52 protein-coding genes and 3 pseudogenes (1 of these 55 running past the window's edge) are annotated in these 57,671 nt (G+C 31.4%); 25 read left to right on the forward strand and 30 right to left on the reverse strand.

Annotated elements, in window-relative coordinates; genetic code table 11:
• Window positions 1–55: 55 nt before the first annotated feature.
• Entirely contained in the window at window positions 56–511 is a 456-nt protein-coding gene (locus HMPREF3046_RS07825) for a MarR family winged helix-turn-helix transcriptional regulator (protein ID WP_070718337.1), read from the reverse strand.
• A 147-nt stretch (window positions 512–658) separates the two neighbouring features.
• On the opposite strand from HMPREF3046_RS07825, the gene HMPREF3046_RS07830 reads away from it, so the two are divergent.
• Entirely contained in the window at window positions 659–2,299 is a 1,641-nt protein-coding gene (locus HMPREF3046_RS07830; protein WP_070718342.1) for an alpha-keto acid decarboxylase family protein, read from the forward strand.
• A 78-nt stretch (window positions 2,300–2,377) separates the two neighbouring features.
• Here HMPREF3046_RS07830 and HMPREF3046_RS07835 read toward each other — a convergent pair whose 3' ends face one another.
• Window positions 2,378–3,460: a CapA family protein gene (locus HMPREF3046_RS07835; RefSeq protein ID WP_083316378.1), complete on the reverse strand. Its 1,083-nt coding sequence runs from the start codon at window positions 3,458–3,460 to the stop codon at window positions 2,378–2,380.
• Window positions 3,461–3,723: 263 nt separating this feature from the next.
• Here HMPREF3046_RS07835 and HMPREF3046_RS07840 point away from each other — a divergent pair, with 263 nt between their 5' ends.
• Window positions 3,724–3,897: a magnetosome magnetite crystal formation protein family gene (locus HMPREF3046_RS07840; protein WP_221413184.1), complete on the forward strand. Its 174-nt coding sequence runs from the start codon at window positions 3,724–3,726 to the stop codon at window positions 3,895–3,897.
• A gap of 45 nt (window positions 3,898–3,942) precedes the next feature.
• Here the strand turns inward: HMPREF3046_RS07840 and HMPREF3046_RS07845 are convergent, their stop codons facing one another.
• The 3 genes from HMPREF3046_RS07845 to HMPREF3046_RS07855 form a co-directional block, all read right to left on the reverse strand.
• Window positions 3,943–4,704 carry an alpha/beta hydrolase gene (locus tag HMPREF3046_RS07845; RefSeq protein WP_070718351.1) on the reverse strand — a complete coding sequence of 254 codons (762 nt, stop codon included), beginning with the start codon at window positions 4,702–4,704 and terminating at the stop codon, window positions 3,943–3,945.
• Between the two features lie 136 nt (window positions 4,705–4,840).
• On the reverse strand, window positions 4,841–6,076 hold the full coding sequence (gene arcA, locus HMPREF3046_RS07850; RefSeq protein ID WP_070718355.1) for an arginine deiminase: 1,236 nt from the start codon (window positions 6,074–6,076) through the stop codon (window positions 4,841–4,843).
• A gap of 253 nt (window positions 6,077–6,329) precedes the next feature.
• Window positions 6,330–6,854: an immunodominant staphylococcal antigen IsaB family protein gene (locus HMPREF3046_RS07855; RefSeq protein WP_070718359.1), complete on the reverse strand. Its 525-nt coding sequence runs from the start codon at window positions 6,852–6,854 to the stop codon at window positions 6,330–6,332.
• Between the two features lie 330 nt (window positions 6,855–7,184).
• Here HMPREF3046_RS07855 and HMPREF3046_RS11240 point away from each other — a divergent pair.
• Window positions 7,185–7,292: pseudogene (locus HMPREF3046_RS11240) on the forward strand (hypothetical protein); the annotation flags it as partial.
• Between the two features lie 87 nt (window positions 7,293–7,379).
• Here the strand turns inward: HMPREF3046_RS11240 and blaI are convergent.
• Together blaI and blaR1 are read right to left on the reverse strand one after the other, a co-directional pair.
• Window positions 7,380–7,760: a penicillinase repressor BlaI gene (gene blaI, locus HMPREF3046_RS07860; protein ID WP_001284658.1), complete on the reverse strand. Its 381-nt coding sequence runs from the start codon at window positions 7,758–7,760 to the stop codon at window positions 7,380–7,382.
• The gene (gene blaR1, locus HMPREF3046_RS07865) at window positions 7,750–9,507 is read right to left on the reverse strand and encodes a beta-lactam sensor/signal transducer BlaR1 (RefSeq protein ID WP_001096367.1); all 1,758 of its coding nucleotides are present in this window, start codon (window positions 9,505–9,507) and stop codon (window positions 7,750–7,752) included. The genes blaI and blaR1 overlap by 11 nt, the downstream gene beginning before the upstream one ends.
• A 106-nt stretch (window positions 9,508–9,613) precedes the next feature.
• On the opposite strand from blaR1, the gene blaZ reads away from it, so the two are divergent.
• Together blaZ and HMPREF3046_RS07875 are read left to right on the forward strand one after the other, a co-directional pair.
• Window positions 9,614–10,459, forward strand: a complete 846-nt coding sequence (gene blaZ / locus HMPREF3046_RS07870; protein ID WP_000733621.1) for a penicillin-hydrolyzing class A beta-lactamase BlaZ — start codon at window positions 9,614–9,616, stop codon at window positions 10,457–10,459.
• Between the two features lie 312 nt (window positions 10,460–10,771).
• Complete coding sequence (locus HMPREF3046_RS07875) at window positions 10,772–11,182, forward strand: YolD-like family protein (RefSeq protein WP_000612779.1); 411 nt, start codon at window positions 10,772–10,774, stop codon at window positions 11,180–11,182.
• A 42-nt stretch (window positions 11,183–11,224) separates the two neighbouring features.
• On the opposite strand, the gene HMPREF3046_RS07880 is transcribed toward HMPREF3046_RS07875, so the two are convergent.
• Genes HMPREF3046_RS07880 through HMPREF3046_RS07895 form a run of 4 tightly spaced genes read right to left on the reverse strand, consistent with a single transcriptional unit; the run spans window position 11,225 to window position 16,152 of the window.
• Window positions 11,225–12,595, reverse strand: coding sequence for a hypothetical protein (locus HMPREF3046_RS07880; protein ID WP_000368920.1), 1,371 nt, complete (start codon window positions 12,593–12,595; stop codon window positions 11,225–11,227).
• 4 nt (window positions 12,596–12,599) lie between these two features.
• Window positions 12,600–12,965, reverse strand: a complete 366-nt coding sequence (locus HMPREF3046_RS07885) for a DUF6262 family protein (RefSeq protein WP_000410574.1) — start codon at window positions 12,963–12,965, stop codon at window positions 12,600–12,602.
• An 8-nt stretch (window positions 12,966–12,973) separates the two neighbouring features.
• The gene (locus HMPREF3046_RS07890) at window positions 12,974–15,037 is read right to left on the reverse strand and encodes a tyrosine-type recombinase/integrase (protein WP_000026851.1); all 2,064 of its coding nucleotides are present in this window, start codon (window positions 15,035–15,037) and stop codon (window positions 12,974–12,976) included.
• Window positions 15,038–15,039: 2 nt separating this feature from the next.
• Entirely contained in the window at window positions 15,040–16,152 is a 1,113-nt protein-coding gene (locus HMPREF3046_RS07895) for a tyrosine-type recombinase/integrase (RefSeq protein ID WP_000706213.1), read from the reverse strand.
• Window positions 16,153–16,347: 195 nt separating this feature from the next.
• Between HMPREF3046_RS07895 and HMPREF3046_RS07900 the strand changes: the two genes are divergently transcribed.
• Window positions 16,348–16,632 (forward strand): YolD-like family protein, encoded by a 285-nt coding sequence (locus HMPREF3046_RS07900; RefSeq protein WP_083316379.1) that lies wholly within the window; start codon window positions 16,348–16,350, stop codon window positions 16,630–16,632.
• Window positions 16,633–16,677: 45 nt separating this feature from the next.
• On the opposite strand, the gene HMPREF3046_RS07905 is transcribed toward HMPREF3046_RS07900, so the two are convergent.
• On the reverse strand, window positions 16,678–17,199 hold the full coding sequence (locus HMPREF3046_RS07905) for an immunodominant staphylococcal antigen IsaB family protein (protein ID WP_070718361.1): 522 nt from the start codon (window positions 17,197–17,199) through the stop codon (window positions 16,678–16,680).
• 202 nt (window positions 17,200–17,401) lie between these two features.
• On the opposite strand from HMPREF3046_RS07905, the gene HMPREF3046_RS07910 reads away from it, so the two are divergent.
• Window positions 17,402–17,902, forward strand: coding sequence for a hypothetical protein (locus HMPREF3046_RS07910; RefSeq protein WP_070718364.1), 501 nt, complete (start codon window positions 17,402–17,404; stop codon window positions 17,900–17,902).
• A 56-nt stretch (window positions 17,903–17,958) separates the two neighbouring features.
• Here the strand turns inward: HMPREF3046_RS07910 and HMPREF3046_RS07915 are convergent, their stop codons facing one another.
• Complete coding sequence (locus HMPREF3046_RS07915) at window positions 17,959–20,787, reverse strand: YhgE/Pip domain-containing protein (RefSeq protein ID WP_070718366.1); 2,829 nt, start codon at window positions 20,785–20,787, stop codon at window positions 17,959–17,961.
• A gap of 264 nt (window positions 20,788–21,051) precedes the next feature.
• Between HMPREF3046_RS07915 and HMPREF3046_RS07920 the strand changes: the two genes are divergently transcribed.
• Window positions 21,052–23,244: an amidase domain-containing protein gene (locus HMPREF3046_RS07920; RefSeq protein ID WP_070718368.1), complete on the forward strand. Its 2,193-nt coding sequence runs from the start codon at window positions 21,052–21,054 to the stop codon at window positions 23,242–23,244.
• Window positions 23,245–23,288: 44 nt separating this feature from the next.
• On the opposite strand, the gene HMPREF3046_RS07925 is transcribed toward HMPREF3046_RS07920, so the two are convergent.
• The 3 genes from HMPREF3046_RS07925 to HMPREF3046_RS07935 all read right to left on the reverse strand — a co-directional run bounded on the left by HMPREF3046_RS07925 (window position 23,289) and on the right by HMPREF3046_RS07935 (window position 28,087).
• The gene (locus HMPREF3046_RS07925) at window positions 23,289–24,866 is read right to left on the reverse strand and encodes a YfcC family protein (RefSeq protein WP_070718371.1); all 1,578 of its coding nucleotides are present in this window, start codon (window positions 24,864–24,866) and stop codon (window positions 23,289–23,291) included.
• Window positions 24,867–25,119: 253 nt separating this feature from the next.
• On the reverse strand, window positions 25,120–27,357 hold the full coding sequence (locus HMPREF3046_RS07930; protein WP_070718374.1) for an LPXTG cell wall anchor domain-containing protein: 2,238 nt from the start codon (window positions 27,355–27,357) through the stop codon (window positions 25,120–25,122).
• A 118-nt stretch (window positions 27,358–27,475) separates the two neighbouring features.
• Window positions 27,476–28,087, reverse strand: a complete 612-nt coding sequence (locus HMPREF3046_RS07935) for a metallophosphoesterase (RefSeq protein ID WP_070718377.1) — start codon at window positions 28,085–28,087, stop codon at window positions 27,476–27,478.
• A 256-nt stretch (window positions 28,088–28,343) separates the two neighbouring features.
• On the opposite strand from HMPREF3046_RS07935, the gene HMPREF3046_RS07940 reads away from it, so the two are divergent.
• Window positions 28,344–29,228, forward strand: coding sequence for a LysR family transcriptional regulator (locus tag HMPREF3046_RS07940; protein WP_070718383.1), 885 nt, complete (start codon window positions 28,344–28,346; stop codon window positions 29,226–29,228).
• A 253-nt stretch (window positions 29,229–29,481) separates the two neighbouring features.
• Window positions 29,482–29,649 (forward strand): hypothetical protein, encoded by a 168-nt coding sequence (locus HMPREF3046_RS11370; protein WP_002449294.1) that lies wholly within the window; start codon window positions 29,482–29,484, stop codon window positions 29,647–29,649.
• A gap of 97 nt (window positions 29,650–29,746) precedes the next feature.
• Here HMPREF3046_RS11370 and HMPREF3046_RS07945 read toward each other — a convergent pair whose 3' ends face one another.
• The gene (locus HMPREF3046_RS07945) at window positions 29,747–30,925 is read right to left on the reverse strand and encodes an MFS transporter (RefSeq protein WP_070718386.1); all 1,179 of its coding nucleotides are present in this window, start codon (window positions 30,923–30,925) and stop codon (window positions 29,747–29,749) included.
• Window positions 30,926–31,138: 213 nt separating this feature from the next.
• Between HMPREF3046_RS07945 and HMPREF3046_RS07950 the strand changes: the two genes are divergently transcribed.
• Both HMPREF3046_RS07950 and HMPREF3046_RS07955 read left to right on the forward strand, forming a co-directional pair.
• Window positions 31,139–31,492: a DoxX family protein gene (locus HMPREF3046_RS07950; protein WP_002449545.1), complete on the forward strand. Its 354-nt coding sequence runs from the start codon at window positions 31,139–31,141 to the stop codon at window positions 31,490–31,492.
• 137 nt (window positions 31,493–31,629) lie between these two features.
• Window positions 31,630–31,983, forward strand: coding sequence for a hypothetical protein (locus HMPREF3046_RS07955; RefSeq protein WP_070718389.1), 354 nt, complete (start codon window positions 31,630–31,632; stop codon window positions 31,981–31,983).
• A 50-nt stretch (window positions 31,984–32,033) separates the two neighbouring features.
• Here HMPREF3046_RS07955 and HMPREF3046_RS07960 read toward each other — a convergent pair whose 3' ends face one another.
• From HMPREF3046_RS07960 to HMPREF3046_RS07985, 6 genes are all read right to left on the reverse strand, one after another.
• The gene (locus HMPREF3046_RS07960; RefSeq protein WP_070718392.1) at window positions 32,034–32,510 is read right to left on the reverse strand and encodes a peptide-methionine (S)-S-oxide reductase; all 477 of its coding nucleotides are present in this window, start codon (window positions 32,508–32,510) and stop codon (window positions 32,034–32,036) included.
• 16 nt (window positions 32,511–32,526) lie between these two features.
• Window positions 32,527–33,009, reverse strand: coding sequence for a GNAT family N-acetyltransferase (locus tag HMPREF3046_RS07965; RefSeq protein WP_070718395.1), 483 nt, complete (start codon window positions 33,007–33,009; stop codon window positions 32,527–32,529).
• Window positions 33,010–34,081: 1,072 nt separating this feature from the next.
• Window positions 34,082–34,909: a phosphonate ABC transporter, permease protein PhnE gene (gene phnE, locus HMPREF3046_RS07970; protein WP_070718398.1), complete on the reverse strand. Its 828-nt coding sequence runs from the start codon at window positions 34,907–34,909 to the stop codon at window positions 34,082–34,084.
• Window positions 34,906–35,706 (reverse strand): phosphonate ABC transporter, permease protein PhnE, encoded by an 801-nt coding sequence (gene phnE / locus HMPREF3046_RS07975; RefSeq protein WP_070718403.1) that lies wholly within the window; start codon window positions 35,704–35,706, stop codon window positions 34,906–34,908. Before phnE (HMPREF3046_RS07975) ends, phnE (HMPREF3046_RS07970) begins: the two co-directional genes overlap by 4 nt.
• A gap of 1 nt (window position 35,707) precedes the next feature.
• Window positions 35,708–36,481, reverse strand: coding sequence for a phosphonate ABC transporter ATP-binding protein (gene phnC / locus HMPREF3046_RS07980; RefSeq protein ID WP_002449541.1), 774 nt, complete (start codon window positions 36,479–36,481; stop codon window positions 35,708–35,710).
• A 138-nt stretch (window positions 36,482–36,619) separates the two neighbouring features.
• Window positions 36,620–37,582, reverse strand: a complete 963-nt coding sequence (locus HMPREF3046_RS07985) for a phosphate/phosphite/phosphonate ABC transporter substrate-binding protein (protein ID WP_070718406.1) — start codon at window positions 37,580–37,582, stop codon at window positions 36,620–36,622.
• A 249-nt stretch (window positions 37,583–37,831) separates the two neighbouring features.
• Between HMPREF3046_RS07985 and HMPREF3046_RS07990 the strand changes: the two genes are divergently transcribed.
• Both HMPREF3046_RS07990 and HMPREF3046_RS07995 read left to right on the forward strand, forming a co-directional pair.
• Complete coding sequence (locus tag HMPREF3046_RS07990) at window positions 37,832–39,469, forward strand: motility-associated ABC transporter substrate-binding family protein (RefSeq protein WP_070718410.1); 1,638 nt, start codon at window positions 37,832–37,834, stop codon at window positions 39,467–39,469.
• Between the two features lie 100 nt (window positions 39,470–39,569).
• A complete protein-coding gene (locus HMPREF3046_RS07995) occupies window positions 39,570–41,111 on the forward strand; it encodes a bifunctional metallophosphatase/5'-nucleotidase (protein WP_070718412.1) in 1,542 nt (513 codons plus the stop codon).
• Between the two features lie 65 nt (window positions 41,112–41,176).
• Here the strand turns inward: HMPREF3046_RS07995 and HMPREF3046_RS08000 are convergent, their stop codons facing one another.
• Window positions 41,177–42,346 (reverse strand): MFS transporter, encoded by a 1,170-nt coding sequence (locus HMPREF3046_RS08000; protein ID WP_070718415.1) that lies wholly within the window; start codon window positions 42,344–42,346, stop codon window positions 41,177–41,179.
• A gap of 236 nt (window positions 42,347–42,582) precedes the next feature.
• Window positions 42,583–43,503, reverse strand: a complete 921-nt coding sequence (locus HMPREF3046_RS08005; protein ID WP_070718419.1) for a DMT family transporter — start codon at window positions 43,501–43,503, stop codon at window positions 42,583–42,585.
• Window positions 43,504–43,639: 136 nt separating this feature from the next.
• Between HMPREF3046_RS08005 and HMPREF3046_RS08010 the strand changes: the two genes are divergently transcribed.
• From HMPREF3046_RS08010 to HMPREF3046_RS08040, 7 genes and pseudogenes are all read left to right on the forward strand, one after another.
• Window positions 43,640–44,122, forward strand: a complete 483-nt coding sequence (locus HMPREF3046_RS08010) for an RrF2 family transcriptional regulator (protein ID WP_070718422.1) — start codon at window positions 43,640–43,642, stop codon at window positions 44,120–44,122.
• 126 nt (window positions 44,123–44,248) lie between these two features.
• Window positions 44,249–44,452, forward strand: a complete 204-nt coding sequence (locus HMPREF3046_RS08015) for a helix-turn-helix transcriptional regulator (protein ID WP_002449521.1) — start codon at window positions 44,249–44,251, stop codon at window positions 44,450–44,452.
• Window positions 44,449–45,171 (forward strand): DUF3169 family protein, encoded by a 723-nt coding sequence (locus tag HMPREF3046_RS08020; RefSeq protein WP_070718425.1) that lies wholly within the window; start codon window positions 44,449–44,451, stop codon window positions 45,169–45,171. The genes HMPREF3046_RS08015 and HMPREF3046_RS08020 overlap by 4 nt, the downstream gene beginning before the upstream one ends.
• Window positions 45,172–45,201: 30 nt before the next feature.
• Window positions 45,202–46,047, forward strand: coding sequence for an ABC transporter ATP-binding protein (locus tag HMPREF3046_RS08025; protein ID WP_070718429.1), 846 nt, complete (start codon window positions 45,202–45,204; stop codon window positions 46,045–46,047).
• Window positions 46,047–46,682 (forward strand): ABC-2 transporter permease, encoded by a 636-nt coding sequence (locus HMPREF3046_RS08030; protein ID WP_002449477.1) that lies wholly within the window; start codon window positions 46,047–46,049, stop codon window positions 46,680–46,682. Before HMPREF3046_RS08025 ends, HMPREF3046_RS08030 begins: the two co-directional genes overlap by 1 nt.
• A gap of 80 nt (window positions 46,683–46,762) precedes the next feature.
• Window positions 46,763–47,548 (forward strand): arylamine N-acetyltransferase, encoded by a 786-nt coding sequence (locus HMPREF3046_RS08035; RefSeq protein WP_070718431.1) that lies wholly within the window; start codon window positions 46,763–46,765, stop codon window positions 47,546–47,548.
• A 71-nt stretch (window positions 47,549–47,619) separates the two neighbouring features.
• Window positions 47,620–48,334, forward strand: a pseudogene (locus HMPREF3046_RS08040) (ATP-binding cassette domain-containing protein); the annotation flags it as partial.
• 47 nt (window positions 48,335–48,381) lie between these two features.
• Here HMPREF3046_RS08040 and HMPREF3046_RS08045 read toward each other — a convergent pair.
• A pseudogene (locus HMPREF3046_RS08045) lies at window positions 48,382–50,156 on the reverse strand (oleate hydratase).
• 196 nt (window positions 50,157–50,352) lie between these two features.
• Between HMPREF3046_RS08045 and HMPREF3046_RS08050 the strand changes: the two are divergent.
• Window positions 50,353–50,937: a TetR/AcrR family transcriptional regulator gene (locus HMPREF3046_RS08050; RefSeq protein ID WP_070718437.1), complete on the forward strand. Its 585-nt coding sequence runs from the start codon at window positions 50,353–50,355 to the stop codon at window positions 50,935–50,937.
• Between the two features lie 94 nt (window positions 50,938–51,031).
• Here the strand turns inward: HMPREF3046_RS08050 and pbp4 are convergent, their stop codons facing one another.
• From pbp4 to yut, 4 genes are all read right to left on the reverse strand, one after another.
• Window positions 51,032–52,183, reverse strand: a complete 1,152-nt coding sequence (gene pbp4, locus HMPREF3046_RS08055) for a penicillin-binding protein PBP4 (RefSeq protein WP_070718441.1) — start codon at window positions 52,181–52,183, stop codon at window positions 51,032–51,034.
• A 166-nt stretch (window positions 52,184–52,349) separates the two neighbouring features.
• Window positions 52,350–53,489 carry a polysaccharide deacetylase family protein gene (locus HMPREF3046_RS08060; protein ID WP_070718442.1) on the reverse strand — a complete coding sequence of 380 codons (1,140 nt, stop codon included), beginning with the start codon at window positions 53,487–53,489 and terminating at the stop codon, window positions 52,350–52,352.
• A gap of 139 nt (window positions 53,490–53,628) precedes the next feature.
• Window positions 53,629–54,507 (reverse strand): ribokinase, encoded by an 879-nt coding sequence (locus tag HMPREF3046_RS08065; RefSeq protein ID WP_070718445.1) that lies wholly within the window; start codon window positions 54,505–54,507, stop codon window positions 53,629–53,631.
• Between the two features lie 117 nt (window positions 54,508–54,624).
• Window positions 54,625–55,527 (reverse strand): urea transporter, encoded by a 903-nt coding sequence (yut, locus tag HMPREF3046_RS08070; protein WP_070718447.1) that lies wholly within the window; start codon window positions 55,525–55,527, stop codon window positions 54,625–54,627.
• Window positions 55,528–55,726: 199 nt separating this feature from the next.
• Here yut and HMPREF3046_RS08075 point away from each other — a divergent pair, with 199 nt between their 5' ends.
• The 3 genes in view from HMPREF3046_RS08075 to ureC are tightly spaced (at most 13 nt apart) and all read left to right on the forward strand, a layout consistent with a single transcriptional unit that may run on beyond the window.
• Entirely contained in the window at window positions 55,727–56,029 is a 303-nt protein-coding gene (locus tag HMPREF3046_RS08075) for an urease subunit gamma (protein ID WP_002449337.1), read from the forward strand.
• A 13-nt stretch (window positions 56,030–56,042) separates the two neighbouring features.
• Complete coding sequence (gene ureB / locus HMPREF3046_RS08080; RefSeq protein WP_070718449.1) at window positions 56,043–56,450, forward strand: urease subunit beta; 408 nt, start codon at window positions 56,043–56,045, stop codon at window positions 56,448–56,450.
• A protein-coding gene (gene ureC, locus HMPREF3046_RS08085) for an urease subunit alpha (RefSeq protein ID WP_070718452.1) crosses the window boundary here: on the forward strand, window positions 56,450–57,671 show its 5' portion. It continues 494 nt past the right edge of the window; the window shows 1,222 of its 1,716 coding nt (coding positions 1–1,222); it begins with the start codon at window positions 56,450–56,452; its stop codon lies off the right edge, out of view. Before ureB ends, ureC begins: the two co-directional genes overlap by 1 nt.

Raw genomic sequence — 57,671 nt, forward strand, 5'->3', positions numbered from 1 at the left:
TTAAGTTCCCATTTTAAGGGTTCAGTGCCATATGATGTCAGTTTAGCTATCTTATCTATGATTCTTTCTCATCTTTTAAATGTTTAATATTTTGAAACCCTTCTCGATAATTCGATAATTCTTCCATAATCGCATACCAATCTTTTCCAACTTTTTGGAACGTTTGTTGCATTAATTCATCTTGTGCTTTATTTAATTTTTCTACTAATTTACTTCCCTTTGGGGTAGGAAATAATTGTTTTACTCTGCGATCTTCTTCAGATTGTTGTTCAATGATTAAGCCTTCTTCTTTTAACTTCTTCAATGTCGCGTGAGACCCTTGCTTTGATATTTCTAACGTGTTTAGTAACTGCTTAATCGTAATACCAGGCAATTTATTGATAAAAAATAAAAAGCGATGATGTTGTCGACTCATACCATATTTTTCGATAATTTCATCTGCAGTCGTCACAAACGTTTTATAAGCGAAATAAAATAGCATGTGCTCATAATCATTTTTATTTCGATCCATATTCACTCGTTCCTTTTCAAAGACATTATTAATTATTATAGTAAATTTTCTAACGATTTTCATCAAAAGGTCAATAATGTTGACTTTATTTGTAACCAGGCTTATCCTATATATGTAAACAAAAGCAATACAAAGGTGGAATTGAATATGAAACAACGTGTAGGACAATATTTAATGGATGCAGTACATGAAGCAGGAGTCAATAAAATATTTGGTGTGCCAGGAGATTTTAACCTAGCATTTTTAGATGACATCGTAAGTCACGAAGGCGTTGAATGGGTTGGAACAACGAATGAACTAAATGGTGCTTATACAGCTGATGGTTACGCACGTATGAACGGACTAGGCGTACTCGTAACAACATTTGGTGTTGGAGAATTAAGTGCCGTCAATGGTATTGCAGGCTCATATGCAGAACGTGTTCCGGTCATTGCTATCACTGGTGCACCAACAAGAGCTGTTGAAAAGGCAGGCAAATATGTGCATCACTCTTTAGGTGAAGGACGCTTTGATAGTTATCGACACATGTTTGAACCTATTACTACTGCCCAAGCCTATATCACGCCTGAAAATGCAACAACTGAAATTCCTAGAGTAATCAATGCAGCGCTTCAAGAACGTCGTCCAGTACACATTCACTTACCTATTGATGTGGCTATGTCAGACATTGAAGTTGAACAACCATTCAAAGTTGAAAACGCACCTCAACAAGATGTAACTCAATATGTAGATATGGTGGCTGATCAATTACGTTCAGCTCAACAACCATTAATCATTGCAGGTCATGAAATCAATAGTTTTCATCTACATGATGAATTAGAACAATTTGTCAATAAAACGAATATTCCAGTTGTTCAATTATCGTTAGGTAAAGGGGCATTTAATGAAGAAAACCCACACTATATGGGTATGTATGATGGAGAAATTGCTAAAGATGACATTAAAGACTATGTCGATCATAGCGATGCTATTTTAAATATTGGTGCCAAATTAACTGACTCAGCCACTGCAGGCTTTTCATATCAATTTGATATTAACGAAGTGGTCATGATTAATCATCGCCTATTCAAATTAAACGATACGATTGATACAGAAATTGCATTGCCTGAATTCTTAGAAGCGTTAAATACAATAGATTATACAAATAAATCTTCATTTCCTTCTTACCAACAACCAGAATCAAATGACTATGAATTAACTGATGATACGTTAACTCAAGATATTTACTTTAAAATGATGCAAGACTTTATTGGTGGCGATGATGTATTAATCGCAGAACAGGGAACATCCTTCTTTGGGGCTTACAGTTTAACTTTACCTAAAAACATGTCATTTATTGGTCAACCTTTATGGGGTTCAATTGGTTACACATTACCAGCTACATTAGGTTCTCAAATAGCTAACCCACACCGTCGTCATATCTTATTAATTGGTGATGGTTCATTCCAATTAACTGTTCAAGAATTATCAACAATGATTCGCCAAGATATTAAACCTGTGATTTTCTTAATTAATAATGATGGTTATACTGTTGAACGTCTCATTCATGGTATGGAAGAGCCCTATAATGATATCAACATGTGGGATTACAAAGCATTACCAAACATATTTGGTGGAGATAGCGTGAAAGTCCATGATGTTAAGACTTCAAAAGATTTAAAGGCTGTCTTCGATGAAATAAACGAAGATCAAGAACACATGCACTTCACTGAGGTGACAATGAAGTGGGATGATGCACCACAAACATTACGAGATATTTCCAAAGCTTTTGCAAATCAAAATAAATAATGTGCCTTGAGAGAATATTTAAATAGATAAATCAAAAGCGACTGTACGTATCATTTGCACATGTACAGTCGCTCTTTTTTATAAACTTCTTTCATTTAAAAATGTTCGATCGATTACATCCTTTGTAATCTCCTGTAAATGTTTGATATTCCATTCACTGTCTGAATCAGATTGTAAACCATGTTTATGCGCTAATTGTGGCGTGTAATCATCTAGATTGTAAATGCTAAAATGTTGGCGTGTTTGTTTGTTGGTAGGACGTGCTTGTTCATAATGATTGACCATGCTTGTCCATTTAACATTTTTTAAATGTACACCTTTAGGTTCTTTTACTACATCGAAGTTTATCCTTCCTAACAATTGATTATTTTCATCTCCACTATACTGTCCATTTAAAAAATTACCTAAAGAATAGGCTACCAACGTTTTATGGTGATGATCTTTTGCTTTGACCCACTTTACTGGCTGAATCACATGTGGATGCGTACCGATAACGACGTCTACACCCTCATTTGCAAATAATTGAGCGTATTTCTTCTGTGTCTTATTTGGTGTATGGTGATTTTCATTTCCCCAGTGTGCCGACACCATGACGACGTCGCTTTGTTGTTTTGCTTTTCGTATATCCTGTTTAATAGTAGCTTCGTCAAACGTTTTTACTGTATATGGATAGTTTGAGACCATATCATTTGTTCCGTAGGTATAACTTAATACACTGATTTTCACACCATTTTTAGAAATGGTATGTATACGATTCGCCTCTTTTTTCGAATTGTATATTCCTGTAAACAATACGTTATGATCAAATTTTTCCCAAGTCTGTATATGATTTGTAACCCCTTGATCCCCTTGATCTAAGGAGTGATTATTTGCACCATTAATCACATCGAACCCTGTTGCAACAATGTCACCTGCTACTTGACTAGGTGTGTTGAATCGTTTAAATCCTGAAAATGGAATATCATCCCCACCAAGTGGAGACTCTTGGTTTACAAAAGCTAAATCAGGACTAGCTATGTCTTTCTTTATGTTAGAATACATTGGCTTAAAATTAAATGTGCCATCAGAATGTTGTGCATCATGATAAACGACAGGATGAATTAAATTATCTCCTACTGCCACAACGGAAACTTTTGTACTATTGTTCTCAACAAGCGCCATGCCACATATCAGTGAAAATACTAGAAAAATAACAATCGAGGTTATGTAATATTTGTACACTAAACTTACGCTCCTTATTGATTTAGAGTAGCTTCTTTTATATTCACGAAAAACCTAAAATAATTAATATTTGTCATTATTTTAAAATACTCAAAATAATAACTCAAATTAGTCTATGAATTAAAAAATAAGAAATAGAAAAAGTATCTATTTCTTATTTTTGGTTATCTATCTTTACCAAATGTATCAACATATTTGATGGCTTGATCGATGACATTCGAAAATTTGCGAGTTTAGTTTTAACTGTGGTGTTAATTGGTTACTTCACTTTATTCGTTGTAGGTATTGCTGGTTTTGTCTATACCATTTTAGCTATTCTTGCAATGAATAAAGGTGAAGATTTTGTTGTTCCATTTACGATTGAAATCATTAAATAAAACGAAATATCCCTTTGTGACGTATCATCACAAAGGGATATTTTTTTATTTCTCTACTAACCATTCAATGGTACGTTCAATGGCTTTGTCCCAAAAAGCATAATCATGTTCCCCAGGTCCTTCTTCATATTTATAATTGATACCTTTTTCATCTAAATATGTCATAAATCGTTGATTATCATCATATAAGAAGTCTTCTGTGCCACATTGAATAAAGAGTTCTGGAAGTGTTACGCCTTTATCAACCGCTTCATCCACTAAGTGATAGGTATCTAACTCTGTACCTTTAACTTTTAAAGCTTCACCGGCAATGGCTTTGGGATCAAAGTCATTCCACTCAATATCGAGTAATGATTGTACATCACATACCGCTGACAATGGCGCTGCTTTAGAAAATAAATGGCTTTGAGTTAAAGCGAATTTTATAGTTCCGTATCCCCCCATTGAATGACCTGCAATAAAATTATCTTCTCTTTTTTTAGATACTGGCAACACTTGATGTGCATAATTGTAAATTTCTAATATATAGTCATAGTAGCTATGACCAAAAGCCATATTCGCATAGCCACTGTGATCTGCATTCGGCATAATCACTGCCAACTGATGTGCTTCTGCATAACGTTCGATACTTGTGAAACGCATATACGAGGTCGCATCACTTGATAAACCATGTAATAGTAATAACATTTTTAATGGTTTTACTGGTTCATTTTGTTTAAAAAAGCTATCGTCTTCTGGAACGATGGCTGTAAACGATTGATTCATTCCAATCGTAGGTGATTTATAATTTATAGTCATAAACGCCATATTATTTCATCCTTCCAATTGATACGTATGTTATCTATTTTACACTTTTTGTAGACTAATGGAATATTTTTTAATATAAAAAGACGCTAGCCGAATGACTAACATTTTTGACTATAAACTGTTTCACGTGAAAACATTATATATCTTCTCTAAATAAAGGTTGACTCATACATCTTGGACCTCCGCGACCACGTACTAATTCACTGCCTTTAATTTCAATCACTTTAATCCCTTTATCACGTAATAATTGATTAGAGACATAATTTCTATCGTATGTTACCACAACGCCTGGGCGAATACATAATGTATTAGATCCATCGTTCCACTGTTCTCTAGCGCCGTCTATGACATCTCCATTACCAGTAGGTATAAATTCGACGTTATCTACACCTAATGCATTGGCTAACGTTTCTCGTAGCTGTCTAGAGTGTGTAATTTTAATATCATCTTTCATTTCATCTTGCTCAATTGTAAAGATATTCATATGATTCTCTTCTTTAAAAATAGCTGCATGCACTGTAAATTTATCATAATCAATCATTGTAAATACAGTATCTAGATGCATAAATGTACGACTATTGGGTATTTCAATCGCAAGTACTTTTTTAAATGTAGCATCGTCGTCTTTAAATATATTTCTTGCTAGTCGCTCAATGGCTTCAGCTGATGTACGTTCTGAAATACCGATAGCTAATACGTCTTTAGAAAGCACAAGCTCATCTCCGCCTTCGATGTTAAACGGTGATGTACGATCAAGCCACACCGGTATATCTGCATCTTTAAAACGTGGATGATATTTTAGAATATACCTCATAAAAATAGATTCACGACGTCTTGCGCGCCAGTACATGCGATTAATTGATATCCCTCTACCTATTGAGGCTTGTGGATCACGTGTAAAATATAGATTGGGCATTGGATCTAAATAAAAGGGATAACGATCATCTAAATATTCAACGAGATGTGTTGTTTCAAGTTGAATTTCTTCTTTTCTTATACCTGCCATTACTTTTTCAATCAGTACTTGATTGGATAGCTTTGAAAAATAATCTTTAATTTCTTTCTCATGACCTAAAATTGTTTTTTGAGATTCTGATAAAATATCATCAATAAATTGCTGTCTTATATCTTCATTTTTAATCGCTTCAGCAGCAAGTTGTTCTAGATAAACGACTTCTACCCCTTCACTTCTAAGTGTTTCTGCAAATTGATCATGCTCTTCTTGCGCCACTTTTAAATACGGAATATCATCGAATAATAGTCCACTTAAATGGTCAGGCACTAAATTTTCTAATTCTTTACCTGGACGTTTTAAGAGTACTGTTTTTAATGTACCGATTTCATTATTAACTTGAATTGGCCCCTTTGTCATTTGTATTCCTCCTTCAAGTAAATGGTATATTGATAGGTCATTATCATGGAGTAGCGGTTCAAAATATACATTTCATGTATATAATTCTATCGTATCACTAAATGTTAATTTTCAATAATACAACCATTTAATTATTGATCAGAAGACGATTTTAAAATTTTAACTTGAAATGCCTTTACATAACTACTTCATATTTATTCGCCTACGTGTATAAAAAATGATTGAAGCGAATACGTTCACTTCAATCACACATTTAATTCATTGCTTGTTGTACTGTACTATAGCCTAATACGACTCGATCTACTTTACCCTTATTAACGTCAAACCAAACTGTCATACCATTTTGTTTAGGTTGATAGTAATAAATACCTGTTGTGTTGTTTTTACCATTATCAACTTTTTTTAGCTCTTTACTATATACTTTTTTTAGCTGTGTCAATGAAAGCTGATCCTTTACTTCCATATCTAGTAACGAGGCAGTTTTACCCTCTTTAGATATATTTCTGAAGTATTGATCATATTTCAATACCGATTTATTAGATGTTGTCGATTTAATTTTAATGCCATTAAATTTAACATTTTCAGCTTTAATCGCATTTTTAAAATTTTTATCTAATACGAATGAAGCATTTTGACCTGCATAACCATTATAGTTGTAATATGATGACGTTGCTGCGTGGGCAGTCGGTTGTTGAACAAGTGCACCTGTGACGCTAGCACCTAATAGTGTACTAAACGCTATTGTTGTAGCTACACATACTTTTGTTATCTTTTTCATATGCGTCTTCCTCTTTCTCTTTAAACTACTCATATCATACTTCATTACTCTTATCTATACAATCTTTATAGTAATTAGCTATTTATTTAAATATTTTTTATAAAATTGTGGTATACTAAAATTAGGAGTAATAATCCTATTCACTCCTTCACAAAATGTTATATTACATAACAATACTAGGCCACAAGTTTACTTCCCCTTTGTTAAACTTGTGGTCTTATGATATATAAATCCATTATTTTAATTTTTAAATATAAAGTTTACTTATATTATGAGAAATCACTTCAATAATACGAACATAAGTTCTATAATATAATCGAGGTGGTTCTAATGATTCCTGATCAATACAAACATGAAACAGACTATCGTAACATTCCTAGAGAATATTTAGACGCTAATATCCCACAAGGACGTGGCATGATTAAGTGGGCACCGTTTATTATATGTACTAATCTCATAAAAAATCTAATTTAATAGGGTTCAAACATAATTTATATATGTATTATGTTTGAACCCTATATCTATTTATTTTTTACTAATATCATTTAAAATGTCTCGCAATTCTTCAATTTCTTTGTTATTTAATTCTTCATTTTTCGCAAAATTAAGCACTAAACTTTTCATATCCCCTCCATACAATTTATTAAGAAAGGTTTTAGCAGTTTTCATTTTAATATCATCTTCTTTAATAATTGATGAGTAAAAATAAATATTATTATATTTATATCGTTTTATAATCTCTTTTTTATATAGTCTTGTAATTAATGTTCTAATCGTCTTATCGCTAACTTCTTTATTTTTTTGAATCTCAACTACAATTTCATTAGCTGATACTGATTTTTTATTCCATATTATATTCATAACATCCCATTCAGCCATAGATATTTCAACTTGCTTATTGGCCATTTAAAACACCCATTTCTTTTAATATTTTTTCATTTATGAATTTAGCATTTTCACCAGAGGCTTTTTCATCTGATAAATGTGTAGAAAAATAATACTTATCATGATTTGTAATTACGTAACCTACAAACCACCCATTATTATATTTCCCGTTTACTATACCTGTACCTGTTTTCCCATACAATTCATAATTTTCATTTTTTCTAATCAATAACGAAGAAGATAATTGTTTCTTTTCATTTTTACTAAAATGGTTATTTTGTTCCATCATATTTTTTAAAACTATTACTTGTTCAAGATTAGATATTTTCAAACTATCTTCCAACCAATAGGCTTTATAACTTCCCAAATTTTTATTACCATAATTTAATTGCTTGAGTTGATCAGAAGTATAGTTCTTTGATAATTGATTACTAATACGTTCGAAGTACCAATTAACTGAGTTTTGTATTGCCGTATTTAAATCTTGATCCTTATTCCAAGAATCGAAAGGATAATGATTATGATTCCATGACATACGTGAATTTTTATCACTTATAATATGACGGTCAAGTCCAAACAGTGCTAAATAAATTTTGTAAGTTGAATCAGGAGAATATCTTTTTCTACTTTCTTTTTCATTATAAATATAGTATTTGTCTTTCTTCATGCTGTACATAACGAAAGATCCACTATTTGAACCAAAATTTTTACTTTCATCTAAAATTTGGTAATCGCTTTGTAAGGGCTTTTTATAATTATAATCAGTTAAGGATTGCCCCATTAAAAACTGGCTTTGAATTATCATGATAAAAAAAGTAAAAATACAAATAAAAATTAGAATTAATTTTGACTGCTTCTTCAGATTGCCTTCTTTTATATTAATTAATCTTCTTTTGAGTAATGATTTTTTACCATTAAATGAATGGCTTAATATATTTTTGTTGAAAAATGAGGTTTTTAATACGGAATCCATAATAGCTTCCGCATAAGACTTAAATTCATTTTTGTTAATATTATTAAGGACAAATCTATCGGCTTCTACTTCATTGTCATGAATCATCTTTCTTTTTACAATTTGTATTAGTGGATTATAACTCATAGCAATAGAAAAAATATGAAAGATAATTAAATGCAAAGTATCTCTGTTTTTAGCATGAGCATACTCGTGCAATATTATATATTTTAGTTTTTTGTCATTTATACTTTTAAAATATAAACTGGGAATCAAAATAATATATTTTCCATACCAAAAAGTTATTGGAGAATGAATAGATTCTGCTTTTCGAATCACAATATTTCTTTTATATTGATGATTGAAAAGTATCTTGTTTATTTTATCTTTTTCTTTTTCATTTAGATAAAGTGACTGTTTCTTTAAATACTTAAGATATAATAAAGAATTTAAAAATTTAAAACTTAAAATAATAACTAAAACTATCCAAATAACTGTGCAGATATTATCTATTGAATCCCAATTAAACTTATGGATGTCTGTTGTAAACTCATGAACAGGTTTAGTGGTATTTATGTTAGGATTCAAATTGTGTGAATTACTTTCAACTGTGGGCTCTTGATTATTCAAATTATTAAATTTAAAAAAAGAGAATTTAATAGGGATGAAAGGAATTAATCCTGCAAGAAGAGTTAGATACCAAACTTTATAATTTAACATATAATTAAAATAGCGTTTTAATATGTACCTAAAAAATAATAACAATAAAAATATAAAACAAAAGCTTACTATGCTCATTATTAATAACTTAGCCATTTCAACACCTTCTTTCAAATATTTATAATAAACTATTGACGCGAATATTACAATTGTAATATTATTGATTTATAGAAATTACAACCGTAATATTGGAGGGTATATTTTGAAAAAGTTAATACTTTTAATTGCAATTGCTTTAGTTTTAAGTGCATGTAATTCAACCAGTTCACATGCTAAAGAGTTAAATAATTTAGAAAAGAAATATAATGCTAATATTGGTGTCTATGCATTAGATACTAAAAGTGGTAAGGAAGTAAAATTTAATGCCGATAAGAGATTTGCCTATGCTTCAACTTCAAAAGCGATAAATAGTGCTATTTTGTTAGAACAAGTACCTTATAATAAGTTAAATAAAAAAGTACATATTAACAAAGATGATATAGTTGCTTATTCTCCTATTTTAGAAAAATATGTAGGAAAAGATATCACTTTAAAAGAACTTATTGAGGCTTCAATGAAGTATAGTGATAATACAGCAAACAATAAAATTATAAACGAAATCGGTGGAATCAAAAAAATTAAAAAACGTTTAAAAAAATTGGGAGATAAAGTAACAAATCCAGTTAGATATGAAATAGAATTAAATTACTATTCACCAAAGAGCAAAAAAGATACTTCAACGCCTGCTGCTTTCGGCAAGACTTTAAATAAACTTATCGCAAATGGAAAATTAAGCAAAAAAAATAAAAATTTCTTACTTGATTTAATGTTAAATAATAAAAACGGAGACACTTTAATTAAAGATGGTGTTCCAAAAGACTATAAGGTTGCTGATAAAAGTGGTCAAGCAATAACATATGCTTCTAGAAATGATGTAGCTTTTATTTATCCTAAGAACCAATCTGAACCTATTATTTTAGTCATTTTTACGAATAAAGACAATAAAAGTGATAAACCTAATGATAAATTGATAAGTGAAACCGCCAAGAATGTAATAAACAAATTTTAATAGTCTAAATGTACTACAAAAACTGATATAATTCTATCTTTCATAAAACTTCATAATATCGAAGAACATATATATTATTTATAATTATATATGTTCTATTTTTTTATGTTCACATTTTTTAAAAGAGAAAATACTATTAACATACCAAACATCATATTCCAGTTACTATAATTATAAATGCTCGATAATCTTACTCAACTTTTCCATATAGAAAATAACTTATTTTAAATTAATTAATTAATCACATTAAAAAATTATATAATCCTTGCCAAAAAAGAACATACGTTCTACAATGATGATGAGGTGGTAAACATGATTCCAAATCCTAATGCGCCAGATGAATATAAATATGAAACTGATTATAGAAAAATACCAAGAAAATATTTAAACCCTAAAATCCCTCAAGGGCGTGGAAAAATCAAATGGCAAGCTTTTGCGACTCTCCCGCAACAGTTTGAAATTTTAGAACAAATTATAAAGGATCAAAATAAAATAGAAAAACCATTGCTAACACATGATTCATTAGATAATTTAGATCAGATTTTTCAAATAAAAATTCAAAATGATGAGTTATGTACAATCTCATATTGGGAAGACGGTAACATTTCAAAATATACAGGAAAAATTTTAAAAAAGGATGAAATTAGTAATACATTTTCCTTTTCTGATACTAACAATAATATATATAATTTAAATAATGCTAACGTTTGTAGTATCACTTAACACTATTTAAACTTTTAAAAAGTTTAAATAGTGTTCTTATAATTACCTTTTTCGAAATACTTCTAGCAAAATCATTATAAGTATCATACTGATATTAAATATATTATTTTTATCACTGAAAAAAATTTCTACTACTTGGAAAATTGATAAAAGACTTATTATTAACAAAAGTTTATTTAATTTTTCGCTTCTTTCTTCTTCCTTATATGACTGCTCCAATTCAATTAGTAATAATTCTTCTTTGTTTAATTCTTCAATATATTGTGGAGATTTAAAATCATTATTATTCTTTAGATACAAATATAAATATAAACTAGGTAAAAGCTCTGTTCTATAAATAATTGCAATAGATCTCTTGAAATTTAGTATCCATTGTCTAAAATATAGGGCTTCTTTTTTTCCATTTAAATTATATTGTTGATACCCATACAATTGTAATTCATTTAACATAGTTTCTAAGAAAAAGAAATTAGCAGAACTATTGAAATAAAGTGCCATTTGAGAACATTTTTCTAAAACATCTCCTTCTTGCTCATCCATCCAAACTACAAAAACAGATGCTTTATTCAAGAAGTTTATATAATTATCGCTATAACCATCTTGCCTAAAATGTTTACTTTTTCCTTCAAATGAAAAAATAGGCGCATTTACTAACCACTCTTGAATCTTCACGTCCTCATAGAAAGGATCATCAGTAAATTCATTTTCATTAGCTAAATAATAAACTTCAAAACCCATATTTTTAGATACTTTATATTCAAAAATATCCTTACTATTAATTTTTATAATTCTATTAATTTGTCTAGAAACATCTCTAATATTTTTACAATGTCTATTACCATACAATTGATACTGTCTTTGTCTATTATTTTTTTCTTGATTAATTAGAGGATATATCTTATCTTTTACACATGAGAAAGTACTATACAAGTCGCTTCCAAAGTTTATACTCTCTAAGTCTTCAATGATTTCTATAACAAATGTACCATTGTTAAATATAGTTAAGGTTAAAAAAAATAAATTCAAAGTGTTCTCATGAGTAATTTCAATATGTGGAGTGAATATATATTTTTTATATTTGTATCCATGTATATTATTTTGATCAAACAATCCATCATTAATATTTGCATTAGTAGCAAATTTTTCTAAAAATTTTTCTAGTTTTTCGTGATATTCTTTTGTATGTCTTTTATATCTTCCAGGTAAAATCCAATAATCATAATTTACCGGGGGGTTGTCAGGAGATAAAATGCGTATAACTCCTTTTACATTCAATAGAATTTCCTCAATTTTTTCAAACCAAGGGTTCATGTTATTATCTTTTATATTTATAGCAGTAGCATATTGATATGTTACTTTATAGCCTTGTAATTTATTAATATCTTCTAGAATCTTTTCAATTTTATTGTCCATTATTTTAAATATCCTCATACAGCCTAGAATATAAAACGCTAATTTCTTCTTTCAACATTTTTTTCTCTTTTTCTAAAGAATTTACTTTTCTTTTTAAAGAGGAGATTAACGCATCTTTACCGTCATTTTTATTTTTATGAACAAATATTTCTCTGTTTTGTTCACGTAACTTCTCTATTTTCTTTCGAATTTTATTATTTTTATATAATGTAGCTTTCGAAACTTTTGAATGTTTAGAAACGATGTTAAAGTTAATTTCTTTATTTTTTTGAACTAAATCATTTATTGCTTTATCAACTTTTTTCTCGGTTTTAACTTTTCGTTCTGCATGCAACTGTTTTAATTGTTCTTGTCTATTAAATTTTTCCATCTTAACCTCTATACTTTTATTCTATTACTTCTCCCGAATATAATGTTTCCATCTTTTATATTACCTAGTATTTCTTCATATTTATTTAATATATTTATATGCTTTTCAACCATATCTTGTCTATTATTATTTTTAGCTAATTCTATAGATTTGACCGTTGATTTGATATGTAATTCATATTTTTCAACATCTAAATCAGAAAATCCAATAGCTAAATCCTTACATGGTTTCCCAGAATTACAAGTCAGGCATGGCGGAGCTTCCATGTATGGACAATCACCACTCAATCTAGCATGACAAGTGCCATAAGGATTGTCCATTGCGTTTAATTTATGTTCTTGCCATAAAGAATTCAATGCTTTTTCAGATAGTTCACTACTATGCTGTATATTTTTAATTTTACCGTCAACATCAAAACTAAAAGCTCCTTGATCAATAACTGATTCAAAAGCCTTTCTCTTTGTATCATCAAGTAACTTAGCATATCTTAGAGTCATTTCTGGTGAGGAGTGTGCTAATAATTCTTGTATCGTTAATATATCTGCTCCACCATTTAACAATTTTACTGCATAGGTATGTCTAAATTGATGAGTTTTGAAATGGAAGATTTCTCCTTGTTCATCAATAATATTTTTAGTCTTTGATAAATGATTTAAGTGTGCTCTGACCATATGTTGTGTAAAGGGCATTCCCTTTCTTTTTCCTTTATAAATAGCAAAAATATAATTATTAGGATTATTATCTTTTGTACTTTTACTTTTAGAATCGGCTATTAAAACTGCTATTATATCAGCTAATTTATTATCAATTGGTATTCTATGTCCTTTAACAAAAGTTTTAGCAATATCTGTGATTATTGAATACTTTCCATTAACTTTTGCAAGGCAATTATTTTGTAATGTCAATACATCAGAAATTCTTAATCCTGTTTTAAAAGCTATCCAAACTACAGGTATTAAATCTTTATGCAAATCATTTATATGCTCAAAAAGCTGTTCCAATACAAAATCTGGGATATAATCAATTTGGCTACTATTTTTCTTTTCGTGTTTAGGTAAGTCTTGAGGATAAATTAAAAATCGTATATCTTGGTACGGTGCTATAGCATAGTTTTGAGTTATAATATCGTTTAAGAACCTTCTAATTGTTTTTAATTCTTCTCTCACAAAATTCTTAGTACTTTGCAAATTTTTATTAGCTGCATATTCAAACAAAAATTCTATATATGCTTCGATATGACATCTATCTAGTTCATTTAAACTATTCCTTGTTTCTTTATTTTTAGATATATTTTGAAAAAACCTAGTTAAAACTCTTATATAAAACCTTGCTGTAGCAAATGCTATATCACCAGTTATCAAACGATTTTTTAAATATTTTTTTGCTAATTCTCGCATTTTAATTGACTCAATTTTTTCAAAGTTTAAATAATTGCCAGTTAGTGTTTTATTATAACTCAATCCATATTTTTCTAAATTTCTAATATCCCATTTATCTTTTTCCCATTCTTCTCGCTTATCAATGAACTTAATTAGATTAATGTACATATTCTTTAAAAAAGAAGCCAGTCCGCTTTTGTATTCATAATCACCAAAAACTATTGTTGATGATCTTCTTTTTATTGGTATATTATTTTCAGTCAGCCAATTAAACCAGTGCTTTTCTAATGTATTTATATCACAATCAAGTAAAGAATTTAAATTTGGATAAACTTCATTAAAGAACTTAGCAATCTTATTAAGCTTTACTGCTCCAGTATTAAATAAATTAGATAAGGACCAATCCTCTTTAACTATCAGTTTCAAAAAAAGGTATTTAAATTCTAAATTCAAATTTTTACTTTTAATCCTAAAGAAAACATTTTTTCTTTTGTCTCTATAGTTCTTGATACTATCTTGAAATTGCTTGAATTTGTTAAAAGCTGTAATGTGCCACTCATCATTTTTAAAAAAGTAATCATCATATATTTCAGTTATTAAAACCTCTCCTTTTATATTGATGGTTCTACTTTGTAATGTACATAATTCATTAATCATAGTACTGTTTGTAGGTAAATTAATTGGTATTGACATAGTCATTCCCCTTTATTAAAAACTTGAAATTGATGCTTTACTTTATTCCAATCTTCACGTATATCTTCTTCAGTGGGATGAACATATAAATTAATAGTCGTTTGTATATTACTATGACCAAGTCTTTCTTGAACTTGTTTTATATCCTTAGTTTCATTATAAAAAACAGTTGCATGTGTATGGCGAAATAAATGAGGATGAACATTTATAGATGTTTTATGTTTTAGCCTTTTAAATAATGAATATATATCACTATAATTCATAGCTTCTCCTACATTTCTCCCCTTTATTTTTACAAAAAGATAATCAGAACATATTGAAAGTTCGTCAATTATTTCGTAGACATAATCATCGTATAAATCAATTAACGATTGGGAAATAAATATTTTTCTTTCCCCAGTTTTCAAATAAGTACCATTATCATTAAATCTATTTTTCAAAACTATTTGATGGCCTTTTCTAAAGTCAAATTTAATATCATCAATACGTAATGATAATACCTCACCTATACGTAATCCGGTTTCATATAGTAATTGTATTAAGAATTTATCTCTAATATTATTAGCTTCCTCTAATAATTTCTTAACCTCCGCATTAGTTAACACTTCTATTTTTTTCTTTGGTTCTTTAACTTTCAAAATATTTTTCAACGTTCTATAGTCCTTATTTATGTGATGCATGAAACTTTTATATTTTTTAGAGTATTTACTTTCCATATGCATAAAATCATAGAAATTAACATCTAATTTTTTACTCCTATAGAGATAATCATAAAAATTAGATACTACAGTCATAGTCAGATTAATTGTCTTAGGACTAATGCTTTTTTCTTTTCGGTGATAAGAGAGGACATTCTCATATTCAAAAGGTGTTTTCATCCATCTTATAAAATCAACAAAGTTATCAAAACTAACTTCTTTATAGCATATCTTTTTACTTTCTAAGTAAACAAAAAAATTTTTTAGTGCATAGGCATAGGTTTTCTTGGTATTTAAACTTTTCTTAACACTATCCAGATACTTCAAATATCTTACTGCATCTACTATAGGTTCATTATTACCATCTAAAATCATAAAATTGGTACCATTCTTAGATTTTACTTCTACTATTTTCATAATAATCTCATTTCTAATTTTAATAGTATAAGTATACACTATTCAAATTCTTTTTACATCATACATATTAAACTTATTACACGTAATAAAAAAAGACTATTTAATATTTTTACTTTGTTCATTTTTTCTTAAAATATGATTCATTTTAAACAAAATAGTCTATATTCTTCAACATATATATAACCTTTTGCAGTGATGCCTGAACAGTATGAACGCATAAACGCTTTTATCGAAAATCAAAATAAAATAACGATGCCCTATTTGTCGGATGATCAATTCAATATTCTGAATCGACGATTAATTGAAAAATATACAACGCATCAACTCGCTATGATTAGTTATTTTAGAAATGGTACGATTCATTCTATCGCTGCTTATATTAAACGTATTGATACTTTAAACCAGTATATTACAATTAGTAATGAGAATGGCTCACAAATAATGAAACTCGAGTTTGCAGTATTATGTCACATTGAATAATAAAAAAGAGCGGGAATTGAACTCAATTCCGCTCGTATTTATCATTTATTTACTTGTTGTGACACCTTCATAGCCAATATCTACTTCTACTGTTCTTCCATGTGTGATAACAAAAGAAACAATTAACCCATCTTTCTTAGGTTGATATTCGAAAATACCACTTTTTTTATCACTTGGAGTACCCTTTACTTTTTTAAAATCTGAGCCATACGCTTTTTTCAATTGATTATATGTCAAATCCCCTTTAACACTAAATTGAACTTTATTCGCCTTTTTGCCATCTTTACTTACACCAGTAAATGTTTGGTTATATTTTTCAAGTTCTTTATTACTATGCACTTTTTCAAATTTTATTCCATTCATTGTTACATTTCCATATTTAACTGCTTTAATAAAATGTTTATTTGTTACAAATTTTGCGTCTTTATCTACATACCCGTTATATACATAATATGGTTTTGTAGCTGCATGCGCTGTATCCTCGATTGGTAAAATAGCTGTACTTACGCCTAATACTGTCCCAAATGCTAAAGTAACTGATGCTATAGATTTAACTATTTTATTCATGATTGTCCTTCTTTCTTTAATGGATTTTTGTTTCGCTACTATTATCTCATACTCTTTATCTTAATTCACTGTACTTTAGATGTATCTATCACAGAATTATGTGAATAAAATGTAATATGATTGGGTTATATAAATACTTCCTATTTGTTGAACTTTGATTATAATAAACTAAAGAAATGAATTAAAAATGGAGGACTATCATTTGAAAAAAATATTAGCAACTATAGTCATTATATTACTTATTGTGGCATTAGGATGTTCCATCTTTTTTGCAGCCACTCATTCCAATCAATCTGACTCAAATCAAACACAATCTACTAAAAAGAAAGATAAAAAAGAAACTACTGCTGAAAGTCATACAGTTCAATCTAATGAAACCAGTCAATCTGACAATGGTACCAATGCGCAATCTGAGCCAACAAGTCAGTCAATACAAGAGGATCAACAAGCGATACAACGTCAATCTAATATTCAGACTACACAGCCAAAAACAAGTGCATCATCAAACACATCACAACATCGTTCAGAAAGTAACACGTCAAAACAATCCACATCTCAAAGCACAGAAGAAAAACCATCTTCAGAGCAATCATCAGCTGAACAACCCTCAACAGAACAAAAACCTTCATCACAAAAAAGTACGCAGTCTTCAACTGAAAGTCACACTCATCGTAGTAGTGAATCTAATAACAAATCTAATTAAAAATAATAGCCTGACTGATAATGATTTTTTCACTATCAATCAGGCTCTTTTATTTTCTATTCTGTGACTTTACTTTCTTCTACGCGTTTTGCAATCTTAGTCATAATTGGATCTAAGAATGGTTTAGCAATAAATCCGATTAAGAAGAAACTAAGACCGAACAGACCGAAGATAATTAATTTTGTAATTAAGATTTCTGGTACGATTCCACCTACAACTTCACGTAAGCAATCAATTAAGTACGTAAATGGTAAGTAAGGTGAAATGTTTTGGAAGAACTTAGGTAGTGTAGCTACTGGGAAGGTACCGCCACCACCTGCAATTTGTAATACTAAAAGAATGATGGCTACCGCTTTACCTGGATTACCCAATATAGATACACACGTATAAACAATGGTATTAAACACAATTGCACCAAATAATGCAACGAGTACAAAGAGCAATGGTGATTCTACTTGCGCATGAAGTAAGAATAAGTCACCTGTTGTAACAATGAGGGTTTGTAATACACCCATCAAGATAAAGAACATTCCTTTACCAAGATATTCTTGTCGTTTCGTTAACTGATCTGCTAATTCTTCATGTTTGTTATGCACTGTCAATAAACTCACTAATAATAAAGCGCCCACCCAAATAGATAATGCTGTATAGAATGGTGTCATCCCTGAACCATAATCTCTGACTGGGAAAACATCGACAGTTTTCTTATTAATTGGGTTTGCGATAACATCTGCTTGTTTTTTCAAATCATTTTTTAGACTATTAACGAGTTTATCTACTGCATCGTCATCGTCCAATTGATTGAATATATCATTAGCCTTATTTAAATCTCTTTCGATACCAGGTAATTTTGTTTGTGCAAAGTTCGCTAAATTCGCTAAAGCTTCTTTTGCTTTTGGCTGATTCTCATCTAATAAATCTACTGCATTATCATACTTATCAAATAATGTTGGTAAGTTAGCATTAACAGTAGCTGTTGCATTTGCAAGACGTTGTTCTAAATCAGGTAAATCATTACGTACAAAGTCTGCAGCTTTTGCTACATTTTTTCTTACTATTGGGAAGTAATTTTTAGCAGTTTGAGTTGCTTCAATATATCCCGCTTCAAGTGATGGTAATTCACTTTGAAGTGTTGCAATACGATTTTGACCATTACCTACAATATCTTGACCTGCTTGAATCACTTGATTAATCGTATTTAATTTAGATTGCACATCTGATAATACAACTTGGCCTTCACTTAATTGTTTTGTAATATCATTAGAAACTACAAGTAAACGATGATTTAAATTATTTTTAATGTAATCTCTATAACTACCTAAACCAGAATTTAAAGTTGGCAAGCTTCTTAATACATTAATAGATTCCGCACTACCTTTACCACCACTTGATAATGCATCAATCAATTGGTTAGTAGAACGTAACGTATCATTTATACGGTTATTGGTACTTTCGATTCGTTTAATTTGTGGTGCTACATTCACATGTTCACGTTGTTGTAACTCTTTTAATACATCAATTAATTGTTGATTGTATTTTGATGTGTTCTCTAAACGTCCTTTAATATTTCGAAGCATATCATTGTATTCTGTTGGACGATTAGAGGCAATGACACCATACGTTATATCTCTTAATGCTTTTACATCAGATTGTGATGCCTTAGCTTGCTTATCAGCATTTGAAGATAATGCAAGTAATGCTTCAGCAAGTCCACTATTCATTGATTTAACATCTTCATTCGAAAGAATCTGATCATTAGGTAATTGATCATTATTCGAACTATTACTTAGTTTTTGAATCGTATATTGAGGCATACTGTTGTCATTAGTTGTAGCACTTTGTTGTCGTAAATTATTATTTACATTACCATTAACGGCTTGTGCTCGCCCAGCTGCCTCTTGATAATCTCCAACACGTTGCTTAGCCATACCTAAATAACCTTGTGCATCGTTAAGTTGTTGATTCGCTAAGTCTAATCCTTGACTTGCAATATCTACCCCTCTATTAATTTTAGGGAATGTCTGAGGAATATCATCTGCTGCTACATTCACTAATTTCTGAATGTTAGGCATATATTCATTCAATGCGAGAATTAATTTCGCTTTTTGATTCAATGAAGGGATTGCTGCATTGACGTCATTTAATTTTTGTTGAGCATTTAAAATATCACTTTTATAGTTACCTAAATCACGGAATTGGTTCGCATATTGATCAAGTTGACCTTGATGATCATTAAGATAAACAATTCTATCTGCAATTTTATTCAATTTAGGTAAAGATTGATGTGCTGCATATACTGCATTTTTAATTTTATTGATTGTCGGTACTTCATCTTCAATTTGAAGACCTACTTTATTTGCTTCTTTCAATAATGCTTTCGTTACAGTCGTATTAAATTGCTTATTGGCTTCATCAACAATAATGGTCGAACCGGTATCAGTCATTTTAGGGGCGACAGCATTAATTTTTTGGTTCACTTTATATGTAATATCTGCTTTTTCTGGATGTTTACGAAGTGTTCCAGTGATTTGATGTGTAAATGTCTTAGGTATGTAAATTCCTGCATAATATTTACCCATTCGTATATCATGATCTGCTTTCTCCCGACTGACAAATTGCCAATCAAATTTATCGTTCTTCTTCAATGTGTCTTCGAGCGTATTACCTACATTTATTTTCTTACCTCGAATTTTATCGCCTTGGTCTTCGTTTACAACTGCCACTTTAATATGACCTGTATTACTATATGGATCCCACATTGCCCATAAATTAAACCATGCATAAAATGAAGGCAAAATTGCCAAACCGCCTAGAATCACCCAAGCAGCAGGTGTTTTAGCGACACGCTTTAAGTCTGTCAAAAATAGTTTAAACGCGTTCTTCATTTTCACTCTCCTAAAAATGAAATATTAAGAATTTATATCAATATGATTTAAAACATTGTTTTTTATATCGTAGAATTAGTATAATACTTTTATCACGAATGCCATAATTAGTTGATATACGTCAACAATTAAAATGTTACTCATGCATTATAGCAGAAAATAATTTTAGCGACAAAGCTAACGCTACGTTAAAATGCGATAGAATTCGTCTGACTTAAGACGGATTTATAAAATATATTATACAAAATTAAGGAGCGTTTATTGATGTCGAAGCAAAAATTTATGATATATTTGCTAACTACAACTTTGGTTTTACCAACATTTACGTCTAGTGTTGCTCAAGCTGAAGAGAATACAAAACAAACTAAAACATCTGAATCGAATCATGAGGATTCAACTTCTACATCAGAAACAACACGTATTGAAAGTAATGAAACGTCATCTTCAGAAGAATCAACTTCTGATAGCTCTGATAATAATAAAAAACAAGAGTCTCAGTCAAAAGAAAGTCAATCAGACACAACTTCAAATGAAGATGCATCCTCTCATTCTAAATCATCATTAACACATTCGAAAAATAATAGCTCATCTCATACTAAAGATGAAGATACGTACCATACACCATTATCTGTATTTAACATTAATGATTCAAATCATTCATTCTCATCAAACTTTTTAGATCCTAGTCACTTTGAAAATGGCTTCAGTTTAACAAGTTTAATTTCATCTTTATTCCATTTTGATGATGATATTTCTAAATATGAACATGTTAAAAGTGATTCATCTTCATCTAATACTAATGATGACAAAAATGCAACGAATACAACGTCTTCAGATGAAGATAGTACTGAATCATCACATCAACGCACAACAATCGATGCATCATCTCAAGACGTATCTGATAAGTCAAATAGTCATGTCACATCATCAAATCAATCTGATGTATTAACAGAAAATAGTCAGTCAGATCAACCTTCTGAATCATCATTTAAATATAGTAACAGCAATGACAATCATTCAACTGATGATTCCAGCGTAAGCAAAGCTTTAGATTCATTGAATCAATTAGCTTCAGATTTAAATGATTCTAGTAATAATGAGTCATCAACATCTGACAATAACGATCAATCAACATCACAGCAAACAACAAAGAACACAACATCTCAGGAAGAGCAAGCAACATCTAACAAAGACAGTCAACAATCAGAGGATGTACTAGATGCGCTTCTTGATAAATATAGTGATAAAGCACAACAAACCCATAAAGACTATACATCATCTAAAAAAGACAGCACATCTCAAACATCACAAAATGAAGGTTCAAAAAATAGTAAAGCAACAACTCAAAATCAAACATCTACAAATAAAGACAACCCACAATTGCCGACGGAGAAGCAACTAAAACATAAACAAGAAGCACCACAATCATTTGAAAATGATTTTAAACAAAGTAATACACGTGCTATAAGTTTATTCCAAGATGTACCAAGATTAGATGGGAATAATGTTACTAATGGAAACATGGCAGTGGTAGAAAATAAAGCAACACGTGAATTTATTACATCTATTGCTAAAGATGCGCATAAAATTGGTCAAGATAATGATATTTATGCTTCTGTAATGATTGCGCAGGCCATTTTAGAATCAAGTTCAGGTAATAGTTCACTTGCACAAGCACCAAACTACAATTTATTCGGCATGAAAGGTAGTTATAAAGGAGCTTCAGTTAACTTTAATACACTTGAAGCTAGTAGCGATAATACGATATTTAGTATTAATGCTAGTTTCCGTAAATATCCAAATCTTAAAGCGTCACTAAAAGATTATGCTCATTTAATTAAACATGGTATTGACGGTAATCCTACAATTTATAAATCATCTTGGAAAAATGTTGCTCCAACTTATCGTTCAGCAACACGTCATTTAAGCCAAACATATGCAACTGATCCAAACTATGCAACGAAATTAAATAGCTTAATTGAACATTATAATTTAACTGATTTTGATAAGAAACATATGCCTGATTTAGATAAATATTCAAAATCAACAGGAAGTAATGGCACAGATGTTTCAGGAAATGCATTTAAGCCATTTTCAATTTCAGATGTTTCTTCACCATATCCATATGGTCAATGTACTTGGTATGTGTACGAACGTGTTCAACAATTTGATAAACATGTAGGCGGTCAATGGGGCGATGCACATAACTGGGATAATAGCGCTGAAGACGCAGGTTATAGTATAAGCACAACACCTAAAAATCATACAGCAGTTGTATTTGAAGCAGGTCAATCTGGAGCAAGTGCATTATATGGTCACGTTGCTTTTGTTGAAAAAGTCAATGATGATGGCTCAATCATTATTTCAGAATCAAATGTAAAAGGATTAGGTATTGTATCTTATCGTCAAATTGATGCCGATACTACCTCATCTCTACACTATATTCAACCTAAATAAGTGCATAACAAAAGCCATTGATTTTCAAATCAATGGCTTTTTTATTATGAATATACTAATACTTGGGCAATTAACAAACCACCACCAAAGATAAATACAAAAGCGACAATTGGCCATACAAATTTAAACCAATGTGAATATTTCATATCCAACATTTGTAATGTAGCCATAATCAATCCTGTTGGTGCTAAAAATAGCATCGCATATTGTCCAAATTGATACGCTGTCACAATTACAAATCGAGGAATACCTACTGTATCAGCAAGCGGAGCAAAAATTGGCATCGCAAGTACAGCTAATCCTGATGATGAAGGAATAATAAAACCTAAAAAGAAAAAGATAATAAGCAATGTGATAATAAATAGTGGCCCATTGACATCTTTAACAAGTGATGATGAAAAATGTAATACTGTATCTGAAATCAGCCCATCATTCATAATCATGTTAATACCCCGTGCAAGACCAATGATTAATGATACACCCACTAAACTTGATGCCCCATTAACGAATGCATCAACTACTCTTTTCTCACCTAATCCATCCTTACCTAATCCGGCAATCAGCATAATCACAATGGTAAAGGCTAAAAACATAGACGCCATTATCGGGAACCACCATCCCTGAGTCATGACGCCCCATACCATAATTGGAAAAGGTAAGATAAATAATATTAAAATAATTTTTTTACGTAAGGTGAAAATACTTTCTTCACTATTATTCTTAATCACTGACCATTGTCTTTCAAACTTCACTTTATCTTCATAAGTATATGATAATTTTGGATCTTTCTTGATACGCTTTGCATACCAGTATAAGTATCCAATCGTAAAGATGGCTGCTACAACGAGTCCAGCGATACGCCAATATAATCCATCTACAAATGTTGTTCCTGCAGCATTAGAAGCGATTACCACTGAAAAAGGATTAACTGTTGAAAATGTACTACCAATAGAACTTGCAAGGAAAATAGATCCTACGCATATAATGGAATCATAACCCATCGCTATAAATATAGGTACAAGCACTGGATAGAAAGCGACTGCTTCTTCCTCTATACCACACAATGTTCCACCTAAAATCATTAAGATAGATACCATAAAGACCAGTAAAAATTCATGACCCTTAGTTTTTTTAGTTAGTGCTAATAATCCGGATTCAAAAGACCCACTCGTTTGTACGACTCCTATTAAACCACCAAGCACAAGAATAAATACCATGACATCGACAGCTTCAATGGTCCCATTTACCATGCTTGAAGTAATTTGCTCGAGGCCAGCTGGATTTTGTTCCAAGCGCTCGTAAGTTCCAGGAATTGATATGGGTTTATTGATAGCACCTGATTTAAATTGATTCACATCAATTTTGACACCTAATTTATCCAGTTGAGCTTGTGTTCCAGGAACTGTTGTGGTTTTATGATGTGCATCAACAATCTTAAATTCGTGAGCGCCTGCATGATAAGAAAGCTTAGCATAGGCACCTGCTGGCACAATCCAAGTTGCTAACACCGCAATCATGGTTAAAATAAATAATATTGTAAATGCACCAGGCATTTTTAATCGAAACCGTTTTTTCTCTTTTTTATCAGATGCGGTATACGATACGCGTTCATTGTATTCCATGCTCTCCACCCCTTTAATCTTAATCACTTCAACATGTACTACGTCATAATTACAATGTAGTTATTTTAAAATTATTTTTTTACACTTTAAGTTTATGTCTAATGCATAGATGATTTAAAGTAAATTGATTATTATTCATCTTTTACATATGTTGAGTTATCAATTTAAATATAACAACTCAACATATAAAAATAGAGTAAATAATTAATGTTCAATGGCATTAATTATTTACTCATACTCATACTTATTTGGTTTAGTTATTAGATTGATGGTGTTTACGTTTACGACGACTGAACCACACAAGCGCACCGCCTGCAATAGCAATCACTGCTGCAATTGGAACCCAGTTTTTCTTAATAGCTTCACCTGTGGCTGGTAACGATAAATCGCCATCACTATTAAATAAACCGCTAAGTAAACCATCATCGCCTAAATGACCTAATGATAAGCCTTGTGTTGGATTAGGAATATCACTTATACCGTCAAGTAAGCTGTTTCCATTTGTTAATCCATCAAGCAAACTACTACCTGAAGGAAGATTGCCTAATAAATGACTTCCTGTTAAACCACCTAGTAAATCTAATCCATTACCTAATAGATTTGAATCACTTGTGTTACCCGTAATACGATCTAATAATGATGGTCGATTCACAATAGGATCAAGAATATAGTTTAATCTATTTTTGGCTTGACCTAAGCTGTTTTGAAGTTGTAATAAGTCATTGGCTTTACCGTTAATTGTACTTTTCACTAAATCTAAAGCATTTGCTTTATCAGATTGTACTCTTGAAATAATATCAGCTAAAGCATTCGCTTTTGCTTGGTTTAATTTTGTTGCTAACATTGTTTCAATGGCTTGTTTACGATTAGACGTTTTATCTAAAATATCATTTAAAATATCATCACTAGACACAAGACCATGTTGATTAAATGCTTGTTTTAAGCGATCAACAATTTGTGAATTTGTTAAATGGTCATTTACTAATCGTTTCGCAATAGTAGCCGCTTCATTTTGCCCTAAACGTGTAGATAAGATTGTTTTTAATAAATCTTCTTTATTAGGTGCTTGTTCTAACATAGATTTTAAGATGTCATCACTCGTTGTTGAAGTCAATCTATCAATCTGTTTCATAATCTGATCTGCAATTTGTTTATCAGATTGTCCCTTTGTTTTAATATTTTTCAATATGTGTTGCGCTTCATTTTTGCTAAACACACTGTTTAATACATCTTCAGCTGCACGTTGTTTGTCAGAGACTTGTTGCAAACGATTAAGAATAATATCACGGTTATTCTCTATATTTTTACGTACAGTTTCGATGTCATTATCAATAGCTTGTTTATCTTTTTTCGCTAAATCAGCTTGATTTTGAATTTTATCACGTAAATCAGATAATTGATCTAATTTGCGATTGATATATAAATGACTGGCATCATCTTGACTATTTTCAATTTTAGCAATAGCTTGATTAATTTTTTCAGTTTCAGATAATTGGTGATTCACTTTATCAAATTGGTGATATCGTGCATCTGTATCTGAGTCTTGTTCTTTATTAGTATTGTTTAATTTAGCTAATTCATCTAATACATGATGGTTTGAATTAGAATGTGTTGTGTCTTCTGTTGTTGGCGCTTCTTGAGTGCTAGATGATTCAGTTGTCGTCTCTTCGGTACTCTTTTCATCACTTGGTAATTGTTTTGAATTGTTTTCTTTTGAACTTTTGATGTCTTTTTTAGCGCTATCAATATCATTTTGAATACTATCTAATTTATCAACAATAGAAGTTTCTGATTTAGAAGATGTTGTTTGATTTGAAGGATTCTCTGTTGTTGGAGCTTCTTTTGGTGATTCTTCTGTAGTGGGTTCTTCTTTCGTTACTTCATTAGTTGTGTTTTCAGAAGGTTTTGATTCAGAAGACGAAGATTCATTTGATGTTGGTGTATCTTTTTGTTGACCGCTATCAACTTTATGAGATAAAGCATCTAAATCTGATACGATGTTATCTAATTCATTTGATATATCAGATGTATTATCAGCTGAAGTGTCGTTACTTGTTGTAGCTTTTTCTTCTGTTGAAGCATCTTGAGTGCTAGATGATTCAGTGCTATTATCCTTGTTTGAAACATCAGTTGTGTTTTCTTGTGCCGTTGCTTTATTTTCTTTTTTCGCTTCTTTGATTATATTTTTAATTTCAGTCTGATTTTTAGCACTTTCAATATCTTCTTTATAACTTTTTAACTCAACTGCACTTAAATTTTTTAATTGCTTAATGTCTTTTTTCGCTTTATTCATTGCATCTTGTAAATCTTTCTGAACATGTGTTGTAGTTTCAGAAGTTGTTGTTTCCGTATCTTGTGTTGCTGCAAATGCGTCTCTAGTAAACCCATAACCTACAAGTGAACTACTTAATATTAAAGCTGAACATGACACTTTTAAATACGAACTTAACTTCGACATTTTACGATTTTCGTTTTGCGTATTTTTATTCATTAATGCCACCCTTTTCTAGTGATATTCCATTTCATTATATAATATTTTACATAAAACTTGAATGTCTTATTATATTTTTATTTATTCGTTTTCATCAAAGACTAAACATCATTAATTATTATATTTTTAAGCGTTTGATATTCATTTTTCGAATATTTGTTACCTCTACTGAATACTGATATTGACCCGTTAAATCAATCAGCGATAAAAACTTATGATGTCCTGCGCCTGTATCTATAGATAATTCATTTTTCTTTTTATAAATGTCATCTTTTTTTAATCCATAGCGATAATTCGGTACATGGCCATGAACTAGATATTTATTTTTAGGAATCTGATGATTAAGCAAATGTGAATAATGTCCAGTAGTATATTCTTTAATCTGCTTATTCAAAGGTTTACTGGTATCTATTCCTGCATGTGCAAAGATATAATTACCAATCACTTCAACAGCAGATAATTCACGTAAGAATGCATGCCAACGCTTAATCTTTTTATCTTTACTATTTAACCAACGCATTTCATGGTTACCTGCTAAAGCAAGCGCACCACGTCGTTTTAACTTTTTAACTAATTTTAATGTTCCAAATGAATCCGGTCCATTATTGACATAATCCCCCATAAGTACGAGCTGATCTTTTTTTGGATTATATTTTGCTCGTTTTAAAAGTATGGAAAGGGCTTTTCGATGTCCATGAATATCAGAAATCACAAGTAGCCTTTCTGACATGTAAATCTCTCCTTAAATGTAAATGCTTTATGTTGTAAGACTTATTATTCAAAATTGTTATTACCCTTAATTTTCAATTTAATACATAAGAAAGTAACAAAATGTTTATTCAATCCTCTACTGATAATACTGTATATTCCATTATAATGTATCAACATTAACTAACTTTAAACAATTTATTAACGTAACCTCAAAATTCTTTCTTTAATATAAACAATAGAATAGAAAAAATTTATATATTTTGGGGAATTAATTTATGAATACAAAACAAATGATGATTTTTAAAAATTTTGTTGAATTGCAGAATGAAAATGCTGTTGCTGAAAAACTGGGGATAACGCAACCAACTGTAACATTTCATCTAAAAAATTTAAATAACGAACTTGGAATACCCTTATATTTTAAAAAAGGGAAATGTTTCAATTTAACAGATGCTGGAGACTTACTTTATCGTAATTCTAATAAAATGCTAAATTTAATTGATGAAACAACACATATGATTGAAGAATTCAAACAATCCAAACGTGGAATTTTACGAGTTGGAGCAAGTCATGCACCTATTTATAGTATTCTTCCTACCACTTTAAAAAAATATATGCACGATTATCCAAATATTGATATTAATTTAATTGTAGATACTGCTCCTATGATATTAAAGAAAATAAAAGATAGAGAGATTGATATCGGTGTTATTTCAGAAAAAGGATTCAATGAAAAAGAATTGAAAGTGAAACGTCTTCAAGAAAATCCACTTGTTATCGCAATGGATAAAAGACATCCTTTGGCTTCAAAAACAGACATTTCATTAGAAGATTTAAATGCGTATCGCTTCGTTATTCACAGTAGTGGTTCAACACGAGAAAGTATTGATGATTGGCGAAAAAACAATTTTATTGATTTAAATGTTCATATGGAATCAAATAGTATTAGTAGTATATTAACAATTATTAAAGATTCTAATTATCTGAGTCTTGTAAGTCAAAGCACCTTATTCCATCATCCTAATATTATTGGCAAGTCATTAAAAGAAGGCCCACCTTCAAGCTATATCTCTATCGTTTACCGGGCAGATCATCATCTCACTTCTCTTATTCAAAACTTTATGACATTAATCTATTCTTTAAAAAATGAAAGTATTTAAACGTCAATGATATACAAAGATCATTTATATAACCAAAGGAGTAGAAAACAATTCTTGTAGATTTCATTTTCTACTTTTTTTAATTATTTTATTAAATGTAAATTTCTTATAAATTTTATTAATAAATAACTATAAAAATAATAACATTTTTACATTATATTAATAAATCGCTATAAAAATTTGTCTATTCCTAATATAATAAAATTAAGAGAACACCGTTTTCATCAATTTTGATATGAAGGAGGCTGAGTTGATGCTTATACTTTCTATTATTTTACTAGTAGTTGGTATCATACTCATCTCTATTAGTAGCTTCGTCGCATATAGACAAGATATTGATCTTAGAGAAAAAATATATTTACCTGGCGTTTTATTTGTACTCATCGGTGCAATTTGTCTTATCGGATATTTCGTAGCTTAAATTTATACATAAGTTATAAGGAGTATGGCAACAGATACTAAATGAAATGTTGTCACACTCCCTATATTTTTCAATAGTCATTTATATATCATATATATTATCGTATTACATTTTTTCTACGTGGTAAAAGTAAAGCGACTATAAGGGCGATGATTCCAATGGTCGCAATCATTATAAATTGTAATGTAAAATTAGATAATGGTTGAATAAGAATCATCAATAATGGCGCAATGGCTGTTCCTAAAAACAAAATAAATGTATTAACGGATAAGAAGAAACCTTGATTACGATTAACAACCATGCCTACTTTTGAAATCGTCGATGGAATTGCAAACGCAATACCTCCTACAAATATTACACTCCATATCACCAATAAAATAACATTTGTAGTGAAGCCCATTAAAATAAGAGAAACGATACTAACAATTAATGCTCCTACAATCACTTGTTTAACTCCTATTCGCTCACTCATACGACCTGCTAATAATGAAAGTAACATCCCAATAATACCAAAGAGTTTAGCATTAATTGCTGTTGCTTCCGAGCCACCCACAATATCAGAAGTAATATAATGATTAAAGATTGTATACATACTAATGAACATGGTAAGTAAGGATAAAGAAATAAGATAACATAATATGACTATTTTATTATCTTTAAAATCTTTAAAGTTTTTGAAGAAACCTACTAGTTTAATTTGAGGATTTTTCACTGGACTTTCTGGAACGAATTTATAAATGAGTATTGCTATAAGAATGTAGAGTAATGTCAATATGAAATAAACCATATGCCAATTAGAATAACGTACCACAATTTCACTTAAATTTTGCCCTATCACACCAGATAACATAAAACTTGTACTAATGAAACTAATCGCAGTCACACGTTTTACTGGTGAATACGTTTCAGTAACATAAGTAATAGATACGGGTGAAAAAGCTGCCGCACATATACCTTGAATTGCACGAAGAATAATAAGTAGTGTGAACGAGTGAATGAAACCTATCAGTAAACATATAATGACGAGTCCAATAAGTCCAAATAAAATCGTACGAATACGTCCAAATTTTTCAGAAATTGTACCATAAAATAGACAACTTATTGAATACGTAATTGAAAAGATAACACCATTTAGAGAGGCAACAGCATTTGAAATGCCAAAATCTTTTGCGAATACCGAGGTAAGGGGTAAAGCAGTATATAAACTTGCCATAACAATAATACCCGAAATAAAGAAAATTGTAGTCATTCGATTATAATGCATCGATGTTTCCATAATATAACTCCTTTCATAGATTTTTTCACAACAGTACTATTATGACACGTTCAATATAGTTTCTAAAGTGTACTGATTAACACTTTCTTATAAAAAGATATTTATCTAACGCTTTTTATTGACTTTACTTATTAATAAGCATATAATTTCCAGTATAAAAATTATACTTATTTTATTATAAAATAATTTAACTAAAAAAAGGAGTACTTATTAATGATCTTACGTTATGCTGCAAATTTAAAACTTGCAAAAGAATTATATGATTCATCAAAACCAAAATTACAAGGTAGCCAAGAAATGATTGATACATTTAAAAATGTATTTGGTTTACCAGAAAAATCAGTTAAATTAGCAGGTACAGTAGAAGCTACTGCTGCTGCATTATTTGCTGCAAGTTTCTTAAACAAAAATATTTCTCGTTTAGGTTCTATTGCAACATTTGGTGTATTAGGCGTTGCAGCTTACAAACACTTTGAAGCTGGTCACGGTAAAGAAGGCGCACAACACGCTTTAGATTTACTTGGCTTAGCTGCTTTAAGTTTTGCTGATACATTCGGTAAAAACTAATTCAATACTTATATAAATAAAAACGTTCAGCGTGAATGCATTACACATTTGTGCTGAACGTTTTTATTTAACTTTTTTTAACGTGACTTTTATACTTAGTTTAACTAAAAAATATGATATAAAGGAGCGTTTTGATAATGATATTACGTTATGCTACCAATTTAAAACTCGCTAAAGATTTGTATGCCGCTTCAAAACGTAAACTTACCGGTAACCCTTATACTAAACAACTATTTACACAGGATTTTGAGCTATCGGAACATGCAATGAAATTAGCAGGTGTGATTGAGTTCATTGCATCGGGTTTGTTTGCCACAAGTTTCTTGCATAAAAATATCTCTCGCTTAGGATCACTTGTCACGTTTAGTGTATTAAGTGTCGCAGTATACAAACGCCTTGAAGCAGGTCATGGTAAGGTTGGCGCACAGCATGCTTTAGACTTATTAGGTTTAGCTGCACTTAGTCTTATCGATACATTTTCTAAGAAATAATAAAGAGCGCATGGGACAACAAATACAATATGAATGCTGTCCCATTCCTTTTAGTTGTATTTATGTAATATACTTTTAGAGATGTGACATAACGAGATATCTTCAGGATGTTTATCTAATCTATCTTGATGTTCGTCTGCACTTTTAATATAACTTTCTAAAGGACGTACTTCCACAACGATTTTATCTCTATCTGAACGTTGTTGAATGAATTGTTGTGCTTCTTTAAGATGGCTCTCAATTTCACTATAAACACCTGTACGATATTTAAGTCCTTTATCTACGCCTTGTTTATTCAGACTGTATGGGTCTATGATTTCAAATAAATAATGCATTAAATCATGAATTGAAGTGATATCAGGATTAAATACGGTTTTGACACATTCAACATAACCATCATATTCACCATCAAGTCGCTGCGTTTTACCATTTGCACGCCCTGCTTCAGTAGACATAACGCCCGGCAATGTTTTAACAAATGCTTGTACACCCCACAAACACCCTCCAGCTAGATATACTGTTTCCAATGTATCACCCCTATTTTTATAATTCTTTTACTAAATTATACCAAGCTACATTTGCATGATTAGAATCTGATAATCCTTTATTAATATATCCATGCGATTCATAAAAACTTACTAAAGTATCACGACAAGTGAGAGTGACTCCGAAACGTGCATGTTGCCTTGCTATATTCTCAAAATCATTTAACAGTTGCCCTGCAATGCCTTGATTTTGAAAATCTTTCGCTACAACTAAATCGAGTACACTTAAATAACCACCCATATCGGGGTTGGGTCTAATCGATGCAAATAAATCATCTGTAATAAACTTATTCGAAATAGTTGGACCATTAATATAACCAACGATTTGATTGTTTTCTTCTGCAACAATAAACGTATCCGGAATGATTTCAATACGCTGTTTTAAAGCTTGAGTTGTTGTTGCTTCTTCTTTAGTAAACCCTTCATTTTCTAATTGAATTAAACTTTCTAAATCATCTGTCACTACATTTCGAAAATTCATGTTCTACACCCTTTCAATGTCATCATATAGTTTTATTTAATAGCGATTTATCCTTTCAACTTTTAAGTGTATGACAAAACTGTCATATAGATGATAGGGAATATTAAGGTTGTTTTTTTATGAATATGTTAGTTTATAAATGTACATAGGTATGATTATTTTGAAAAATAAAATCATTATCTTTATGTATATAGAATGATCATTACTAAGAACTAACTACCTTTGACTATACATCATTTTAAATAGGTATTTGGTACAACACTTATAGCATCTTCATTCATTTTTCTCACATCCTAGCAGAATATTGATTAACAATATCATTATCATATACCTCATCAACTTATTGATTCAGAGAACGATACTAATTAATCATGACCAAAACAAATGACTCATTACACCTAGAAATGATTACAACATAAATCAGGGTATTAACTATAACATGAATCACATTCCCGTCATCCTTTAGAATCAACACACAGGTTTTTATAATGTTTCAGCGCTACAGTGAAATCTACCTAAAGACAAGGTATTGGTTTCAATGGTCTTGCATAGGAAAATGGATGAAATAACGACATGCTAGAAAATAATGACAACGGTTTTAATAGTTATGTTGAAAAACAGAGCTTAATGAAACAGTGAACAACGACGACTCAACCTCATGACACTAAATTAAATGCTATTCAAACAACACGTTACTTTGACAACACGACTTATGTATCAAATCACACATCACTGAACAACTGCATTATTTAAAAACAGAACCTACACTTAGTTATCATCATTCACTATTCTTAAATAGCGCTACATATTCTTTAGTAATGCCCCTTCCTAAAGAATATGACACTAATACTTCAAAATTTAATTATTTTAGCATATTCACTCTTATACTAACCTTAGAAGTATTAGCTTTAGACGCGTTATTCCTAAAAAACATTAACTGTATTTTTCTAAGTATCTGTTACTAATACTGTAACAACATTTCTTTCATGCATTATAAAAAAGCTATTGTCCAGTTTTATAAGTCCTGGCAATAGCTCTATTTGTTTATAAAAACATTCAATTATGTCTTCTATTACACAATACGTTTACGAATAGCTCCCGAGATAAAGTCAACAATGGCTACCATAATCACTAAGCCGATTAAGATAATCCCTACTCGATCCCATGAACGTGTTTGAAGTGCAAAGATCAGTGGTGTACCAATACCCCCAGCACCGATTAAACCTAAAATAGATGCTGAACGTAGGTTTAATTCAAAGCGATATAAAATAAGGGATAAGAATGATGGTAAAATTTGAGGAATCACCGCAAAGACAAGTGTTTTAGTTTTATTCGCACCACTTGCTTTTAAAGCCTCGGCTGATGAGAAGTCTAAACTTTCAATATCCTCTATAAATAATTTACCTAACATCCCTACTGAGTGAATCCCTAATGCAAGTACCCCTGAAAATGAACCAGGACCTACTGCTTTTATGAAAATTAACGCCATAACAATTTCAGGGAATACACGAATCACACTCAAAATGAATTTAGTAATCCCTGTGACTGGTCGAACTTTTACTAAGTTACGTGCGCCTAAAAATGCGAATGGAATGCAAATCACTGCTGCAATAAATGTACCAATAACAGCAATGGCAAACGTTTCAAGTAAACCACGAAGTAAGTCTTCTCCAGCTGGAATATAAAAGTAATCCCAATCAGGATGGAATAATCCATTAAAAATAGATTTAAGAATTTCAATTGATTTAGCTTTTAATTCTAAAGCAGGCATACCTGCAAATCCCCAAACAATGATAACTAAAACAACAATGGCAATCAGCCAATGTTTAATCATTCTTTGTTTGTGTTCCTTTGATCTCACTGGATATTTCTTTTCTAACTGATGCTGTTCTCGTGTCATGCGAGTTTTTCCCTCACTTTCGAGCTGACATAGTCAATAATGACAACAATGACTAAAGTGAACAGAATAATCATCGCTGTTTTTGGATATTGGAATAATCCTAAAGTTGAATCGTAGAATAAACCGATACCACCAGCACCTACTAATCCAAGAACTGCTGAGGCACGAATATTAATCTCAAATGCAAATAATACATAAGATAAAAATGTAGACATTGTTTGTGGAACTACTCCAAACATAATCCATTTTGTCTTATTTGCACCTACTGCCGTCATCGCTTCCATTGGACCTGGATCAATTGTTTCAAGCGATTCATAGAACAATTTCGCAATAACACAAATGGTTAAAATAAATAATGCCAATACCCCTGGAATTTGTCCGATACCAAAAACGGCAACAAAGACAGCAGCTAATAATAAATCTGGAATGGTACGTACAATATTTAAAATAAAACGTGATGGAACCGTAATCCATTTTGTTTTTACAATATTACTTGCACAGAGCAATGCAACAGGAATTGATACGATGGATCCTAAGAATGTTCCTACAATAGCCATACGAATTGTGTCTAACATAGGTTTGGTAATAGTATTTAAGTAACTCCAATCTGGTGGAACCATTTGTCCAAAGAAAGAACCGATTTGTGGAATACCTACCATTAAGTCACTAAAGTTAAAGCCAGTGTATAAAAAACTCCACACTACGAGCGCAATCACTAAAAATAGGGTTAAACTAGTTTTGAAAGAGAATTTTTTATTTAAATATTGATCATATTTACCTGTAGTAGGTGTTGCCATATTACTCCACCCCTAGCTTCTCATCGTCATTAAGTTTACGACCATAAATTTCATTAAATACATCTTCATTCGCTTCACTTGCTGGACCATCATAAACCAGTTCTCCTGCACGTAAACCAATAATACGTGTTCCATATTCTAAAGCTAAATCAACAAAGTGTAGGTTAATTAAAATGGTAATACCTAATTCTTCATTGATTTTTTTCAAGTCATCCATAACTTGTTTAGTAGTGAGGGGGTCTAAAGATGCAACAGGCTCATCTGCTAAAATAATCGCTGGCTCTTGTGCTAAGGCGCGTGCAATTGAAATACGTTGCTGTTGGCCTCCAGACAGTTCGTCTGAACGTTGGTCATATTTATCCAAAATATTCACACGTTCTAACGCATCCATTGCTTTAATTTTGTCTTCTTTTGGAAATAATCCTAATATCATTTTCCAAGTTGGATGATAACCAACGCGACCACTTAATACATTTCTCAACACAGTAGATCGTTTGACTAAATTAAAATGTTGGAAAATCATTCCTATATTACGACGCATCATCAATAATTCTTTACCTTTCGCTTTCGTAATCGATTTACCTTCAATTGTAATATCTCCCGAAGTAATATCATGTAGACGATTAACAGATCGCAATAATGTAGATTTCCCCGCACCTGATAAACCTACGATAACAGCAAAGTCACCTTTTTCAATGTTTAAATTAATATCTTTTAACCCCACATGACCATTAGGATAAATCTTGCTCACATTTTTAAACTCTATCTGACTCATGTATGTTTACACCCTTCTTTTTAATACAGAGAAAGAGGTCGGGACAAGATCACAAGAAATGACATATGCATTTCTTATATGACTCAATTGCCCTAGCCTCTTCTCTTTGTCACTTATTTAGTTCTGTCTTTGTGAAAATTATTTCATATTTTGAACTTCTTTTTCGTATTTTCTTACGATATCGAAGTCTGAGTCTTTAGCATCTGTATAGCCTTCGTGAGAGTATACTTCACTAATAATTTTATGTCCTTCTTTTGTTTTAGAGATGTCTTTAAATGCTTTTTTAAGTTTATCTTGGAAGTCTTTGTTCATATCAGGACGAACTGAAATCGTATCGTTAGGAATTGGTTTTGTTAGTTTAAGAATTTTAGTATCTTTAAATACGTTGGGTTGATCTTTTTTAACAATATTACGTGCATCTTGGAATACAGCTGCAGCGTCAACATCGCCATTTAATAATGAAATAACAGCTTGGTCATGACCTTTCATGTTTACGATTTTCATATCTTTAGTAGCGTCAATACCAGTATCTTTTTTAATTGTTGAAATTGGGAATGTGTAACCTGCTGTTGACGTTACATCTTGTAATGCGATTTTTTTACCTTTTAAATCTTTTAAGCTATTAATACCTGAATTCTTTTTAACTAAGATTTCTGATTTATAATCTTTTACAAGTTTTTTATTATTAGAACCATCTTCATTCACACCATAACGTTGTGCTTGTAATAATAAATCAGCTGCTTTTTGATCATGTGCTAAAGTGTATGCAGTTGGTGGTAAGAAACCAACATCTACTTTTTTAGATTTCATTGCTTCAACAATTGTATTGTAATTTGTTGATACAGACACTTTTACTGGGATACCTAATTTCTTAGATAATAACTTTTCAAGCGGTTTTGCTTTTGCTTCAAGTGTATCTGCATTTTGTGATGGTACGAATTGTACAGTTAATTCTTTAGGTGTATAGCCATCTTTACTTGAACCTGATCCACCATCCGAATTACTACTCTTATTATTGTCTAACGAGCTATTATTTCCACATGCTGCTGCAAAAATAATAACTGATAGCGCTAATACTAAAAGGTACTTCAATTGCTTCATAACCTATTGCCCCCGTTCGCTATGTATACATTTATGTAATTTGTCAACGCATTTCATTTGACAATATTAAGAGTAGCACAATATTAACCAAAATAATATTTATTATGTGTGAATTTTTTATAGAATTGTTTTACACTGTTAAAGAATTGTAAAATTTATTTAAATATTAACTAAACAATCTATTATCGACTCATTTTTTTATTATACTTTTTTATAAATCAATTAAAAAATATATTGGGAGATAAAACAATGACATGGATAAAAGTATTAAGTAGTACTATTTTAGCTTCATCAATCACATTATCTGCAACGCCAATCAGTCACGCTGCACCAAATCAAACTACCACTCAAACTGTCGCTTTTGACGCTTCACACGGCCAAACGGCAGGAGCTGCTGATTGGGTCATTGACGGTGGCTTTTCCGATTATGCTGATTCAATGCGTCAACAAGGATATACTGTGAAACAAATCGATGGAGAATCTAATATTTCACCTAATACACTACGTGGTATCAATATTCTCGTTCTTCCAGAAGCCAATATTCCTTTTAAAAAGAGAGAACAACAAGCTATGCTTAATTTTGTTGAAAAAGGTGGCAATATCATCTTTATCGCTGATCACTATAATGCAGACAGAAACTTAAATCGTTTCGATTCTTCAGAAGTGATGAATGGTTATCGTCGTGGTGCATATCAAGATATCACCAAAGATTTAACAAATGAGGAAAAGCATTCTAAAGCTATGCGCAATGTTAAAGGTTCAGATTGGCTTTCTGAACACTTCGGTGTACGTTTTCGTTATAACGCTTTAGGTGATTTAAACACTCAAAATATTGTGTCATCTAGTGACAGCTTCGGTATTACTGAAGGTGTACATTCTGTATCAATGCATGCTGGTTCAACTCTTGCCATTACAGATCCTACAAAAGCAAAAGGTATTATCTTCTTACCAGACCATTTATCTCAAAAACAACGTTGGTCTCATGCAGTCGATCAAGGTATTTACAATGGCGGTGGTATCGCAGAGGGTCCTTATGTCGCTATCTCAAAAGTAGGTAAAGGAAAAACAGCCTTCATTGGAGATTCATCATTAGTCGAAGATAGTACACCTAAATATGTACGTGAAGATAATGGAAAAACTAAGAAAACGTATGATGGGTTTAAAGAACAAGATAATAGTAAATTACTTGAAAATATTACAACTTGGTTTGGAAAACAAGATCATACACCGAATTTAAAAGAAACAGGTATTAAGTTAGATCAACCAACACCATTACTTAACTTTGAACAACCACAACATTCAACTGAACCTGAAAAAGAACCATGGTCACAACCACCTTCTGGATATAAGTGGTACAATCGTTCAACATTTAAACTAGGTAGTTATGGCAGTACATCATCACAGCTAAATAGTAAGCATAAAAATCATGGTAGCCATAATGGTAATAACAAAGCGAATAGTACAGAAGACAATACGACTGAAAATAATCATTCACAAGGGAATACGAATACATCACAACCTTCCCAAGGTACAGCTACTTCTAATTCAATGATTTCTAGCGATAATGTTCAATTCCATTTACCGGATAATGTATCAATAAATCAACCATTTAATATTCAAGTTGAATTAACAAACATGTCTAAAAATACAACTATTGATCATTTAAAATTAGGTATTTATCAAGATGGTGGTAGACAACTTGCACGTTTTTCTCAAAATGAGCAAAATGATGATACGGTAGGCTATAGTCAAGAACAGAGTGTAACCACTGACGATCAAGGTAACGCAACGTTAACTTTTACAGCTAAAACATCTGAACCTATTTCGGGTGCGAATATTCGTTTAAAACAAGGTAATAAAACGCTTGCTACAGGTTCAATTCAATAATTTATAATAATAATACAACAAATAAGAGATAATAAAGGTATGTGGCGTTCAATAAACTACTTCCCCTTTTTATCTCTTTATTTATGAAAGGAAATGACCTATGACACAACTCTCTTTTTATATCGTAAGTGATATACATGGCTATATTTTTCCCACTGACTTTTCAAAACGAAACCAAAATCTTCCTATGGGATTATTAAAAGTAAATCAACTTATCGAACAAGAACGTCAACACGATGACTATAGTTTTAAAATTGATAATGGTGATTTTTTACAAGGTTCTCCCTTATGCCATTACCTAGCAACTAAAGAACAATCAAGTCAACCTCTTACTGATATTTATAATCGTCTTAATTTTGACTTTGGTACATTAGGTAATCATGAATTTAATTATGGATTACCTTATTTACAAAATACTTTAAACCATCTTCATCACCCTATCTTGTGTGCAAATATTTTTGATCACAATAACGCCCCTTTGACTGGTCAAGGCGTAAGTTATTTTAAACGTGACGATATAACTATTGGCGTCATTGGATTAACAACGTCATTCATTCCAAATTGGGAACAACCTGCCCATATTAAAGGACTAACGTTCAACAGTGCAGTTGAGACATTAAAATGTATTTTACCAGACGTTCGTAAAAAATCAGATGTTGTCGTTGTGTCTTATCATGGCGGTTTTGAAAAAAGTCTTGATACTAATACACCTACTGAAGAATTAACTGGAGAAAATGAAGGATCTGATATACTAGAACGTTTCCATAAAGATATTGACGTGCTTATAACAGGACACCAACATCGTGATATTGCAATGATAAAATATGACACAGCCATTATCCAACCAGGTACACGAGGTACAGAATTTGGTAAGGTAACATTAACATTAGATCATGAACATCGAATTACAAATAAACAGAGCACTCTTGTATCTGTGCCTTCTTATCTTTCATTAACATTATCTAACAACGATGATTCACTTTTAAATGAACTTGAAGATTGGCTTGATACGGACATTACAACATTACCAGAACCCATGCTAGTCACTCATCAGTTCGAAGCTCGAACACACCCTCATTCACTTATTAATCTGATAAATTATATTTTGTTAGAAAAAAGTGGTGCAGATATAGCAAGCACTGCACTATTTGATTCAGCTAAAGGCTTTAATCAACAAGTCACAATGCGAGATATCATTAATAACTATCCTTTTCCTAATACATTCCAAGTTTTAGAACTTAATGGCAAAGGAATTAAAGCCGCTTTAGAAAAATCAGCAAGTTATTTTAGTGTAAATGACAATAATGAAATCACAGTCAGTGACACCTTTTTATCTCCAAAACCTCAACATTTTAATTATGATATGTATGGAGGAATCTCTTATACCATTCATGCTGGTGCACCTGTAGGACAACGTGTTTCAGATATTAAAGTCGGCGCTTCACCTTTAGAAGATACAAAAACGTATACCATATGTGTGAACAACTATCGTGCAGTTGGAGGCGGAGATTATAAAATGTTTGCAGAAGCACCAGTCGTTAAAGATATTCAAGAAGAAGGCGCACAAGTATTAATTGATTATATGACACAACACGATGTGTCTCATATTCCTCAAGTTGTCAATTTTAAGGTAATTATTTAACATTCATTTTACATTTTATAAAAAAGCGTTCTAAATTGAATTCATTCAATTTAGAACGCTTTTGATTAATGATCAAATGTAACATACTTTTTTTCATAAAAATGATTAATTGTATTAATTATAATTCCTAAGATAATAATCCCGCCTGATACAAATGTAATCGTAAGATATGGGAATCCCATTGATAATAGTATTGATCCCACAATGGCACCTAAAAAGTTAGCAATATTAAAGACTGAAGCTGCAAGTGTACTTGCAAGTAATGGTGCCTCATGTGCACTTAAAATAACTTTACTATTTAATAGAGGCGTTGTACCGAAAGTGCCGAAACCAAATAAGAAACAAATAATAATTGCTAAAATCGCACTATGCACTGCTGTTACAAATAAAACAATCGTTATAAACAATAACACAAAGGTATAGAACAAGTACTGTGTAAGTTTATGTTCTGGTATATTACCTGTAAGCAAGTTACCAACCACACCGCCAAGGCCAAACATAAATAAACATACAGTTAAACCAACAATTCCAAATGGTGCATATTTATGAATCATTGGTTCCATAAACGTATAAGTTGTGAATACGCCTGAATAACCAAAGACAATAATTGCCATTACAATTAAGATATGTGGATTTTTAAATACTTTTAATTCTTTTTTCACACTAGCTTCTGTACTCAATGCAACATGAGGTACAAACTTCATCATTCCTAACATAGTAATGACAGCTAACAAAATCATAACGCCAAAGACAAAGCGCCAATTCGCAAATCCACCTAAAAATGAACCGAATGGCACGCCAATCATCACTGCAATTGTTAATCCGGCTTGAACGAGAGCAATCGCTTGTGGTTTTTTACCACGAGGCGCAACAGCTGCCGCTACGCTCATACATACGCCAAAGAAAGGCGCGTGCATAGAGGCTGACAATAATCGAGATAACAGTAATATTGGAAAATTCGGTGCTAACATCCCTATTACATTACTTATAATAAAAATGGCCATCAATACTGGGAGTAAACGTTGTGCGCGCACTTTTAAAGTAAATACACGCATTAATGGACCGATTAATGCAACACTAATTGCATACACACTAATTAATAATCCTGCACTCGAAATAGACACTTTCATATCGCTTGCAATTTGAGTTAATAAACCAGTAACAACATATTCTGCCATTCCAACTGTAAATGTACCTAACATAAATATGAAGAACATCATTCTGTTATCTTTCATTATTGCTTCCTCCTTTTTCTCTCTAAAAATCATATGAAAGATATACTACACAAAATTATATTCTCTGTGAAGAGATTTTTTTAATTTTTTATTTCTTAAAAATATAGTAATGACAAGTTTTCATATTTTTTCATTATGTTAAAAGTAAGACAATTTCAAAAGGCTTAACTAAAGTTTTATATAATCTAATTTCTATTAATATATGTATTTATATTCAATGTATTGAATATTGTATTTTATAAAACATTTTTCCTCGGTTGACGATGAGTTAAAATTAATGCCACCACAACGCATAAACCTCCTAAAATTAAATGAAGTGTGAAGGGCTCTCTTAATCCTATAATTGAAAATAGTGTTGAAAATAGGGGTACTAAAAATAAGAAACTACTCGCCGTAGTTGCCCCTCGTTGGCTTAAGCTATAGAACCATAAACCAAATGAACCTACAGAAGCTGGAATAATAAGCCAAAAGAACCATATCCATCCCCAATGATTAAGCGAACTAAGTGTATAATGTTCTTTTAAAACGAGACTCATTATAAGCATAAACATACCACCGAATAATAGTTGCCATCCTGTTAAAATCCAAGGTCCTTTATCAAATACTACCTTTTTTGTCACTATTGTATTGATTGACCAACATAATGAGCCAGCTAGTGCAAAAAGCGTTCCCCATCCAAATAATGTTTCATCTAATCCGAGACATAATCCTACTCCAAACACACCAAGTATAAGTGAAGTGATTTTAATTTTTGTTAACCTTTCATTTAAAATAAAATGTGCTAAAAAGGCCAGCCATAGCGGGTTCGTAAATAATAGAATAGATGATATAGAAGATGACACGCCAAATGCCATTGCAAGATTTAATAATCCCATCGTCCCTGCTGTTTGTAAAAATCCAATAACGAACACTAATATAAATCCTTTATAACTATTCCCTTTACTTGTGGGTAGAATGCCTCTTTTCCCATTTCTCATAAATGTAAGGATTAACATCATACATCCTGCGATAACAAATCGCCATCCACCAAGAAGCATAGGTGGAACATGTTCATTTGAAATTAAATATTTGCCAGTTGGAAAAGATGATCCCATAAAAATAGTCGTAAAAAGAATGGACATATAAAATGTTATTGAAGTATTTAAATGTTTTTTCACTGCTGTCGTCTCCCTATTTTCAATTAAAGATAATTGAGATATATTTTGTCTTTAAATACAATTATATAGGAACTACTTTATTTTTTTAAATATAATATAAAAATATTATATAATAAGTTTGAGAGGAGGCTTATATATGAAATTATCTACCGGTTGGGAACAAGCAATATATGTCTTATTAATTTTAAACCAACTCCCTCATCAGTCAGTAATGACATCTACCGCTTTAAGCAAGCGACTTAAAGTTTCTGATTCTTACTTAAAAAAAATAGTAAAAGCGTTAGTAAAAGAAAATTTGGTATATTCAACAACTGGTAAAAATGGAGGATTTACACTTAGAAAAAAACTCAAAGATATTACTTTTTACGATGTCTTTTTAGCTATTGAAGGTCGTGGCAATATCTTCTCAAGTCAACATTTACTTACCAACTTTTTAGGAGAAAAAGAAGGACACAAAGCACAACAATGTAACATCAGTATAGCGTTAAATCATATTGAACATACATTGATTTCTACACTTTCTGATATAAATTTAGACGATATATATCAAGATATTATCAAGCTTTATAATCTTGAAGACATTACACAGTGGATAAGATTAAATAGTAAAACGCTTTAGACATTCGGATGTCTAACATCAGACAACCGATAGTCTTACCCGTAATTTACTTTAGATACTTTTTGACAAATATATTTGTCAAAATGACTATGATAATATACACTTATTGTGAGGAGATGATGATGATTGCGAAATCGATTGAAAGAATTACGAGCAAGAGAAGGTTATAATCAAACGCAACTTGCTAAAAAAGCAGGCATCTCACGTCAAACTGTATCTCTCATTGAAAGAAATGACTTTACACCTTCTATTTTAACTGCTATAAAAATAGCTCGTATTTTTAATGAACCTGTTGAATCTATCTTTATAATTGAGGAGGAAGATTTATGAAAATAGGTCGTTTTATAATCACTTTGTTAATCGGTGGCCTGATCGGAGGATGTATAGCTTTATTCATTGACTACAACCATAGCTTTCACTTCTTTGGAAATTATCATTATGCTACACATTCAAATGTCATTTTAATCTCATTAATCTGTGTGGCGCTTATTCTAGTCTTAAGTATGTATTTAATTATTATTCAAAAAAAGGCCGTTCATTACAAACGTTTATCCGAAACACATATTGATGAAGATGAGGCGGATTCATATGATAAGAAAGCTAATTTAGCATATATGCAAAATTCATTTATTTATTATCTAGAATTAACAATTAGCTTTATTGCTCTTTTTATCATTGTCTTAGGAAATGGAAATTCTAGTGCTAGTAGTTGGGCATTACTCCCTTTTATGACAACGATTATTTCCTCGGTAATTACAGGACTATTCTATCTTAAATTTGATTCTCGCTACCCTAAATTAGGGGAAAAAAATTATGCTGAGAAATTAATTAATATTTTAGACGAAGGAGAACGACATATTTACTTTAACTCTTTGTTCAAAACATTCTATATTAACCTATCTTTAATTATGGTTGGTGCAATATTTTTAGGTTTTTATTCGTTAGAAACTGGCCATTCCCAAACATTAGGGATCTTTATTTTAATCATTTTGTTCATTTATAATGGATTTAGTCATTTATTAAAAACATATAAATTTTATCATTCATAGTTTTTACTTCTATAAAGAAAGGATCATTAGATGACACATTTACTTCAAGTACAGCAACTTAATAAATCATATAAGCATTCAAATTTCGAATTAAATGATATTTCATTCACTTTAAATCCAGGAGAGGTCATTGGCTTAATTGGTAAAAATGGGTCAGGTAAATCAACACTTATTAACACATTAGTGGGTAATCGATTTAAAGATTCAGGAGAGATTTCTTTTTTTAATCAAATTATTTCCGAAAAAGATAAAAATTATAAAGAGCACATAGGTGTAGTTTTTGATGATTTACGTGTACCGAATAAATTGACAATAACAGAGATTGATAAAGTATTTTTAAATATTTTCAAACATTGGAATAGTGATCAATTTTTCAATCTTATTCAAACATTTGAATTACCTAAAAATAATCAAATTTCTACTTTTTCTAGAGGGATGCGCATGAAAGCAGCATTAGCCATCGCCCTTTCGCATGATACAAAATTATTAATCTTAGATGAAGCGACAGCTGGTATGGATGTTTCAGGACGAGAAGAAGTATTAGAAATTCTCGAAGATTATGTATCAAAGGGGCATGGTATTTTACTTTCATCTCATATTTCAGAGGATATGGAACAACTTGCTACAAAACTTATTTTTATGCGCGATGGTCATATTCTTTTACAAGAAGACAAACATATATTACTAACTGATTATGGCATTATCGAAACAGATGAAACTTCCCCTTTAGACTTACCTCAAGAGGTAATCATTGCTTCACGAATACGTCAAGGTCAACGTCAAACGTTAGTCAAGCAACGTCAACACTTTGAACAAGCACGCCCGCTTCAAAGTATTGATGATGCTACAAAATTAATTATGCGAGGTGATAAATAATGAAAGGACTTATACTTAGTAGTTTTTATGCTTCTAAAAAATCGCTCATAACCTATTTAATTATTGGTATCGTATTAAGTATTGTGTTTGCATTTTTTAGTCCAATGATGTGTTGTTTCATGCTAATGGTCATGTTATTATCTCCCGTATCAGATAACTTAAAACGTGAAAAAGATTCTAAATGGATGTACTATGTGTCTACCCTTCCTACACATAGACATACTTATGTAAAAGCATACTTTGCCTTTTATGGTTTACTCATTTTACTTGGTTTGATAATTGGCGCCATCATTTGTCTTATCGTGACTCAAGATATTATGGTTACATTATTTTCAGCATTCATAGGTATTGGGATGGCTTGTACGTATGCATTAATGTTTCCACTCACATTTAAATTTGGTCCTGAGAATTCAAATGTCATTATGCTTACTACAGCAGTTGTTGCTGTTGCATTATTTTTATCCATGTGGTTCTTTGCTGTTATGCCAATACTCATAAAAGCAGGTTCAATAAGTAAAATCGCTTCAAACCCACTCGTTTTAGTAGCAACTGGTAGTTATGCATTGCTTGGTGTTATTATTTTTGTCATTTCTTATTTTTCATCACTATCTATTTTTAAGAAACAAGAACTATAATCACAAACGTGTGTTCATTGAAGAACACACGTTTGTTCTATTTTATATTTTGGATACATATTGATTAAGGAGGAGAAACTATGGATATTAAAGCAATTGAAGATTATTTAAATATTGAGTCTCAACGTTATCCTCAACCTACTTTAGATGCACTTAACTATTATATGGAACGCTTTATGCTAACCGTTCCTTTTGAAAATATTAGTGTTCAAAATAAAGAAAAGATTTCAGTTGATTTAGATTATTTATTTAATAAATTTATATATCAACATCGTGGTGGATTTTGCTATGAAATGAACCACTTCTTCGGTAGCTACTTAGAAGCTAAAGGGTTTAAAGTGTTTCGAATGTCAGCAACTGTTCATCAGCCTAATGGCAACTACAGTCCTAAAGGCTCTCATTTATCACTAGTTGTTCTTATTAATAATGGTTACTATATTGCTGATGTGGGATTTGGCGATTTACCATTACAAGCACTCCCAATAACTTCAGTTGAAGCGACACAAATTGTACTTGAAAAGACAGGTCAATTTCGTGCCATTTTTGAAACCCCTACGACATATCTTCTTCAAAAACTGGAAGAAACCACGTGGGTAACACGTTACAAAGCAGAGTTTATTTCTCGTGATATTCATGATTTTGATAAAATGATTAACTACAATACCTCACATCCTGAATCTATATTTGTAAAGCAACTCATGATTACAAAACCACAAAATTTTGGTCGAGCTACGATGTCTTATCATCACCTTACCCTTACTAAAAGATATAAAAAAGAGCAATTCGCTGTCACACGTGAAAATTATAAAGATTTTTTAAAGATCTATTTTAATCTTGACGTTACTATTCTTCCTTTAGAAAAGTGAATAAATTTACTACTGTCGCGTAATAACAACAATGAGGTGAAAACTATGTCCGATATCGAAATTATTGGGCAACACAAAATAACTTAAAAAATATTTCAACTGAATTCCCTAAACATGCGATGACTGTAGTTACAGGCATTGCTAGTTCAGGAAAAAGCTCACTTATTACCACAGCTTTTGAACAAAATGAAGATGCTATATTGATTAATCAAAAACCTGTACACGTATCACATCGTTCTAATCTACTCACGTATTTGAATATTTTTGATGGTGTGAGACGTTTTTTTAGTAAACTAACTGGTCTTAAAAAAACATGTTCAGTTATAACTCAGGATGATTGTCCAGAATGCCATGGTAAAGGCATTCTTAAAACAGAACTTGCATTCATGCCAGATTTCTCACAGGTATGTGAAATGTGCGGTGATACCAGCTACCGTCCTGAAGTTTTAGATGCTAAAGTAGACGGAGATTCTATTGCAGATATTTTAGATTTAACTGTAGATGAAGCAATCGAAAAATTTGAAAGTCATACAAATATTACGCGCCCACTTCAAGCACTCTCAAATACTGGTTTAAATTATATAACTTTAGGCCAATCTCTAGGCACACTTTCTGGTAGAGAAACACAACGTGTTAAATTAAGTCGTTATCTTACAGAAGACGTTACTGAAAAAATATTTATCCTTGATGAACCTACAACAGAACTATTTACCTATTCTCGTTGACTGCTTTAATCATTTAATTGATATAGGGAATACTATCATTTTAATCGAACATCATTTAACCCCCGCATGTCCTCGAACACACGGGGGTTAACATTTACCTACACACTATTATAATAATTTATGTTGCATCAAGAGTTCTTCTACAAACGTACCTTCTATCTTTTTTAAAAACGTGTGTAATGCAACTTGTTGTATTTTATTTTGCTTGGCTAATGTTTTTAAGTCTTTACGATCATTAAGTTCATAGACCGCATCTAATAAGACACGAATATCAAATTCTGTCGCAATGACTTCTGGAACACCTCTATCTATGTCCAGTAATTGATAAACTGCTTCCATCGCTGTTCTTACAGAATATTCTGTAGTAAACACTGTATCTCTTTCTGTCTCTGCGAAGTTACCAATGAAGGCTAAGTTACGAGAGTGTTGAGGGACAACAAGTGGTCGATCGCCAATCGCTCTTGGCATGAAATATGAACAAATATAAGGCATATATACAGGAATCGTATTACAATGTTGTGTTGCGAGGCATTCTATTTGATCAATAGGCAATCCCATATGATATAACCATTCTTGACATATTTCATGACCACTACATTCAACAATTGGTTTATGAATAAAATCACCCTTCTCATCTGAATATAAAGCGTAAACCCATACACTCACTCCATCTTTAGATTGTTCTTTGAATTGTTGTTGACGATTCAAAGTAAAACTCATTTGCCATTTAGAATCGTTGACTGTGATAATCCCACCAGTTACCGTTTTTCCTGACAATGGATCACGTTTACATAAACGTTCGATAGCTTCAATTATTGTCTTGTTATTTGTCGTTACCGTTGCTGAGACGAACCAACTTTTATCTGGCAAATCTTTATAGAATTTTTCGGGATTGCCAAACTCAGGGCTTTGTTTGGCTAAGTTCCGCCATAAATTCCAACTTCCGCCAATGTCTTTTGTAGGAGTGCGAGTGTGTGATTATCGCCATAAGTTGAACTTTCTGTGATACTACCATTAGTAATAAATACAAGATCATCGGGTGTGAGTTGAATCGTTTTTTTATTACCATTTCGTTTTAGTTCAATTGTTTTAGCAACTTTGTCTTTGGTAGTAACATCTACTTTAACATCAAGCACTTGAACATTGTATTCAAATTGCACACCATGGGACGTTAAGTATGCAATCATAGGGCGTACGAGTGATTCATATTGATTGTATTTAGTAAATTTCAAGGCACTAAAATCAGCTAAACCTCCAATGTGATGCACAAATCTCATTAAATAACGACGCATTTCCATTGCAGAATGCCAAGGTTCAAAAGTGAACATCGTCTTCCAATAAATCCAAAAGTTTGAATTCATGAAATCCTCTGACAAGACATCTGAAATTGTCACATCATTTAAATCTTCTTCTTTCATCATACATAATTGGAGTATGTCTTTCATGGCTTGTTTAGTTAAAGTAAAATCTCCATCTGTAGGTAATCGTTGACCCCTTTCTTCAATAACACGACATCTTGAGTAGTTTGGATCTTCTTTATTTAACCAGTAAAACTCATCTAAAACTGAAGCATCTTCAATTTCAAGTGATGGGATGGAGCGGAACAAATCCCATAAACACTCAAAATGATTTTCCATTTCTCTACCACCACGCATAACGTAGCCTTTCATTGGAAGTTCAGTACCATCCAAACTTCCACCAGATTTAGATCATTCTTCTAAAATGTGAATGTTTGACCCATCCATTTGCCCATCTCTAATTAAAAAACATGCAGCAGCTAAAGATGCTAATTCAGAGCCAATAAGATAAGCAGATTTTTGTGCAACATATTCAGGTTTTTTCGGACGTGCAAATGCTTCATAATTTCCATTACTATAGTACATATGATTCACTTCCCATTTTATTTATATTTTTAAGTCATCTATGAAAAGTAATAAACTATAAGTAAACGCTTTAGAAATTAATCTACCCTTCGCTTATATTATAATCATTTCATAAAATATTATTGTGAGTCAGTTAAGTAAAAATGTAACTTAAGTGACATTTTTGATAAAATGTCCTAAATAAGAGGTGAACAGCATGAATAATCAAGATTTACGTGTACAACGAACAAAAAAAGCACTCATTACTACATTCTCAGATTTGCTTGAAACGAAATCTTTTGACAATATCACGATTCAAGATTTATGCGAAAAAGCAAATGTACGTCGCTCTACATTTTACCGTCATTTCAATGATAAGTATGATTTACTTAATCATATTGTTGGTACATTAATTGAATATTTTCGAACATTACATTTACCTGAAATTAATCCAAAAGATCCGAGACAATTTTTCAATAAATTTATGAAAGATATTTTACTTTTCATTAGTGATAACAAAGCAATGGTAAAAAGTGTCATTTCTATCAATATTTATAGTGAAGTTTATCAAATTTTATATAATCAAATTTATGCAGTGGTTAAACGACAAATTGAATTTGATAAACAAATTGGACAATTTTACATAGATGAGTTCATTTATGGAGAATTTCTAACTGGAGGCATTTTAAGCGTTATTCTAAACTGGATTCAGTATGGCCAACAATCCATTGATGACGTGTCTTCAGATATCGTTACAATGATTTGTGGAGCGAGAGAAGTTCATTTAAAGTTATTAAAATAAAACGAGAGCGGGAAACAAATATCGTACTGACTTATTAAATTGTTTGACATTCATCTCACAATTAATAGTACGGTAAAGGGTATCCCGCTTTTATTTAGAACCATTTCCATACTTTTTTAGCATTTACTCGTGGATACGTCGTTTTTGGTAAGAAATCACGTTTATAGTGCACATAGGCTTTTCCCTCTTTATTGATTCGTATATCCCATTTTTTATTATCTTTAGGAACGGTATCATATAAATTTTTATCTACTTTATATGTCTTACCGTCAATCTTATGTTCTCCTTTAGATAATACTTTTTTGTATTCATATTCTTCGCGATAATGTTTAAAAATCGCATTCCCTATTCGATTACGATTGTATTTCGCATTATTATCCATATACGGTTCCACATTCATAACCACTTCATTGAGGCGAAGGTGATTTTGTTGGTTAGTTAAAGCAATATTATATCCTTTATCACTCGTACCCGTTTTCAATCCATCTGTACCTTTTAAGTAAAGTGGCTCATGTTTAATTGATAAATTAGTATTGTTAAAAGTATAACCTTTTTGAGTATCTTGACTAAGTTGCGTTATGTTTAAAATTTTCGGATGTTTAGCGATTAAGTGATGAGATAATATCGCAATATCTTCTGACGTACTTTTAGGATAAATATCTTTTTTATATTTCTTTGGTGCTTGTTGTCCAAGTAAATCATTAGCAGCACCTGCTGGGTTCACAAAATGTGTATGCTTCATATGAAAAGCTTTAGCTTGCGCATTCATTTTGTCTGTGAACGTTGACGTATTGCCACTCACTTGTTCTCCTAAAATCATCGCGGCTGAATTGCTTGAAGGTAAGGCTGCCTGTGTTAATAAATCTTTAATAGTATATATTTGTCCTTGATTTAAAGGGACAGATGTTAAATTTGGCTTTTTAGATAATTGATCATATGCGCTCGTGATTTTAACTTTATCGTCTAACTTAAGTTTTCCTTGATGAACTGCCTCTAATGTTAAATAGATGGTCATCATTTTAGACAAAGAAGCGGGATCCGCTTCTTTATTTCCTTGGAAATTATATAATATTTGTCCTTGTTGTGTTGTAAGCGTTACACCATCAGGTTCATAATTTGAACTTACTGCAACATTGCCTTCTTTATTTGTAATATCAACAGGTGTTTCTGCTGCATCAGATATTGACGTTCCTAATAATGTAAATAAACTAAGTATTCCAATACTTTGTGTTACTTTCAAAAACATTATATTACCTACTTTTTATTTTTTATAATATTGTATAATATATTTTATAACAACTTTATAGGCGAATTACAACTAAGTATCTAATATATATTCTTTAATTATAAAATAAAGAAGAGTTGGACAAATGGTCTTACGAATTTTATCCAACTCTTTTGTTTACAGTATACTATTGATAGGATTTATCTCCTTTAAAATATTGACGATCTGTCTCACTATAAACTTTACTCGGATCTAAAAATGGTTTTAATTTATATTTAAAATCATATAAATTTAATCCATCAATCGCAACACGATCTTGATAGACACTATCATTGCCGATATCTGTAAAATTATTGGGTCCTACACCTGCTAAAAATTTAAATCCTTCATCACGAACAAGATATTGATATACTTTAGACCCTCTATCTTGAGCACCGTGTGGATAGATAAATACATCTGTTTTGCCAATAATTGGCTCTACTTCATTTTTCCAACGTTTCGTATCACGAACAATTTGATCATATGAACTATTTGCAAAATCGATATGTCCCCATGAATGACTTGCAAATGTCCAGCCATCTCGTTTCAATGCTTTAACTACTTTTTCAGCATCTTCTTTACGTTTTGAGTAATTTTTATTATCTAGTTCATTTGTTCGATAACCTAACACACCATTATATCCTGTTAGCGCAATAACACCTTTTTGACCATTGAGTGAAAAGTCAGGATGGTCTTTCACGAATCGATTCAATATAGGCACAATATCATTTGTTTCACTTGTTGTTACCTTACCATTTTTATCTTTAGTTTCAGAAACGACATGTTGTTTTTGATCTAGCACTAAACGGTCTGCATATCCATGACCTCTCATATACTCATAATAATTCATATCATCAATGGATAAAATTAATGGTTTCTTACCTTTAGGTAATTTTAATTTTTTTCTAGTCATTGTCTTCTCTTTTAAATCATAAGCCTCATGTGGATCTATTAATATGTAGTGGTGTTTATAAAGTTCATCTAATGAACGCTTAAACTCATTAGCTGTAATCATCCAATCAAAATTACCCTTAGCTTGATTCTTCTCTTGTGTAAAGGCTACTTTAGGTTCAGTAATCACTGGATGATAAAATACATGTGCAATATCACCTTGATACACTTGCCAATCTTTTTTATTCTGATTACTTTTTTTCGCATACATATTTGCGATGTTTTCTCTATCCTTTTTAGTGTCTTTCTTTGATGATGACAATGTTGAAAATTGACATGCACATAAAAATATAGATATTAAAACAATAAGCGTGCTAAGTAAATACGTCTTAGTCATATAGTTGCTCCTTTAAGTTATATAAATATTATAATACCTTCCAACATTATATAATAATTTTATATTATTTATAATAGATGTGTATCAACTTTAGAATACGCTTATTTTAAAATAGACTTAACACGTTTATATACAAAACCTACATATCTAAATCTTGAGCTATATCATTTATTGTGGGCATACCACCTTGTGCGCCAAATGCTGTAACTGAATGACTAGCAGCGACATTTGCAAATGCAATAGCTTTAGCAAGTGAATAGTTTTTTTGTAATCCGACTGCAAGCGCACCATTAAATGTATCCCCTGCGCCTGTGGTATCTTTTACTTCTCGTTCAATCCCTTGAATTTCAATTTGTTCTAAACCATCATAAAATACAGCGCCTAAAGCACCTTGTGTCACAATCAATTTATCAGGATAACGTTCTAACGCTTGTTCAATGTCTCCTTCAAACATATTTTCACTTTCAGTTTCATTTGGTGTTAAATATGTTACTTGTTCCAATATATCATCTGAAATGTCTCTATATGGAGCTGGATTTAAAATAGAAGTAAGTTCATGTTCATAGCAATAATGAACAGTGTGAGCAACAACATTAGCTGGAATCTCTTGTTGAAGTAACACAATATCTCCTTTATTTGCTTTTGATAAAGCTGAGTCTATTAAAGAGACTGTGACTTTATGATTTGCTGAAGGTACAACGATAATACTATTGTCATTATCAGCTAGTGTAATATGTGCAGTACCTGAAGGTCCTTTTACTTTTTTTACATATTCAACATTTACATGATTATGCTTTAGATTTTCAAGAATTTGTTTACCTAACGTATCATCGCCAATACACCCTACCATGTGAACATGGTCACCTAATCTTGCTGCTGCTACTGCTTGATTCGCGCCTTTACCACCTGGTGTAGTAAAAAATGTATTTCCTAATACGGTTTCACCTTTACTTGGCACTTGGTCAGTTGACACAACCAAATCCATCGACATACTTCCCACAACATATATACGTTTCATATTAACCCTCTCCTTTTTCTTTTTCATCCATATCATATCTAAATTAGCATAAATAATAAAAAAAGAGTGAGACAACACATTAAAAAAGAAATGCGGTCTCACTCTCATTAATATATTTTAACTTTTAACTTCATGCTGCTCTTTACCTGAAAACATCACAAGCCACGTTGCAAAAATAAATGGAGCGGTGAAAATAGGAAGACCAATTGGGGCTAATGTTGTAGCTAACGCACCATGCATCACTACTGTTAATAATAAACCAGTAATCACTGCAAGAATCGGATTGAATTTTGTTTTAAACGTCGCACCCAACGCAATACCCGTTAATATTGAGTTATAGCCGTACAATCCATCAGTAATAGTGGGATAGTCTCCACCTAGTAATGTGATACATATCACTGCTAAAATACTTGATACTATCGCATAGATCCCGCCTTTTACTGAACCAATAAAAATACCAATAATAATTAACAGACTACCAATGATTGATGTCACTAAGAAAATTTCACTAAAGTTTGTAATGATACCACTAATAAAATTCACATGTGAATGACTGATGTCTGGATGTTTAATTTTAGTAGGTAAAATATCTATTGTGATATGCATTTTTGAAAATTGCATGCCCATTGCTAAAATTAACCAAGTCATAAAGACAAATGGAAAAGTTAACATGGGTAGGCCATATGGTTTTAAAATTTCTCGAATAGCTGCTCCAACGGGTAAAGTGAGAATAGTTGCTACAATAAGTACAATCCAATTCACTAAAGATGTTTCTAAAAATAATGCTAACCCGATTGCTGTTAATACTGAATTGTATCCAGCTAATCCATCATGGATTTCATCCTCACTATAATTAAAGTACGGCGCTAGAACAAGTGCAATGAGACTTCCCACTGCTGCTCCTAATCCAACCTTCCAATTTGCAATAAATAATCCTATCAGAATACACAGGCCTGACCATTTATTATTCATAAATACAACTTGAGCAATATTTTTTAAGAAAATCTCTACATATTTCATAAACTCACCTTTATTATTTTACTCATCCCTTTCTAATTATTATACCTTTTAAACACTTTTGTAACATTAAAAATATATACAAATTTAATTTAAAAAGTGATTTTAAATAAAGTTAAAAGATAAATTACTTGTTAAAAATATTCTACAGTTTTATGATTAATGTTGCAGTACTTATTTTTAAAAGAAAGAAGGTATAACAGTGCATTTTACTCAACGGGAACAAGACAAATTAATGATCGTGGTAGCTGCTGAAGTAGCGCGTCGACGCAAAGCACGTGGCTTAAAATTAAATTACCCAGAAGCATTAGCACTTATTAGTGATGAATTACTAGAAGGTGCACGTGATGGTAAAACTGTAGCTGATTTAATGAGTTACGGTAAACAAATTTTAAATAAAGATGATGTCATGGAAGGTGTCGATAGCATGTTGACTGATATTGAAATTGAAGCAACATTCCCAGATGGAACTAAATTAATCACTATCCATCATCCAATCGTGTAAGGAGGATTTATAAATGAAACCTGGTGAAATTAAAATAAAAAATACAGAAATTGAAATTAATCAAGGTCATTTTGAAACAGTGATCAATGTTAAAAATACTGGAGATCGTCCCATTCAAGTTGGTTCACATTTTCATTTCTTTGAAGCCAATAAAGGTTTAAAATTTGATCGTGAAAAAGCATATGGGAAACACTTAGATATTCCTGCCGGTGCTGCTGTTCGCTTTGAACCTGGCGACGAGAAAAAAGTTCAACTCGTTGAATATGCTGGTAACCGTAGAATTTATGGTTTCCGCGGTTTAGTTAACGGTGAAATTGACGAAGATCGTGTTTATCGTCCAACTGGTAAAAACGATGAATATGCTGCGCCAAAAGGTGATAATGGCGAAAAAAATGTGAACAAAATGGGAGGTAAACAGTAATGAGCTTTAAAATGACTCAATCTCAGTATACAAGTTTATATGGTCCAACTGTTGGCGATGCAGTACGACTAGGTGACACCAACTTATTTGCAACTGTTGAAAAAGATTATGCAAATTACGGTGAAGAAGCAACGTTTGGTGGCGGTAAATCGATTCGTGATGGCATGGCTCAAAACCCTAACGTTACACGTGATGACCGCAAAGTGGCTGACTTAGTATTAACAAATGCTTTAATTATAGATTATGACAAAATTGTTAAAGCAGATATCGGTGTTAAAAATGGTTATATTTTTGCAATTGGTAAAGCAGGTAACCCTGATATCATGGATAATGTAGATATTATTATTGGTTCAACAACTGATATTATCTCTGCTGAAGGTAAAATCGTAACAGCTGGTGGTATCGATACACACGTTCACTTTATTAACCCCGAACAAGCAGAAGTTGCGCTTGAAAGTGGTGTGACAACACATATCGGTGGTGGTACGGGTGCATCAGAAGGTGCTAAAGCTACAACCGTTACACCTGGACCATGGCATATTCATCGTATGTTAGAAGCTGCTGAAGATTTACCAATTAATGTTGGTTTCACTGGTAAAGGGCAAGCTGTAAACCACACTGCATTAATTGAACAAATTCATGCTGGTGTGATCGGCTTAAAAGTACATGAAGACTGGGGTGCAACTCCTTCAGCATTAAGTCATGCATTAGATGTTGCTGATGAATTCGATATACAAATTGCATTACATGCTGATACATTAAATGAAGCAGGGTTCATGGAAGATACAATGGCCGCTGTAAAAGACCGTGTTTTACACATGTACCATGCAGAAGGTGCTGGTGGTGGACATGCGCCAGATTTAATTAAATCTGCATCGTATCCGAATATTTTACCTTCATCTACAAACCCAACATTACCTTACACACATAATACTATAGATGAACATTTAGATATGGTTATGATTACACACCATTTAAATGCATCTATCCCTGAAGATATTGCTTTCGCAGACTCACGTATTCGTAAAGAAACGATTGCAGCTGAAGACGTATTACAAGATATGGGTGTATTTAGCATGGTAAGTTCTGACTCTCAAGCGATGGGACGTGTGGGTGAAGTCATTACACGTACATGGCAAGTAGCTCATCGTATGAAAGAACAACGTGGTGCTCTAGAAGGAGATACTGACTATAACGATAACAATCGTATTAAACGTTATA

It is taken from the genome of Staphylococcus sp. HMSC070D05 (assembly GCF_001815595.1).
In the GTDB taxonomy this organism is placed as follows: Bacteria; Bacillota; Bacilli; order Staphylococcales; family Staphylococcaceae; genus Staphylococcus; species Staphylococcus hominis.

Bases quoted from the DNA above. Each gene is read 5' to 3' on its own strand.
- HMPREF3046_RS07825 (WP_070718337.1), bottom strand. From the start codon at position 511: ATGGATCGAAATAAAAATGATTATGAGCACATGCTATTTTATTTCGCT.
- HMPREF3046_RS07830 (WP_070718342.1), top strand. From the start codon at position 659: ATGAAACAACGTGTAGGACAATATTTAATGGATGCAGTACATGAAGCA.
- HMPREF3046_RS07835 (WP_083316378.1), bottom strand. From the start codon at position 3,460: ATGGCGCTTGTTGAGAACAATAGTACAAAAGTTTCCGTTGTGGCAGTA.
- HMPREF3046_RS07845 (WP_070718351.1), bottom strand. From the start codon at position 4,704: ATGGCGTTTATGACTATAAATTATAAATCACCTACGATTGGAATGAAT.
- arcA (WP_070718355.1), bottom strand. From the start codon at position 6,076: ATGACAAAGGGGCCAATTCAAGTTAATAATGAAATCGGTACATTAAAA.
- HMPREF3046_RS07855 (WP_070718359.1), bottom strand. From the start codon at position 6,854: ATGAAAAAGATAACAAAAGTATGTGTAGCTACAACAATAGCGTTTAGT.
- blaI (WP_001284658.1), bottom strand. From the start codon at position 7,760: ATGGCCAATAAGCAAGTTGAAATATCTATGGCTGAATGGGATGTTATG.
- blaR1 (WP_001096367.1), bottom strand. From the start codon at position 9,507: ATGGCTAAGTTATTAATAATGAGCATAGTAAGCTTTTGTTTTATATTT.
- HMPREF3046_RS07875 (WP_000612779.1), top strand. From the start codon at position 10,772: ATGATTCCAAATCCTAATGCGCCAGATGAATATAAATATGAAACTGAT.
- HMPREF3046_RS07880 (WP_000368920.1), bottom strand. From the start codon at position 12,595: ATGGACAATAAAATTGAAAAGATTCTAGAAGATATTAATAAATTACAA.
- HMPREF3046_RS07885 (WP_000410574.1), bottom strand. From the start codon at position 12,965: ATGGAAAAATTTAATAGACAAGAACAATTAAAACAGTTGCATGCAGAA.
- HMPREF3046_RS07890 (WP_000026851.1), bottom strand. From the start codon at position 15,037: ATGTCAATACCAATTAATTTACCTACAAACAGTACTATGATTAATGAA.
- HMPREF3046_RS07895 (WP_000706213.1), bottom strand. From the start codon at position 16,152: ATGAAAATAGTAGAAGTAAAATCTAAGAATGGTACCAATTTTATGATT.
- HMPREF3046_RS07900 (WP_083316379.1), top strand. From the start codon at position 16,348: ATGCCTGAACAGTATGAACGCATAAACGCTTTTATCGAAAATCAAAAT.
- HMPREF3046_RS07905 (WP_070718361.1), bottom strand. From the start codon at position 17,199: ATGAATAAAATAGTTAAATCTATAGCATCAGTTACTTTAGCATTTGGG.
- HMPREF3046_RS07915 (WP_070718366.1), bottom strand. From the start codon at position 20,787: ATGAAGAACGCGTTTAAACTATTTTTGACAGACTTAAAGCGTGTCGCT.
- HMPREF3046_RS07920 (WP_070718368.1), top strand. From the start codon at position 21,052: ATGTCGAAGCAAAAATTTATGATATATTTGCTAACTACAACTTTGGTT.
- HMPREF3046_RS07925 (WP_070718371.1), bottom strand. From the start codon at position 24,866: ATGGAATACAATGAACGCGTATCGTATACCGCATCTGATAAAAAAGAG.
- HMPREF3046_RS07930 (WP_070718374.1), bottom strand. From the start codon at position 27,357: ATGAATAAAAATACGCAAAACGAAAATCGTAAAATGTCGAAGTTAAGT.
- HMPREF3046_RS07935 (WP_070718377.1), bottom strand. From the start codon at position 28,087: ATGTCAGAAAGGCTACTTGTGATTTCTGATATTCATGGACATCGAAAA.
- HMPREF3046_RS07940 (WP_070718383.1), top strand. From the start codon at position 28,344: ATGAATACAAAACAAATGATGATTTTTAAAAATTTTGTTGAATTGCAG.
- HMPREF3046_RS11370 (WP_002449294.1), top strand. From the start codon at position 29,482: ATGCTTATACTTTCTATTATTTTACTAGTAGTTGGTATCATACTCATC.
- HMPREF3046_RS07945 (WP_070718386.1), bottom strand. From the start codon at position 30,925: ATGGAAACATCGATGCATTATAATCGAATGACTACAATTTTCTTTATT.
- HMPREF3046_RS07950 (WP_002449545.1), top strand. From the start codon at position 31,139: ATGATCTTACGTTATGCTGCAAATTTAAAACTTGCAAAAGAATTATAT.
- HMPREF3046_RS07955 (WP_070718389.1), top strand. From the start codon at position 31,630: ATGATATTACGTTATGCTACCAATTTAAAACTCGCTAAAGATTTGTAT.
- HMPREF3046_RS07965 (WP_070718395.1), bottom strand. From the start codon at position 33,009: ATGAATTTTCGAAATGTAGTGACAGATGATTTAGAAAGTTTAATTCAA.
- phnE (WP_070718398.1), bottom strand. From the start codon at position 34,909: ATGACACGAGAACAGCATCAGTTAGAAAAGAAATATCCAGTGAGATCA.
- phnE (WP_070718403.1), bottom strand. From the start codon at position 35,706: ATGGCAACACCTACTACAGGTAAATATGATCAATATTTAAATAAAAAA.
- phnC (WP_002449541.1), bottom strand. From the start codon at position 36,481: ATGAGTCAGATAGAGTTTAAAAATGTGAGCAAGATTTATCCTAATGGT.
- HMPREF3046_RS07985 (WP_070718406.1), bottom strand. From the start codon at position 37,582: ATGAAGCAATTGAAGTACCTTTTAGTATTAGCGCTATCAGTTATTATT.
- HMPREF3046_RS07990 (WP_070718410.1), top strand. From the start codon at position 37,832: ATGACATGGATAAAAGTATTAAGTAGTACTATTTTAGCTTCATCAATC.
- HMPREF3046_RS07995 (WP_070718412.1), top strand. From the start codon at position 39,570: ATGACACAACTCTCTTTTTATATCGTAAGTGATATACATGGCTATATT.
- HMPREF3046_RS08000 (WP_070718415.1), bottom strand. From the start codon at position 42,346: ATGAAAGATAACAGAATGATGTTCTTCATATTTATGTTAGGTACATTT.
- HMPREF3046_RS08010 (WP_070718422.1), top strand. From the start codon at position 43,640: ATGAAATTATCTACCGGTTGGGAACAAGCAATATATGTCTTATTAATT.
- HMPREF3046_RS08020 (WP_070718425.1), top strand. From the start codon at position 44,449: ATGAAAATAGGTCGTTTTATAATCACTTTGTTAATCGGTGGCCTGATC.
- HMPREF3046_RS08025 (WP_070718429.1), top strand. From the start codon at position 45,202: ATGACACATTTACTTCAAGTACAGCAACTTAATAAATCATATAAGCAT.
- HMPREF3046_RS08030 (WP_002449477.1), top strand. From the start codon at position 46,047: ATGAAAGGACTTATACTTAGTAGTTTTTATGCTTCTAAAAAATCGCTC.
- HMPREF3046_RS08035 (WP_070718431.1), top strand. From the start codon at position 46,763: ATGGATATTAAAGCAATTGAAGATTATTTAAATATTGAGTCTCAACGT.
- HMPREF3046_RS08050 (WP_070718437.1), top strand. From the start codon at position 50,353: ATGAATAATCAAGATTTACGTGTACAACGAACAAAAAAAGCACTCATT.
- pbp4 (WP_070718441.1), bottom strand. From the start codon at position 52,183: ATGTTTTTGAAAGTAACACAAAGTATTGGAATACTTAGTTTATTTACA.
- HMPREF3046_RS08060 (WP_070718442.1), bottom strand. From the start codon at position 53,489: ATGACTAAGACGTATTTACTTAGCACGCTTATTGTTTTAATATCTATA.
- HMPREF3046_RS08065 (WP_070718445.1), bottom strand. From the start codon at position 54,507: ATGAAACGTATATATGTTGTGGGAAGTATGTCGATGGATTTGGTTGTG.
- yut (WP_070718447.1), bottom strand. From the start codon at position 55,527: ATGAAATATGTAGAGATTTTCTTAAAAAATATTGCTCAAGTTGTATTT.
- ureB (WP_070718449.1), top strand. From the start codon at position 56,043: ATGAAACCTGGTGAAATTAAAATAAAAAATACAGAAATTGAAATTAAT.